Source organism: Roseovarius sp. 217 (assembly GCF_000152845.1).
GTDB lineage: Bacteria > Pseudomonadota > Alphaproteobacteria > Rhodobacterales > Rhodobacteraceae > Roseovarius.
This window is the reverse complement of record NZ_CH902584.1, coordinates 2,134,130-2,189,431: the sequence shown is the minus strand read 5'-3', so window position 1 is coordinate 2,189,431 and position 55,302 is coordinate 2,134,130. Positions and strand designations below refer to the sequence as shown.

Here is a 55,302-nt window from a genome sequence, read left to right as displayed (position 1 = left end):
TGACCGTGCCAGAATGGCCGCCAGAAAATCGTAGAGATCGGCACGCAAACGGTCTTCTGCGGCAATCTCCGGCATCACGGTCTCTTGGGTCATGATCGCCTCTTGTTGGGTCATGCGGATACTCCGGTCTGATTTTCGAATTGAAACCGCATCCTGCGGCGCGGCGCGGCAAAGGGGTCAGACGCCTCTTCAGCTTCGTCCGCAACGTCAGATGCTACGTCTGCCGGCGCCGCTTCTGCCAGCGCCACCTCGGCCTCCGGCTCCTCCACGTCCACTTCCACCTCGGCCACCTCCTCCTCCGCGACCGGCGGATTGGTCAGCGCTTCGGCCTGCCGGGCCATTTCCTCGACATGCGCCAACATGCCCTTGCCCACCTGATAGGCGGTCTTCATATCCGGCACCACCATGGCGCTATCGGTGTAATCTTCGGCATAATCGACCAAACCGTCGATATTGGCCAACACCGGATTGCTGACCCACAACCGCCGCAGCGCCCGTCGACGCAACCGTTCTGGCACCGCCTTGCCCATAAAGGCGCGAAAATCATCGCCTAATTGCAGCGTATCGGGATCAGGCAAGCCCAGCTCCTCACAGAGCTCCTCGTCGGTCTTCTCGGCCAGCTCGACCTCACGCGCGGCCAAATCCTGAACGTCCGCAGCCCGCGCCTCTTCGCGCGCCTCGGCTTCAACCTGCGCCTTGCGGCGGGACCAGAAATCCAACCCCCGGCTCAATTCAGCCTCCCCCGGCGCATGCGCTCCGGCGTAGCAAAAACATCGCGCGGCTGCACGATGCGCGCATCGCCAATCCCATCCTGCGCCGGACCTTCGCCCAGTTTGTCACGGCGGCGCTTCTTGAACACTTCTTCCTCGTGATGCGCCTCGATAAAGTCGCGGACCAGCGCCACCAGCCCCTCGGGCATGGGCACCTTTTCAACGATATCTTCGCCATTATCCGCATAGTCCTGCGCCTCGAATGGCGAGGCGGTGACCAGAACCACGTCAAAGGGCGCAGAGGCAAGATCAGCCCCCGCACGGTTGCGCAACATCACAAAGACCGATGGCACCTGCGCGGCAAGGGCACTCAGATAGGCCTCTGTCTGCGTGTGGTGCAGATCCAGCATGACGGTTCCGGCGTGATACTCCACCATGTCACCGTCGCGCCGCAATTCACGCCAGTCGGCGGGCGACGCCCCCGGAAGAACCGCGACAGCACGCCACGCCCAAGCCGCCCAACGGGTCACACCGGGCGTTCTGCGCATGACGACACCAAGTGGCACCATCATCTGTTTGTCGTGGCTGTGGGTCACGCTGTCGTGCCATCCCCTTGCTGCGTAATCCCGAGATTGGTCCAGTTATCTGACCGCGCAAAGCCATTTTTGTGTGCGACAGTCCACATAAAGTCCGATCCGGACATTTTGGACCACCTCACCCGGCGCTACGATCCCTTCAGGACAAATTGTCCACTTTGCCCCTGTCCATGCTGCACTGCCGCATGGCAAGATGTTGAAAACAAACAGAATCAATCAGGATTAAATCGGGGGTCATCTTGCCCCCCTCGTCGCGCTCACCCCATCCGAATTGCGGTTTACGGGCGCTTCGAATCATGCCTACTCTCTGCGCAACGAGACCGCGCAGGTCCGCTTCCCAGCCGTGCCAAACACCGGGGTAAACATGCCTAAACACCTGATTTTGTGCGATTGTTCCGCCACTCAGACGCTTGACCCCGAGGGTCTCGCCACGGCAACAGGTCTGACCTGTTCGCGGCTGCATAGTGCGCTTTGCACCGATGAAATCGAGTCCGCGACCAAGGCGATGGCCTCCGGCGACGCTATTATTTGCTGTGCTCAGGAACGCCGCATCTTTGAGGAGCTGGCCCTTGATCTGGAGGTAGAGAGCCCCGCATTCCTCGACTTGCGCGACAGGGCCGGCTGGTCCGACGATCCAGCCCCGAAACTACCCAAAATGGCCGCGCTTCTGGCCGAAGCCAGCCTGCCCATCCCCCCGGAAAAGACCCTTGATGTCATATCCGAGGGTCTATGCCTTATCATCGGGGCGTCTGACGTGGTTTTGCCCGCTGCGGAAAAACTGGCGCCCCTCTTGGGCGTGACGGTGCTCTTGACCGACGACATAGACCCGCCCGAGGCGCGCGATTTCGACACCATCCGGGGCCGGATCACGCGGGCGCACGGCACGCTGGGACAGTTTGACCTGCGCATCGACGCGCTGCAACAGGTCAATCCCGGCGGGCGCGGCACGCTGCGCTGGACCGCGCCGCGCGACGGCGGGCAGACACAATGCGACGTGCTCCTTGACCTGCGCGGCGGCACGCCCCTCTTTCCCGCCCCGGAGAAACGCGACGGCTACCTGCGCGCCGATCCCGGCAGCCTGCATGCGGTCTCGGACGTGGTATTTCAGGCCGCCCAGATGATCGGCACCTTCGAAAAACCGCTCTATGTCGCGCTAGAGCCGCTGATCTGCGCCCATTCCCGCGCCGAACAGACCGGGTGCAGCAAATGCCTTGATATCTGCCCAACCGGGGCCATCACGCCGGATGGCGATCACGTCAGCATTGATCCGATGATCTGCGCGGGCTGCGGCGCCTGCGCCGCGCGCTGCCCCTCGGGGGCGATCACCTATGACGCGCCGCCGCCCGACATGACCTTTCGCCGCATTCAGACGCTGGCGCAGGCCTTTCGTCGCGCAGGCGGCACCGCCCCGCGCCTGCTTGTCCATGATGCCACCCACGGCACCGAGATGATCCGCCTTGCCGCCCGCCACGGGCGCGGGTTGCCCGCCGATGTGATCCCGTTAGAGGTTTCGGCGCTCGCGGGCTTTGGCCATGCGGAAATCCTCGCGGCCCTCGCCTCGGGCTTTGCCGAGGTGGCAATCCTGCTCGCCCCCACCACCGAACGCGACGCACTGGATCAAGAGGTGCCGCTGGCACAGGCCATGGCAGGCGCAGCCACAGACGCCGTGCATCTCCTCGACCTCACCGACCCCGACGCGCTCTGCGATGCGCTCTATGGCGCACCCCCGCCCGCCCCCCTCGCCAGCCCGGTCCTGCCCATGGGCAGCCGCCGTCAGGTCGCGCGCCTTGCCGCCAAATCCCTCAACCCGTCAGGCGGCACCCTACCTTTGCCCGCCGCCGCCCCCTACGGCGCGGTGCTGGTCAATACCGACGCCTGCACGCTCTGCCTCTCCTGCGTCTCGCTCTGCCCCTCGGGCGCGCTGATGGACAATGAAGACAAACCGCAACTCCGCTTTCAAGAGGATGCCTGCCTGCAATGCGGCATCTGCGCCACGATCTGCCCGGAAAAGGCGATCACGCTCGAACCGCGCATGAACCTTGACGATAGCGCCCTCACCCAAGTCGTGCTGAACGAGGAAGAGCCATTTGCCTGCGTCGAATGCGGCACGCTCTTTGGCTCCAAGGCGACCATAAACCGCATCACCGAGAAACTCGCGGGCAAACACGCCATGTTCGCCACCTCGGATGCCGCCCGCATGATCCAGATGTGCGAGGGCTGCCGCATCAACGCGCAGTTCAACTCCGCCGACAATCCCTTTGCCATGGGCGAGCGCCCGCGCGTGCGCCGCACCGAAGATTACCTCAAAGACCGCAAGGATCACTGAACTTGGATCGGCGCGCCCAGATCGGCGGGGTCCAGCCCTGCCACATAGGCGATGATCGCCTCCAACTCATCGAGACTGACTTTGATGGGCGAAATCGGCGAGGGCAGATGGCTGGCAAAGGGCTGGGTCACGCCCTCGACTTGGGTAAAGGCGGGATGCGGCCTGAGCGCGTAAAAACTCTGAAACCGCGCATCCCAATCCGCAAAGCTGCGCAGCACGGCAAACGACGGGGTGGAACCGATGGCGCTCATGCGGTTCTCGGGGGCCACTACATGACAGCGCCCACAGAGGAGCAGCGAGGCCTGCTTTCCCACCGCGGCATCCCCGTCAAAGCTCTGCGCGACCTCTGCCTCTTCAACAATCTCCGGCAGGCGAAAGGGCGCAACGCCCGCGACCTCATAGCTTGTCACCGTGCGCTGCCCGATCTCAGACGTCAGCCAATCGGCAAACTTTGCCGCCCCCGGATGCGTGCCCTCAATCGCCATGCGCCAGAGCGCCCCCGCCCCCTCGAACACCGCGCGCTCCCCCTGCGTCCCCAGCGTGATCTCGGCCTCTGCGCCCTCGTCCACCACCTCGACCCGCACCCCGGTCTTGAGTGCAAAGCGTGGAATGATATGCTCCAGCAGCCCACTCTGGGCCAAGGCCACCGGCGCGCTCAGGCGCAAGCGCTTGTCATCGGCCCGCACCACACCGGGCAAGAGCCAGACCACCACCGCGAGCCACAACATCGCGATCCGGGTCAGGCGATTGCAGAGATCCGTCAACAGGCGCATACCCAAGCCTAGAAAACCGCCTATATCGGCGTCAAGCATTCTGAACAACAAAGGGAGAAACCGATGAGCGACGATTTCAACATGTCGATGCGCAAATTCCTCAAACAGGTGGGCGTCACCTCGCAACAGGCCATCGAAGATGGGCTGCGCAAGAAGGGCGCCACCGCTGGTCAGGAATTCACCGCCAAAATGGTTCTGACCGTCGATGGTCTCGACATCGAACATACCGTGACCGGCAAGATCAAAGGGCAGGACTGACGTGGCATTGACGAGGGAGAGCGTCCTTGAGGCGCTCAAAACCATAACCGACCCGGTCAGCGGATCGGACATCGTGTCGGCGGGCGTCATGCGCGCCCTCACCGTCGACGGCGGCACCGTGCGCTTCGTGCTGGAAATCGACCCGGCCAAGGCGCAGGCCTATACCCCGGTGCGCGACGCCGCCGAAGCGGCGGTCAAGGCACTGGCAGGGGCCGACTCGGTCTCAGCCGTGCTCACCGGCCATTCGACCAAGGCCCCGCCCGATCTCAAACCCTCCCGCAAGGCAGAGCCGAAAGGCCCCGAAAAAGTCCCCGGCGTCAACCACTTGATCGCCATTGCCTCTGGCAAGGGTGGCGTGGGCAAATCCACCGTCTCCGCCAATCTCGCCTGTGCACTGGCCGCTGAGGGACGGCGCGTGGGCCTCTTGGATGCCGATGTCTACGGTCCCAGCCAGCCGCGTATGCTGGGCGTCTCTGGCCGCCCCGCCAGCCCCGATGGCAAGACCATCCTGCCGATGCGCAACCATGGCGTGACGATGATGTCCATCGGCCTGATGACCAACGAAGGTCAGGCCGTGGTCTGGCGTGGCCCGATGCTGATGGGCGCGCTGCAACAAATGCTGATGCAGGTGCAATGGGGCGCGCTAGATGTGCTCTTGGTGGACCTGCCGCCCGGCACCGGCGACGTGCAAATGACACTGGCGCAAAAGGCGCAGGTGGACGGCGCGATCATCGTCTCCACACCGCAGGATGTGGCGCTCCTCGATGCCCGCAAGGGGATCGACATGTTCAATCAGCTGCATGTGCCGGTCCTGGGCATGATCGAGAACATGAGCACGCATATCTGCACCAACTGCGGCCATGAAGAACATGTCTTTGGTCACGGCGGGGTGCGCGCCGAGGCCGAGAAACTGGGCGTTCCGCTCTTGGCGGAAATTCCCCTGCATCTCGACATTCGCGTGGCCTCGGACGGCGGCGCGCCCATCGTTGTCTCGAAACCCGACAGCCCACAGGCGCAGGCCTTCCGCGAGGTGGCCCGCCACCTCATCAACGCAGGGCTGGCATGACCACGCCCAGCTTTCCTCCGCTGATGTCAGGGCGCGCCGTCAGCGGCGCGACCCACCCCTTTGACATGGCCTGCACCCTCGCGACCCAAGGTTGCGATGCGGGCCTTATCGTGCATAACCTCACCGCCAATCACCTGATGGCCGCCATCGTCCTCGCCCCCGAGGTGCCGCTTGGCGAGGCGATGGTGATGCTGCCCACCTGCGGCGTGGGCTTTCAAAACGCCTTTGGGGCGCTCGCCCCGCCCGAGGTGGCGGTGCATCTCGAATGGTCGGGGGCCATACGCCTCAACGGCGCCTCATGTGGGCGGCTGCGCGTGGCCGCAGGAGGCACCGACCCCGAGGAGGAACCCGACTGGCTGGTGATCGGCCTCGACCTGCCCCTGATGCAAATCGCGGAACACCCCGGCGACCAACCCGACCAGACCTCGCTCTATGATGAGGGCTGCGCCGAGATAGACCCGGTCGAATTGCTCGAAGCCTGGGCGCGCCATAGCCTCGTCTGGATCAACACATGGGAGGACGCAGGCCCCCGCGCGCTCCATGCCGAATGGCGCGGCCTCGCGTGGCGCATGGGCGAGGAGGTCACGCAAAACGGCCTCACCGGCACGTTTCAGGGCGTGGACGACCGCTTTGGCATGCTCTTGCGCGCCGAAGACACCACCCATCTTATCCCGCTCACCACGCTCTTGGAGATCCAGCCATGAAACTCGCCCGCGCCATCCATTTCGACGAGAGCGATCAGCGCGTCTACCACAGCCCCGCGCGCACCGGCGAATGGTGCATCTCGGGCGGGTTCGAGTTCTCGAATTGGTCCGAGGCCGATCTCACCGGCAAATCCCGGCAGGCGTTTTCAAACGGCTGGCTTGGGGTCGAAACCTTTGGCCGCGTGACCTTTGTCGCCGTGACCCAAGTCGAAGAGGCCGAGATTGCCACCCTGACACAGGCCCTCGCCCAGCATTTCGTCGACATCTACGGCGCGCCGGACCTCGCCGCAGCCCTGCCCGTCGCCCGCGAGGAAGTGGCGCAAATGCTTGATCTCTGCGACGATCACACGCCCAACACCCTCCTCACCGTGATCCGCGAACTGACCGAGGCCGGCGTGCGCGAAACCTTCAGCGTGATCGAAGCCCAAGACGCCGGCCTAGACCAATTCGCCCTCCACGGCAGCCTGGACGACGACCACGGGCACGATCACGACCATGGGCATGGACATGGGCACAAGCACTGAGGCACGTTGAGAAAAGGCTGAGTGGCTTTTGGGTTTGAGGTCGCGCAGGAACACGGCCCAAGACGCTCACCCCCTGACAAAAGGCGCGCAAGGGCTCGGGCGGTCCGGCACTAGGGACCAAGGTGAGGGACAATGCGGACACTTGCCGCGATACACCGCAAGATCTGCAATGCGGACGAAGCCGCCGTTCGCGTCCGGGAATCCAATGTCGGCCTTTGCGGATCCAATGCGCAGCAATATTGACGCGACCGCCCCGGTCATTGTGAGAAGGAGTTAAGCCGAATGGAGCATCGCTGCTCAAAACGGACCTCTCAATTCTCGGTGAAGAGGCAATTCACGAAATTTGTTGATAAGCGTATTATTGTTTCGTGGTCGCCGATCAACGATCGTTTGAACCGAGTTTTAGTAAGAAATCCATCAATTTTCTGAAAGTGCTCACAGTGCGGTACTTTCACAAACTTTGTCGTTTTCCCACATTTCATGTAAGAAAGAAGGTCATTTTCATCAAACTCCAGAAAAACACTGGAGTTTCGGTTTGTTCTCAGGGCGTAATCGTCAGCTTTCTTCGCTTCAAGAGCAGACAAATAAGAAACTTCGAGCTTCCCGTATCTTTGCCCAATCACTTCGTAGTCTTTGACAGTTACAGAACGGTCAATCGGAAGAGCCACAACAGGATGAAGATGATCAGAAATCGAAGCCCATGTACTTTCGATAAAAACTTGAAAATCCCGGTTTTGTCTATAAGCCTTGGTGTAAGTTTGGTCACTTTGAGGAACAGGTTGACCGTTATCGATGTTGATCTGAAAGCCGATGCCCAGTTCATATTCGGGGGGAGGATACTGCCCGAAATTCCCGCGAAGATGCGGTTGTTTGACGTATTCTTCGCGATAAGAAATCGTCCTTAGTGCGCTAGGTGTTGCATCATCGATATCTGCAAGGCTTCTGAAAACAGCAATTTGGTTGGTTGTCGCTTGTCCACCTGCGAACGCCAAGCAGGCTGGGTGTTGCGCCACAACTTCTGAGCTGAAAAGGACAAAACTCCCAAACAGCAAAGCTCGGTACAGGACGCCGTGCTGGCCAAGTTGAAAATGCATGCAGGAGCCCCTTGGCATGATCGATGCATCTAATAACTCAAGACGTTAAAATCGCAAAGCCAGACTTTCGCTGCAAGCTAGCAACCTGAGAGGCATGGGCTCTAAGGTGCAGTTCGCTGTACCAGGCACGAATGTCTGCTAACGGCCACTCACATTACCGCAACCACAAACGGCATCGACTAGCTGCCGGATGACCCAAGACCCCCCTTCCCTCCACCGCCTTCCTCCCCTATCCCATCCCAAAACCCAATCCTCAGGAGACACCATGCAGAAAAGACCCTTGGGGCGCACCGGCATTGAGGTGAGCGCGCTCTGCCTTGGCTCGATGACTTGGGGCTCGCAGAACACCCCGGCAGAGGGCCATGCCCAGATTGACCGCGCCCTTGACCGGGGCGTGAATTTCATCGACACCGCCGAGATGTATCCCACCACCCCGATGAGCGCGGAAACCACCGGGCGCACCGAGGAGATCATCGGCGACTGGTTCGAAACCTCGGGGCGGCGCGCGGATGTGATCCTCGCCACCAAACATTCCGGCAAAGGCTTCAAGCACGCCCGCGACGGCGCGCCGATCACAGCGGCCTCCATCCCTGAGGCCATTGAGACCTCCCTGCGCCGTCTCAAGACCGACACCATCGACCTCTACCAATTCCACTGGCCCAACCGGGGCAGCTACATGTTCCGCCAGAACTGGAACTATGACCCCTCCAGCCAGAACCGCGACGACACACTCTCGCATATGCACGAAGCGCTTGAGGCCATGCAGCGCGAAGTCGAACGCGGCACCATCCGCGCCTTCGGCCTCTCAAACGAAAGCGCTTGGGGCATGGCGCAATGGCTGCGGCTGGCCGAGGCGGGCCACGGGCCCCGCGCGGCGTCCCTCCAGAACGAATACTCGCTGATGTGCCGCCTCTACGACACGGACTTGGCCGAACTCAGCGTCAATGAGGATGTGGGCCTTCTGGCCTTTTCCCCCCTCGCGGCGGGGCTGCTCAGCGGCAAATATCAGAACGGCGCGCTGCCCGCCGGCTCGCGCATGGCGATCAACGGCGACCTTGGCGGTCGCAAGACGCCGCGCGCCTTCGAGGCGGTCGCAGCCTACCACGCGGTCGCGCAGACACACGGTCTCGACCCTGTGCAAATGGCGCTCGCATGGTGCCTGACGCGGCCCTTCCTCTGCTCGGCCATCTTTGGCGCGACCGACAGGACACAGCTCGATCTGGCCCTCGGCGCAGCAGAGATTACGCTCAGCCAAGAGGTGCTGACCGATCTCGACGCCACCCACAAGGCGCATCCGATGCCCTATTGAGCGGAGGCGTTGGCCCCAATCTCCCAAGCGTGGGCGCAAGCCCAAAGCATGCCGCGCGGATCGCTTGGGGCCAATGTCAGCACGACGCCATGCCCTAACCCGCCGTCCCATCCCGCAACCCGCGCAAATGATCCGGCAAGGTCCGCGCCGTGATCGACGCCTCGCGCACCAGACTGTCGAAATGCAGCGTCATGGCCTGCACTCTTTCCCGATCGCGAAACACCATGTAATTCCGCCCGATATAGAGAACCGCCAGAAGCGGGCCGAGGATTGTCACGGGGGCCGAATAGACGCGACGCGCATCAAACAGATAGAGCCGCAGACTGGGATAGAGCTGCGTTGTGACAGTGATCAGGTGATCCAGTTGCGCGCGGCGGATGGTGGCGGGCAAACCACGGTAATACCCTTCTCCGCGTGCGAAACTCTCGATCTCATAGAGCGGCAGGGCGATCTCATAGTCCGATTGCGCCGCCCGCATCCACGCCATGCGATCCTCGGACGCGCCAATCGCCTGATCGGTCGAGCGCCCGAGATGCGGCTCATATTCCCACTCTAGCATGGCGCGCGTTTTCAGCATGTCCGGCAACGCGGCAGGGACATGGCGGATCTTGTAACCCGCCGCCTCCTTGTGCCAGGCAAAAATTTGTTCATCGACCAAGGCGCGCGGTGCCTCGGTCAGTGATAGCGTATTGGCCAGAATATCAGCAGCCGTCTCAGGTCGGTCGGTCAACCCCAAGAGCCAATCGGCCGAGACCCCAAGCGCCGAGGCACATTCGCCCACAACCTGCGCATTGGGCAGCCGACCAGTTTCCTCCTTGAGCAGTTGCGACACAGTCGAGCGATCCACACCGATGCTGCGCGCCAAGACGCTTTGGTTGCTCTGCCGCAGGCGCATCGCCTCGGCCAACCGGGCGCGAAACAGTGTGGCGCGCAAACGTTTGTCGATTTTTTTTATCATATGGTGATTATTATCACATCTGCGGAGAAATGTTAACTATTCCCGAAATGGCGGCTTAGCAAAATCGCAAGCACTCTGTCCCCAATCTCTCACAGCACAGGAGGCATTATGGAGACGCGATTGCGCAGCATCGTCAAAGCGGTGATCTGGAATCTGATCGGGCTGCTTGTCATGGCAGGCGTCGGTCTGATTGTGACCGGATCGCTGGCAGCGGGTGGTCTGATGGCGGGGATCAATACCGCGGTCGGCTTCACGACCTATCTGGTCTACGAGCGTCTGTGGTCGCGTATCCATTGGGGGCGTTGCCATGGATAAGACGCCTGTAGAATGGCCAACTTTAGGACTGCTCATGGCCTGCTACGGCGCGTGGATCATCGGCACCACATGGGCGGCAGCGCTCTGGCTGCCCTTGGGACTCATCATAACAGGTCTCGCCATCGCCCTGCATTCCTCGCTCTGCCATGAGGCCTTGCATGGCCATCCGTTTCGGTCGCAGCGCCTGAATGAGGCGCTGGTTTTTCCCTGCCTCTGCCTGATGATTCCCTATGGGCGGTTCCGCGACACCCACCTGGCGCATCACCGCGAGGAATATCTCACCGATCCCTATGACGACCCCGAGGCGAATTACCTTGATCCCACCGTCTGGGCGCGCCTGCCGCTCTGGGTGCGGGCGGTCCTGCGGATCAACAACACGCTGGCCGGGCGCATGCTGATCGGACCGATGGTGGCGCAGGCCATTTTCCTGCGTGCTGACTGGCAGGCCATCAAGCAAGGCAACCGTGCCGTGCTCCACGCATGGCTCTGGCACATCCCGGCGGTGGCGCTGGTGCTTATCTGGCTCAGCTTTGCGTCGATGCCGGTCTGGGCCTATCTGCTCGCCGTCTGGCTCGGGCTGGCGGTGCTGAAAATCCGCACATTTCTGGAACACCGCGCCCATGAGAGGGCCAGTGGCCGCACCGTGGTCATCGAGGATCGCGGCCCGCTCGCGTGGATTTTTCTCAACAACAACCTGCATGTGGTGCATCACATGCACCCGGAGGTGCCATGGTATCGCCTCCCCGCCCTCTATGCCGCACGGCGCGACCACTACCTGCGGCGCAACGATGGCTATGTCTATCGCTCCTACGCGCAAATCTTTCGCGCACATTTCTGGCGCGCCAAAGACCCGGTGCCGCACCCGCTCCGGCCCGGGCAGTAGAGGCGGCGGGTTTGGCCTGAAGGGGACATTAGCCTCAATGCCCAAAGCGCGGAATCAAGGCGCGAAGCGCCGCCGCGCAGCGCCCGTCCGCCCCACCGGGCGGGCGCTTTTGCAACGTTGCAGCCTCTTGAAATCGCGGGAGTGTTTGGCAGATATAAAGTGCCAGCCGACCAAGTCGCAGCGCCCACCCGGCAGACGGGCACCGCGCGGCTCATCGCACAGGTCCAACGTCCCCTTCTGACCACACCTGACCCCTCAGAGTGCCTCACGCAACCTGACAGCTAACCCCCGTCAGCGGCCTTGGCCGGGGCCTTGGGGGTAAACTCGCATCGGTCCGGTTTGATATCCAGCAATGGCGTGCCATCCAGACAATCCAACCCCCGCACGACCAACACCGGCCCCTCCACCCCGATCAGCCGCACCTGCGACGTGCCGATGGGATTGGGCCGCTGCGGCGACCGCAGCGCAAAGGTGCCAAAATATCGCGCGCCATCCCCCTTGGGATTCTGCCGCACCAGATCACGCCGCGACCGGTCCAGCCAATAGAGGATTTCGAGATGTTGATAGGCCTCAATACCCTCCAGCGCCGCGACCCACGGCGCAAAAACCTCGATCCGGCACTCCGGCCCATCCAACCGCCCCTGTCGCGGGCAGTCTTGACGCTCTGTCCAGGGCGTATGGATGCGGCCGATGAAATAGAGTGTGGCGTCGGTGCTCTCGGGCATCCCCGTCACCCGCTCTCCCGCGCGCAATCGTGTGTCCATCCCGACCCTCCTGATTCTGCCACCGTCAGTAGACGTCTTGCCAATCGTCCTCGTGGAACACTTCGCCAATCGCCATCCACCGCACCCGCACCCGCGCGACACGGGTGTCTGACCAGGTCCGAAACACCACGTCAAACCCCTTGGTCGTGATCTTTTCCGCCATGACATCGGCACGGGCATTGGTGGCGCTGTCCATATCCCAAAGCGAGAGCGCGACATGCACCGCAGGCTCGGACTTGAACGGCGTCTCGAACCCGATCTTCTTGCGCCGCTCACGCTCACCTGATCCGGTCCACATTTCACCACCATCGGCAAAATCCGAGAACAGGACATCATCCCCTTGCTCGATCCCAATAGCTTGATTGATCAGAAACTTCATGGCGCGCCTTCCGAACCTCGGACCTGATTATTAAGCATTTTAGGCGTAAGTAAGAAATAAAAACAAAAAAAGGGCCGCGACACGGCCCCTTTAATTCCTGAACGCCGTCATGTCTCAGTTGGACGACAGACCGATATGGTCGCCAATCGCCACCATATCTGCCAAGAGCTTTGCGGCCTCATCGACCGGACCCGGCTCATTGACATATTTGTCCTGCGCATTCGCCAGCTTGTCGGTGGCTGCATTGACCATGGTCTGATAGGCTTCTTTGGTCATATCTTCCCGCGCCACGGCCTGTTCTGCCAGCACCGAAACGCTCGTGCCGTTGATCTCGGCAAAGCCACCAGTGACGACATATTCCTTTTCGCCCGACGGCCCTGAAACCCGCACAATGCCGGGACGCAGGGTGGTGATGAGCGGGGCATGATCGGCCATGGCGGTCAGATCACCCTCAGCACCCGGAATGCTCACCTCATGGGCAGCGACCGAGGCCAAGAGCCGCTCGGGACTCACCAGATCGAATTGCACTGTGTCAGCCATTTCGGCCTCCCTCATGGTGTCACGCCTGCACGGGGATTACCCCCGCACAGGCCATGACAGACGTTGATCAGGCCGCGTCAGCAGCCATGCGTTCGGCTTTGGCGAGCACGTCGTCGATGCCACCCACCATGTAGAACGCGCCTTCGGGCAGGTGATCATACTCACCCGCAACCACGGCTTTGAACGATTTGATCGTCTCTTCGAGCGGCACCTGCACCCCGTCAGAGCCGGTAAAGACCTTGGCCACGTCGAACGGCTGGCTGAGGAAACGCTGGATTTTCCGGGCACGTGCCACGGTCAGCTTGTCCTCTTCGCTGAGTTCGTCCATCCCGAGAATGGCGATGATATCCTGAAGCGATTTGTAGCGCTGCAGGATCCCCTGCACGTCACGCGCAACCTGATAATGCTCTTCGCCCACGATCTGCGGGTCCATCAGACGCGAGTTCGAGTCGAGCGGGTCCACGGCGGGATAAATGCCAAGCTCGGAAATCGCACGGCTAAGAACGGTCGTGGCGTCGAGGTGGGCAAAGGTCGTGGCAGGTGCCGGGTCGGTCAAATCATCCGCAGGCACGTAAACGGCCTGAATCGACGTGATCGAGCCCTGCTTGGTCGAGGTGATGCGCTCCTGCATGGCACCCATGTCGGTGGCCAGCGTCGGCTGATACCCCACGGCAGACGGAATACGGCCCAACAGCGCCGACACCTCGGACCCCGCCTGCGTAAAGCGGAAGATGTTGTCGACAAAGAACAGAACGTCCGAGCCCGACTGATCGCGGAACTGCTCAGCCAGCGTGAGGCCGGTCAGGGCCACACGCGCACGCGCTCCCGGAGGCTCGTTCATCTGACCGTAAACAAGCGCAACCTGACTCTCTTCAAGATTGTCGGGCTTGATCACGTTGGATTCGATCATCTCGTGATAAAGGTCGTTACCCTCACGGGTCCGCTCACCGACACCGGCAAACACCGAATAGCCCGAGTGCACCTTGGCGATGTTGTTGATCAGTTCCATGATGAGAACCGTCTTGCCAACACCGGCACCACCAAAGAGACCAATCTTGCCGCCCTTGGCATAGGGGGCCAGCAGGTCCACCACCTTGATCCCGGTCACGAGGATCTCGGACGCGGTCGACTGCTCGGAAAACTCCGGCGCAGGCTGGTGGATCGAACGGTATTCCGTGGCCTTGATCGGCGCACCCTCGTCCACCGGCTCGCCGATGACGTTGAGGATACGGCCCAGCGTCGCATTGCCCACCGGCACCGAAATCGGCGCGCCGGTGTCGCTGACGGGCTGTCCGCGCACCAGACCTTCGGTCGCGTCCATCGCGATGGTGCGCACGGTGTTTTCACCCAGGTGCTGCGCCACTTCGAGGATCAGCTTCTTGCCGTTATTGTCGGTCTGCAGCGCGTTCAGAATGGCTGGCAGATCGCCGTCAAAGTGAACGTCCACAACGGCGCCAATGACCTGTGTCACCTTGCCTTTTGCATTTGCCATGTTTCGTCTCCGGTTCTCTTACAGCGCTTCCGCGCCGGAAATGATTTCAATAAGCTCGTTGGTGATCACGGCCTGGCGCGAGCGGTTGTATTCGATCGTCAATCTGTCGATCATATCCCCCGCGTTGCGCGTTGCATTGTCCATCGCGGACATCCGCGCGCCCTGCTCCGAGGCCCCGTTCTCCAACAGCGCCGCAAAGATCGCGGTCGCCACCCCACGCGGTAAGAGATCCGCAAGGATCGCCTGCTCGTCGGGTTCATAGTCGTAATAGCTGTCGGTATCGACCTCTTGCTCCAACTCGGTGACGTCGAACGGAATCACCTGCTGCATGGTCGGGATCTGGCTGACAACATTCTCAAAGCGCGAGAAGAAGATCTTGGCGACATCAAAATCGCCAGCATCAAAGCGCCCCAGCACATCGGCTGCGATAGCTTGCGCATCGGCATAACCCACGCGCTTGACCTCGCTCAGATCAATGTGACCCACCGAATACTGGCCATAATCCCGCCGCATCGCGTCGCGGCCCTTTTTGCCCACGGTCACGATCTTGACGGTCTTGCCCTTGGCGAGCAAATCAGCCGCATGCAACTTTGCGAGCTTGGCGATATTGGCGTTGAAGCCACCGCAAAGGCCCCGCTCGGCGGTCATCACCACCAAGAGATGCACTTTGTCCTCACCCGTGCCTGCCAGCAGACGCGGCGCATTGGCCGCATCGCCCACAGAGGCCGCCAGCTTGCCCATGACCGCGTTGAAGCGTTCGGTATAGGGACGGGCCTGCTCGGCAGCATCCTGCGCGCGGCGAAGTTTCGCCGCGGCAACCATCTGCATGGCTTTGGTGATCTTGCGGGTCGATTTGACCGACGCGATCCTGTTTTTCAGGTCCTTGAGATTCGGCATTGCCTTATCTCCCCCTTATGCGAAGTCAGCGGCGAATTCGTCCAGCGCAGCTTTGATACGGTCCTCGGCTTCACCCTTGATCTTGGGGTCTTCCTTGGTGATGTACGCCAGCAACTCGGCATGCTTGCCGCGCAGGTGCTTGAGCAGACCTTGCTCATACGGGCCCACTTGCTTCACCGGAATCTTGTCCAGATAGCCCTTGGTGCCAGCATAGATCACACAGACGATCTCGGCATTGGTCAGCGGCGAATACTGCGCCTGCTTCATCAACTCGGTCAGACGCGCGCCGCGGTTCAGCAACTGCTGCGTCGCCGCGTCGAGGTCAGAGCCGAACTGGGCAAAGGCCGCCATCTCGCGATACTGCGCCAGCTCCAGCTTGACCGGACCTGCGACAGATTTCATCGCATTGGTCTGCGCGCTCGAGCCCACACGAGACACCGACAGACCGGTGTTCACAGCCGGACGGACACCCTGATAAAACAGTTCCGTCTCAAGGAAGATCTGACCGTCGGTGATCGAGATCACGTTGGTCGGAATAAACGCCGACACGTCGCCGCCTTGGGTTTCAATGATCGGCAGCGCAGTGAGCGAGCCAGAGCCATTGTCCTCATTCAGCTTGGCCGACCGCTCCAGCAGACGGGAGTGGAGATAGAACACGTCCCCCGGATAGGCTTCACGGCCGGGCGGACGACGCAGAAGCAGCGACATCTGGCGATAGGCCACGGCCTGCTTCGAGAGGTCATCATACACGATCAGCGCATGACGGCCATTGTCACGGAAATGCTCGGCCATCGCGGTCGCGGAATAGGGTGCGAGGAACTGCATCGGCGCGGGGTCCGACGCGGTGGCGGCCACAACGATCGAATACTTGATCGCGCCGCTCTCTTCGAGCTTCTTCACCAGCTGCGCCACGGTCGAGCGCTTCTGACCGATGGCGACATAAACGCAATAGAGCTTCTTGCTCTCGTCGTCGCCTGCGGCCTCGTTATAGATCTTCTGGTTCAGGATCGCGTCCAGCGCCACGGCGGTCTTGCCGGTCTGACGGTCACCAATGATCAGCTCGCGCTGACCACGGCCAATCGGGATCATCGCGTCCACGGATTTGAGGCCGGTCGCCATCGGCTCATGCACCGATTTACGCGGGATGATGCCGGGGGCCTTTACGTCAGCCAGACCGCGGGTCTTGGTCTTGATCGGACCTTTGCCATCCAGCGGGTTGCCCAGACCGTCCACAACGCGGCCCAAAAGCTCGTCGCCAATCGGCACGTCCACGATGGACTTGGTGCGCTTGACGGTGTCGCCTTCCTTGATGTCACGGTCGGAACCAAAGATCACGACACCGACGTTGTCGCTCTCGAGGTTCAGCGCCATGCCCATGATCGAGCCCGGAAACTCGACAAGCTCACCGGCCTGAACATTGTCCAGCCCGTGAACCCGTGCGATCCCGTCACCCACCGAGAGAACCCGGCCGATCTCGGCAACTTCGGCGTCTTTGCCAAAGTTCTTGATCTGGTCCTTCAGGATCGCAGAAATCTCTGCTGCTTGGATACCCATTTATCCGACCTCTTTCATTGAATTCTGCAGGGAATCGAGCTTGGAGCGGATCGACGTGTCGATCATCTTCGAGCCCATCTTGACGACTAGACCGCCGATGAGGCTTTCATCAACGGTCGCATTGATTTTGACATCCTTGCCGACGCGGTCTTTCAGCGTCTTGGCCAGCTTGTCCGCTTGCGCCTTGGTCAGCGCCTTGGCGCTGATGACATCGGCGCTCACTTCGCCCTTGTCCTCGGCGATCATCGCATTGAGCTGCGCAATCAACTGCGGCAGCACGAACAAACGCCGTTTTTGCGCCATCAGCGCCAGACCATTCTGCAACTCGGGCAGCAGCTTCATCTTGGCTGCCACGGCGGACATCGCCGCCCCCTGCACATCACGGCTCAGCACCGGAGAAGAGATCATTGCACGCAGATCGTCGCTGTCGGTCAGCGCCTGTGCCAGATCATTGAGATTGCTTTCGAGTTTGGCCACTGATTTGGCCTCTCTCACAAGCTCGAATATCGCAGTGGCATAGCGCGCGGCAATGCCAGTAGAGATCGAAGCTGGTTCGGACACGTCCACCCTTCCGATAATCTGGCCCCGGTTGGTCAGCCGTGACGCAGGGTCACATCCGGGGGCGTTGGCATAGGGTGAGACTTGCGAAACACCCAAATTCGGCTGCGGTGTAGCAGAGCCTTACCAAGCGGGCAAGCCGCTTGAAAACTATTGTATACTAAAGAATACAATTCGATTTCAAAGACTTAACCCAAGTGCGACCTATTGCGCGCTTTTTAATCTTCAAAAAACTTCACTTTTTACTACCAATTGCCGATTCCCCTCACGCAGCCCCTGCCCAAAGCATCGCCAAGCGTTAACGCTATCATGGATTCGCAGATCCGCCGCACCTTATTATAAAGGCCGGTTGCCCGCCCCCCGACGCAGGAGCGGACCCTCTCAATCGCCGCCCCTCACCCCAGCGGCGAGACACCGAACAAATAAGGATGCGCGCCAAGGACCAGCGCATAGAGCACGCATCCCAGCGCGCTCCGCAGAACCGCCGCCGGCCAACTTTGCGGCACCGACCCCGCCTGCCGCCGTGCGTGCTCCAACCGCACCCACTCCGCCCCCATTGCCCGCCGCTTGCGCCGGTCGATCAGCACCCCACCCATCCCGGCAAATCCCGCAAAACATCCGAACAGGATGACATGCGCCAGATCACCATTCGGCACCATATGCCCCAGAGCCCAGAGCGCCAGCGCGAGGAGCATCGGATGCCGCGTCACGCGCACGATACCCGGCCGCGCCGGATCAAACCGCGCATTAGTCGCGCCACCAAAGGAAAACGGATTGGGCCGCGCTATCGCCAACCCAAGGATCACGCAGACCACCAGCATCAGGGATACGGTCACAGGCCCCTGCCACGCCGCCCAGCCCCAGAGCAGCACAAAGGGCGCGCGCCCCGCTGCCCCGATGACCCAGGCCAGAACCGCCAGCGACAACAGCGAATAGCCAAGGGTAAATCCCCGCTGCCCGACCCGCGCCACCAGCCAGGCCTTGACCTTGGGGCGCACCGGGATCGAATGGCTCAGGAAAAAGACCCCGAACGCCGCGATGAACTCAGCCCAGCCCGCCATGTCATAGCGCCGTCGCAGGCTTCTGCCGCAGCATCAACGGCCCATAGAGCAGCGCAAACCCACCAAACGCCCCGATCCACGCCAGCCCCGACAGGGCCTGCAGCGCCCCCGCCTCCGCAGGCCAAAGCCCCGCCGCCACCCGCGCCAGCACCGCCAGCACCAGCGCGAGGTAAATCGCCACCGTGCCCAAGCCCGCCGTCAGCGCGCGCCCTGTATGACCCAGCGTCGCCCGTGTCATGACCGCCAGCGTCATCAACCCCGCCGCCCCCGCCATCCACAGATGTTGCGCCGCGGCTCCCCCGATCAGACCGGGCCACAAAATCTCCAGCCCGATCACCACTGCACCCAGCGGCACAAACGCATAGCCCAGATGCAGCACCCAGACGAGCGGCTCCGCCCCGGTGCGATCCCCCGCCCAGCGCGCCAACCTAGCCGCGTGCAAGATCCCCACCACGATCAGCGCGGCCCCCGTACCATCGTCCATCGGCAGCAAGACCCATGACAGCAGCGCGCCCAGCAGCGCCAAGAGCGCCAGCTTGTCGAACCGTTGCATTGGTGGCACCGGTAAACGCCCCGGCCCCCGCCGCGCCAGCCAGTTGCGCGTGAAGGAGGGGACGATGCGCCCCCCGATCACCGCAATCATCATCACAATCGCCGCCAGCCCCAGACGCAGCCCATAGCCCTGCGCCGCATAGGCACCCTGCGCCGCCTCCCAATGAAACAGCGCATTGCCGAGCGTCAGCACCGCCAGCATTGCGACAACCATCAGATTGCGCCAGTTCTTGCCCGCCACGATCTCGCGCAGCATGACCGCCGCCAGAACCACAGGCATCGCCAGATCCATCAGCGCCACCGCAAGGGGCGGCAACCCAGCAGAGACCATCACGGCCAAACGCCCCAACAGCCACAGCGCCACCAATCCACCCAGCGGCCAGCCCACGATGGGTAAACGCCCGGTCCAGTTCGGCACAGCCGTCAGCATGAATCCCGCGATCACCGCGACCAGATAGCCAAACAGAAACTCATGCGCGTGCCAACTCACCGGATCGAACGCCGTCGGCAAACGGATCACCCCCACCAGCATCGGCACCCACAGCACCATGATCAACACGGCCCATATCCCTGCGCCCAGAAAAAACGGCCGAAACCCGAAACTCAAAAGTGCCGGACCACGCCAGCCCCGCATCTGCTCTGCCGTGCTCGTCATCGCGCGTTCCTCTCGGCCCCTGCGCCCGTTTCCGTCACGACCATGTCGAGCGGAATATCATGCGGCTGCGGATAGATTGTCTTGATCCGCGCCGAACCCAGCGCTATTCCGATGCTCACCGGGCGCGGGTCGAGCGCCGCCAAGGTCCGGTCAAAATAGCCGCCGCCATAGCCCAACCTGTAACAGTCCTCGGTCCAGCCGATCATCGGCGCGAGGGTGATGTCGGGGATCACCCGCTCCGCATCGGGGGGCGGCACCGGAATGTTCCAATCCCCCCGCACCATCTGTGTCTCGGGCGTCCACCGGCGAAACACCAGCGGCGCGGCCTTCACCTCGACAATCGGCAGCGCAATCAGCACGCCGCCCGCATGCCACTCCGCCATCAGGTCGCGCAAATCCGGCTCGCCTTTGATCGGCCAGTAGCATGACACCACCTTGCCCCGCGCACCGTTGAATTTCTCTTGCAGCACCGCACGCAGGTGCCCTGACAGCGCCCGCCCGATCTCTTGGCGATCCGCCACACTCAGCGCAGCGCGCAGCCCTCTCAGGCGCTCGCGCTCAGCCTTGCGCCACCGCGCCACATCACGCGCCTGCTCGGGGTCGGTCGCGAGGGGATCGAAATAGGCCGGGTCGACCTCCTGCGCCATGCAGGGCGGCGAGGCATAACCGAGCGGTTTGCGCGTATCGGACATCGGACCGTCCTTTCTGTCACGCGGTAGAGGCAGCAAGCGCCAATCCCGCTTTGCAATTCCGTCTAACCCTGTTAATAGGTATTGTAAATACCGATTTATCCGGAGACCCAGCGACCATGCGCCTCACCTCCTTCACCGATTTCGGCCTGCGGATGTTGATGCGCATGGCCAGCGCTCCCGATCGCGCCTTTTCCAGCGCCGAGTTGGCGACCGAGTTCGACCTCTCGCGCCACCACCTCGCCAAGATCATGCAACGCCTGTCCCAGGCCGGGCTGATCGACACCCGGCGCGGCGGCGGCGGCGGCGCACTCCTCGCCCGCCCCCCGGCACAGATCCGGTTGGGGGATGTGATCCGCCATCTCGAATCCGGTCAGGCCCTCGTCGCCTGTTTCGGACCAGAGGCGGGGGACTGCTCCCTCGACGGGCGCTGTCGGCTCAAGGCGCGATTGAGGTCAGCAGAGCGCGCCTTTCTCGACGATCTCGACCGCAGCACCTTGGCCGATATCGCGCTCGATCCGACATTGGAACGCGCGGGCTGACGCGATGTCGGAACCGGCACCACGCTTGAGTACAAAACGCGCGTACAAATTGTACGCCCTGTACACAGTCAGACCGGCTTGGCCTCGGGTTGCGGGCGCAGCACGCTAAGCGGTTTGCGCACTGTATCGCGCAGTACCGGCCCGCTCGGCGCCTGCACCCGTTTTGTGGCCTCGACCATCAACACACCACCCGCCGCAACGACGGACAGCTTGGCGCCCATCCGCTCCCACATGCCCGCCGTCTTGCGCCAAAAAGGGCGGTCCGAGGGCGGCTGATAGAGCGTCGTAGCATGGCGTTCCGGCAAAAAGTTGTGTGATTTCAATTGGCTTTCCAACTGGGTCTGGCTGTAGGGCCGCCCGAATCCAAAGGGCGTGCGGTCCGAGCGCGACCATAGCCCGGCCCGGTTCGGCACGATGAAAAGAGCCGATCCTCCCGGCCCAAGCACGCGCCAACACTCTTCCAGAACTGCGCTCGGCTGCTCCGACGTCTCCAGCCCATGCACCACCAAGAGCTTGTCGACATGCCCGGTTTCCAGAGGCCAGAATGTCTCTTCGCAGAGCACAGAAATATTCGGCAACCCCTGAGGCCACCCGATAACCCCTTGAGGTGCAGGCATTAATCCGATCACACGACGCGCATCGGCAAGGTATGGACGCAGGAACGGAACGGCGAATCCATAGCCGACAACCGTCTGCCCCTGCGCCTCAGGCCAAAACTCCGCAACCTGTGCGCGCACGGTTTTCTGGACCGCCCGCCCCAAGGTGCTTCGGTAGTAAAAATTTCGCAGGTCCTGTACATCCAGATGCATTGCAGCCCGGCCAAAGATCAGTCACTCTCGACCCTAACACTAACTGGCAATCGGGAAAATACCATGGTTTTGCAAATCCTTACTGTCCCCTGCCTGGCTGACAACTATGCCTATCTGGCACATGATCCGGCCACGGGTGTGACAGCCGCGATTGACGTGCCAGAGGCCGCGCCAATCCTACAAGCCCTTGATAAGAAAGGTTGGAAACTATCGCTGGTGCTGCTGACGCATCATCACGCCGACCATGTGCAAGGCCTCGGCGAATTGCTTGCGCGCCACCCCGCCCAGGTGATTGGCGCCGCCGCCGACGCTCACCGCCTGCCCCCGCTCGACCGCGCCGTGAGCGACGGCGACCAGATTGGGATCGGTTCCGAGACAGGCGTCGTCATGGATGTGTCCGGCCACACAGTCGGCCATCTGGCGTTTCATTTTCCACAAAGCGCCGTGGTCTTTACCGCCGATAGCCTCATGGCAATGGGCTGTGGCCGTGTCTTTGAAGGCACAATGGCGCAAATGTTTGAAAGTCTTGGGAAAATTTCATCCCTACCGCCTCGAACCACGATCTGCTCCGGCCATGAATACACAGAAAGCAACGCGAAATTCGCACGGACCGTTGACCCGGACAACGCGGCTCTTATATCAAGGTCCATAGAGATCAGCGCTGCCCGCGCCGCCGGTCGGCCCACTGTCCCCTCAATACTGGCTGACGAACTGGCCACCAACCCGTTTCTGCGTGCCGGTGACGCAGGAATACAGGCCCAACTCGGCATGACCGGGTCCGCTCCGGTCGATGTATTTGCCGAAATTCGTGCGCGCAAGGACCGCTTTTGACGCACGCGTGATGAAAACAACGCTGGTATAACGAAATGTGACCCAGTTTGACGAAAAAATCCTTGAAGACTGGCCGTTATCGACCAAACTTTAAGACTATGAGGCCAAGGTTTGTGGGCAGCCCGCCCCGGCCAAGATCAGAAGGAGCACCACCGTGCCTTCATTCTCGAACACGCTCGAACAGGCAATCCATGCGGCATTGGCCCTCGCCAACGCACGCCAGCACGAATTTGCCACACTGGAACACCTCTTGCTCGCCCTCGTAGACGAACCTGACGCCGCACGCGTAATGAAGGCCTGCAGCGTCAACACCGAGGACTTACGCACCACATTGGTGGAATTCATCGACGACGATCTGGCCAATCTCGTAACCGATATCGACGGATCAGAGGCGGTGCCCACCGCCGCCTTCCAGCGCGTCATCCAGCGCGCTGCAATCCATGTGCAATCGTCGGGCCGCACTGAGGTGACCGGCGCAAATGTTCTTGTCGCTATTTTCGCCGAGCGCGAGTCGAACGCGGCGTACTTCCTTCAGGAACAGGACATGACGCGCTATGATGCGGTAAATTTCATCGCACATGGCGTGGCCAAGGATCCCGCCTATGGGGAAGCACGGCCAGTCACCGGAGCCACCAGCCACGACGAAGACAGCGGGACCAAATCGACCGAGACCGACGCCGTCGAGGCAGGCGACTCTGCGCTCGCAAAATACTGCGTCGATCTGAACGAGAAGGCGCGGAAGGGCGATATCGACCCCCTGATCGGACGCGATGCAGAGGTTGAGCGCTGTATTCAGGTGCTTTGCCGCCGCCGTAAGAACAACCCGCTTTTGGTGGGCGACCCCGGTGTGGGAAAAACCGCCATCGCCGAAGGTCTGGCCCACAAGATCGTCATGGGGGAGACGCCTCGCGTGCTGTCACGCACGACGATCTATTCTCTCGATATGGGCGCGCTTTTGGCGGGCACGCGCTACAGGGGCGATTTTGAAGAACGCCTCAAGGCGGTGGTCACCGAACTGGAGAAACACCCCGACGCGGTGCTCTTTATCGACGAGATCCACACGGTAATCGGTGCAGGTGCCACGTCAGGCGGGGCGATGGATGCATCGAACCTTCTGAAACCCGCGCTGCAAGGCGGCAAACTGCGCTGCATGGGATCGACCACCTACAAGGAATTCCGCCAGCATTTTGAAAAGGACCGTGCGCTCGCGCGTCGGTTCCAGAAAATCGACGTGGCCGAACCCACAGTCGAGGATGCGGTCAAGATCCTCAAGGGTCTCAAGCCTTATTTCGAGGATCACCACAGCGTCAAATACACCAATGACGCTATCCGCTCTGCTGTTGACCTTTCGGCGCGTTACATCAACGACCGCAAGCTGCCCGACAAGGCGATTGACGTGATCGACGAAGCGGGCGCAGCCCAGCATTTGTTGGCAGCCTCCAAGCGACGCAAGAGCATTGGCGTCAAGGAAATCGAAGAGGTCGTTGCGAAAATCGCCCGCATCCCGCCCAAGAACGTCTCCAAGAACGACGCCGAGGTGCTCAAGGATCTTGAAGCGTCTCTCAAGCGGGTGGTCTTTGGTCAAGATGCCGCAATCGAGACGCTCAGTTCGGCGATCAAACTGGCCCGCGCTGGATTGCGCGAGCCGGAAAAGCCGATTGGCAACTATCTCTTTGCCGGCCCGACAGGCGTGGGCAAGACCGAGGTCGCAAAACAATTGGCCGATACCCTCGGGGTTGAACTCTTGCGGTTCGACATGTCGGAATACATGGAGAAGCACGCAGTGTCGCGCCTGATCGGCGCGCCGCCGGGCTATGTCGGGTTCGATCAGGGCGGTCTTTTGACGGATGGTGTCGATCAGCATCCGCATTGCGTACTGTTGCTCGACGAGATCGAAAAGGCGCATCCCGACGTGTTCAACATCCTGTTGCAGGTGATGGACCATGGGACACTGACCGATCACAATGGTCGCAAAGTGGATTTTCGGAATGTCGTCCTGATCATGACGTCGAACGCCGGGGCAGCGGAGCAGGCAAAATCCGCCATAGGCTTTGGTCGCGACCGGAGGGAGGGCGAGGATACCGCCGCCATCGAGCGGACGTTCACGCCTGAATTCCGCAACCGTCTGGACGCCGTGATCTCGTTTGGACCGCTGCCGAAGTCAGTCATTCTTAAGGTCGTCGAAAAATTCGTGTTGCAACTTGAGGCGCAACTTATGGATCGTGACGTGACTATTGAACTGACTGAACCGGCTGCTGAATGGCTCGCCGAACGAGGGTATGACGAAAAGATGGGCGCGCGCCCGTTGGGCCGCGTGATTCAGGAGCACATCAAGAAACCGTTGGCCGAGGAATTGCTATTTGGCAAACTCTTGAAAGGCGGCGTTGTCAAAGTGGGTGTCAAGGATGACAAGATCGACCTCATGGTCGAGGGTCCAGTCACACGACGCCTGACCGGCAAGAAGAAGCCGCCTCTCTTGACAGCCGAATGATTGCACGGGTCGTAAGGACACTTGCACCACTTCTGATCGCGGCGGCCACCGGGGCCGCCGCTGACCAACCTGACCTGAGATTGCCGCTTGACTGTGTGTTGGGGCAGACCTGCTATATCGAGGATTATGTCGATACTGATCCGGGCCCCGGTCAACGCGACTATACCTGTGGCATCAAAAGCCGCGATGACCACCGTGGCATTGATTTCATGCTTCTGTCGTTCGAGGCCATGGCCACCGGCGTTAATGTCTTGGCCGCTGCCCCCGGCATCGTGGCCGCCACCCGCGATGGCATGGCCGACACGCCCGTGACCGCACAAACCCGAGAGACTATCGAGGGACAGGAATGCGGCAACGCCGTGCGGATTGATCACGGGGACGGGTGGCAAACGCTCTACTGCCACATGAAGCAAGCGTCTCTGACTGTTCAAAAGGGGGACCGGGTCGCGGCAGGCGATAGTCTAGGTCAGGTAGGACTAAGTGGGCTTACGAATGCCCCGCATGTGCACCTCGGAGTTCTCAAGGATGGTCAAATCATCGATCCGTTCAATCCGGACAATCGGAACACCTGCGGGGCCACGCCGGATGAGAGCATGTGGGACACCGCTCTACACTACGATCCCTCCGGCCTCTTCACAGCCGGGTTTTCCACTTCAGTGCCTGAGTTTGATGCAGTTCAAACAGGATCAGCCCGTGTCAGAACCGCTCGATCAGATCAACCGCTCGTGCTCTATGGTCACGTTTTTTACGCCCAACCCGGCGACCAATTAACGCTCACCGCCCAAGGGCCGGAAGGTGAGATTTTCAGCCATGATGTCATCCTTGAGAATCCTCAAGCACAACTCTTTCGTGCCTTTGGCCGCAAGTCTCCTGACGGAGGATGGCCGGACGGAGCGTACAGAGGTTACGTACGTCTGACCCGAGGGGATACCGTGTTGGCCGTGCGTCACGCGGATATCACTGTCACCCGTTGACCCTGAACAGATTGGCGATCACCGCGTGGTCAGCTTGAGCTCGATACGTCTGTTCTGCGCACGCGCCGCAGCTGTGTCATCGGGATTGACGGGTTGGAACTCGCCGTAGCCATTTGCCGAGAGGCGCTCAGCAGGAAATCCCAAGACGCCCGTGAGATAGCGCACGACGGACAGGGCCCGTGCCTGACTGAGCGCCCAGTTGTCAGCAAATCGCGCGCCTTCCACAATCGGCACGTCATCCGTATGGCCATCAACTTGGAGCACCCAGTCAATCCCCTCGGGAATATCCCCGATCACATTGCGCAGGATGCCCGCCACTTTGGCAATTTCGCCCTCTCCCGCGAGCGACAACTCCGCCTCGCCGGGCGCAAAGAGCACCTCAGACGAAAACACGAACCGATCACCGACGATTTGAACACCCTCTTGTTGACCCAGCACATCACGCAAACGGCCAAAGAATTCTGAGCGATACTTCTCTAGATCCTCTTTCTCCGCCTCCAACAGACGAGCGCGTTCCTCTTCTGCAATGCGCCGACGCCGTTCTTCGGCCGCAACGCGGGCCAAGGCCGTATTCAGCTCATTGCCAAGCGACTGCAACTGCACCTCAGCTTCAGCCTCAGCCTCCTCTGAGGCATCCAGTAAAGCCTGAAGGCCAGAGAGCTGTTGGCGCAAAGCAGCTACCTGCTGATTGAGTAGCGCTTGCTGCTTTTGCGCTTCGCTGGCCGCCGCTTGTTCTTCTGCAAGGCGTGTGCGCGCCTCAGCCAAAAGTGCGGCCCGGCGCTCTGCCTCTGTCATCTGGGCCTCCGTGCGCGCCTCCGCAGCGCGCTGCGCAGCAAGAGCCGCCACCAATTGCTCGCGGGTCTCTTCTGCGTCCAGAACGGCAGCACCCAACTGAGTGTTCTCCGTCAAGACCTGCGCCAATCGACGATCAAGATCATCACGCGCATCCTTGGTCGCGGCGAGAAGTGTCAGCGTTTCCTCAGCCCGCTTGCGCTGCTCTTCTAGAGCGAGTGTCATAGAGGTCAGCTCGGCGTCCGCATCCGCCAACCGGGCGCGCAGCGCCTCAGCCGCAGCCGCCTCTGCCAACCGGTCCTGCTCCTCTTGGCTCAATTGCCTCTCGAGGTTTGTCACTTGCTCGGACAATGCTGCCTGTGCCTCGCTCGCCTCGGCGTTGCGCTGGCGCAGGTCCGCCGCGAGTGCCTCAAGCGCTTCGCGTCGCGCCGCAGCAAGGCGGGCGGCTTCAGCCTGCGCATTAACCTCGCTACGCAGCCCTGCCAAGGCCAGTTGCAACTGCTCCTGCTCACTGAGCAGCGCAGCGCGCTCGTCTTCCAGATCCGCGATACGCCCTTGCGCCGTGTCACGTTCTGACAAAAGCCCGGCGACCTGGTCCTCAAAGCTGGTAATCCTACCCTGCGCGGCACTCAGCGCCTCGACCTGAGCGTCACTTTGGGCGCGCAGGCTGTCGATCAAGGCGGTTTGTTCGGCCTCACGGGTGCGCGCGTCACTCAAAGTTGCGGTCAATGCGCCAACGCGATCCTGCAGGCTTGCGCTGCGATCTTGTTCGAGTCCGAGCGCACGCGATAGCGCGGCCACTTCCGCGGAAAGCGAGTCAAGCCGGGTCGCCTGCCCACTAATTTCTTCGCGCAACACAAACTGCACCATCATGAAAATGGTCAGCACAAACATTAAGACCAGCAAGAGCCCGGTCATCGCGTCAACAAACCCCGGCCAGATTGAGGCCTGAAACCGTGAACCGGTCCGCCGAGAGAGCGCCATGATCAGCCCTCCTCGCCGCCGTCCGGATCAGAGCGCGGCATGACCTGTCGCACGGTGCGAGGAGCCACTGGCGGGCGCGTCTGTCCCATCACCCGCGTCAGCGCTGCCAAATCGGTGCGCAATTCCGTCATCGTTTCCTGACGACCGGCGCTGATTTCCTCGAGAATGCGCAGCATCTGCACATCAATCGAACGCAGCCGCATGCGGCTTTCCGCATCGAGCCCTTCAGTTTGGGGAGCTTCGCGGCTCTCGAGTGCCATGATCAGCCGTTCCTGCCCTTCGGCGAGCCGCATCAATGCAACTTGCACGGGGTTCTGGTCGCTCATCCGATGGGTCAACCGCTCAATTGAATCCGCCAGCACGCCTAGTTTCTGATCGACCATCGCGCGGCTCATGTCCGACTGGCCGAGCATGACCTGGAGCGCGTCCATCTGCTCGGCCATATGATCGAGCACATGCGCGACAGCCCCCTGCTCACCACTGCCCTCTCCATCACCTGTGGCAAAGCCCACACGCGTGATCGTCGACATCCACTCTTCTAGCTCACGATAAAATCGGTTCTGGCCGTGACCGGCAAAGAGCTCCAGAAGACCCACCACCAAGGAGCCCGCAAGCCCAAGCAATGAGGACGAAAAAGCTACGCCCATGCCGCCCAACTGCGCTTCTAGCCCGGACATCAGCCGGCTGAAGACTTCGATCCCCTCTTCACCTTCTTGCGGGGCAAGGCTCCGGATCGTGTCAACGACCGCCGGCACCGTCGTGGCCAGTCCGTAAAAGGTTCCCAAAAGCCCCAAGAAAATCAATAGACTGACAATATAGCGTGTGATTTCGCGCGCTTCGTCGATCCGCTGAGCCACTGAATCAAGAATTGAGCGCGCTGAGGTCGACGCAATCTGCATCCGTTTTCCGCGTGATCGCAGCAGTGTTGCCAAGGGTGCCAACATCGAAGGTGGTTGGGTCATCTCGTGGCCCGGAACCTGTCCAGCAAAGCCCTCAATCCAGCGGGCAGATCCGATCAATTGAAGGACCTGCCAGAAGGTGGCGATCACTCCGGTGATGAAAACAAAGAAAATAAATCCGTTCAGCCAAAGATTGGCCTGAAAGACCGGCAGTACGCTTGGCAAGGCGAGAAACGCCCCAAACGCGGTCAGCCCAAGAACCACCAACATCAGAATGATCTGGCGATAGGGATATGAAAACTGCGGCTCGACCTCACGGTCCGGCTGGTCCATCTGGACGCTCCCGACACTTGGATTTCTTGGGCCAACCCTACGCGGCTTGGTTAGCTAAGCCAAGGATTTATCCACAGATATGGCGCACCCGCCGCACCAGCCAGTCCAGTTCCTTGTCGTGAATACCAAGTTGTCCGAGATGGTCAGCCGTATTGTAGAGATATTCAGTGTTCGGGCCGCGTCCACCTACGGCGCGCGCTATGATCGCAGCCTGTTCTTCGAGATCAAGACCGCCACAATATTGCACATGATCGGGATCAATCACGTAAGTCACCGCCTCCACCCGGCGACCATCGGCAAGGTCTATTTTCAGCATACGCTCGAGATAGGCAGAAGATATCAATTCGCGTTCGCGCAGATAGCTCAGAACGTCATCAGCTTGCGCCGCGTCGGCACGTAGCGCGACCCCTTGGCAAAGTGCCCCGGGGTACGCGTCCAACGCGAGAACCAGACCGGGAACATCTTCTGTGCCCCTATGGTGGATACTACGCATACAAAAACTTCGATGATAATCCGGAAGGCGGGCGATCACCCGTTCCTTGGCCTCGAAACCGGGATTCCACACCAGTGACCCATAGCCGAATACCCACATAGCCTTTGCCCCTGTTCCTCGCCCACAACCCCCTATAAACACCTCTCAAAGGGCATGAAAGGGGCGCGCACCATGAGATTTCTGCTTGCCGTGATCGTGATCGCCGCATTGGGTTGGTCCGGATATTGGTTCCTCGGGCAAAGCGGATTGAGTCGTGGGTTTGAGACATGGTTCGATTTGCGGCGCGCAGAAGGATGGGTGGCCGAAACCTCGGACATCACGGTTCAGGGATTTCCCAATCGCTTTGACACCGGCTTTAGTGATCTGGTGCTGGCCGATCCAGAAACTGGATTAGCGTGGGAGGCAGACTTCTTTCAAATTCTCGCACTCAGCTACCAGCCAAACCATGTGATTGCCGTATGGCCAAACAGCCAATTGATTTCCACGCCGCAAGAAAAATTCCGCATCGAAAGCCGCGATATGCGTGCCAGCCTCCGTATCGCGCCCGATACGCGACTCGCCCCAGAGCGCGCCACACTGACCGCCGAGTATCTACAGATTACACCGTTGGAGCGGCAGGATGAGAACACCGCACTGACCTCGCTCACACTCGCCGCCGAGCGCCAGATGGAGACAGAGTACCGCCTTGGCCTGACGGCCGAGGGATTGACCCTGTCGCCACCATGGCGTGCCCAACTTGATCCTCAGGGCCGTCTGCCCACGCAGATATCCGGACTGCACGCCGATTTGACTGTAAGTTTTGACAAACTCTGGGACCGCAGCGCGATAGAGCAAGCCCGCCCGCAGCCGACCGCGATCAATCTGCGATTGGCAGATGCCAAATGGGGACAATTGCATCTCCAAGCAGCCGGTGACGTAGCCGTTACGCCCGAAGGCTTGCCAGAAGGAGAGATCACGCTCAAGGCGCGCAACTGGCGGGAAATGCTGCAAATCGCAGCACAAACCGGGGTGATACCCGAATCGATGCTGGGGACGTTGGACAGTGGGCTGTCACTGATGGCGCAAATGTCAGGAAACCCCAACACGCTCGATGTGCCACTGACCTTTCGCAACGGGCGCATCTTGCTGGGGCCAATTCCCATCGGTCCGGCACCGGTGCTCCGTCTAAGATAGCTTACGGGGCATTGTCGCGCAGAGCGGTAAAAGCGGGCCATGCATCCGGGTCGGAGACGGTTTTGTCTCGGCAGAAAGGGTTGCAGAATCCGAAAATCCGACCCTCGCTTTCCATCAAATCCGTGACCGCTTCGCCCGAATAGGGACAGAGGGTATTCTCGGGGGCACCGCTCTCAACGGCGCAGCCGGCCGCGGGATCGGACCAGGCCAGGAAACAGTGGCATAGGGTTTGGCATAGCGCGAAAGGGTCGCACCGCGCACAGACCCATGGCTCGCCAGCGACGAAAAGCCAAATCATTCAGGTGGGCTGCAACATAAGCGCGCGCGACCTCTGATACCGGCAGATCATAGCCCGCGATCCGCGCCGCGACCGGTGCAAAAAAAGCATCGGCCGCACTATACGCACCACAGAGCCACGGGCCATCGGGTGCGCAAGTGGCACGTGCATGCAGCCACAGGGTCTCGATCCGGGCAAGATCACTCAAAACAGCCTCAGACGGCACCACACCAGTATAGGCCGTGCGCAGGTTCATCGGGCAATCGCCCCGCAATGCACCAAACCCCGAATGCATCTCAGCGGCGAGAGTACGCGCTGTGGCGCGTGCGCGTGGCTCGTTGGGCCATATTCCCGCCTCGGGGTGACGGGTGGCCAGTTCTTCGGCCATCGCGAGACTGTCAGAGACAACCGCCGCCTCGGGCGTGATCAACGTGGGCACTGTTCGGGCCGGGGCAAGATCGGCCATTTGCTCGGCCACGCTGTAATCGGCACTAAAATCGAGGATGCGAACCCGGTATGGCAAGCCAAAGCGGTGGAGCAAGAGCCAGCCACGCAGCGACCAAGAAGAATAGGCGTAATCGCCGAGGATGAGGTCATATGTCATTGCAGAATGTTAGCGCCAGAACGGGCACCCGACTAGCAAGTTTTTGTTGGAGTTTGTATCACGGAAGGTGATTTATCGCCTGCATTTTCCAACCCTGTCCTGCCCAATGAAGTTCGGTGACGGACAGGTTGTCGATCCGGTGCGCAAATGCCTCGTAGGCTGATATGCCTAGCGCCGCCTGCACTTGGGTTAGGATTACGCCCATATGGGCCACTAAAACGATGTCTCGTCCCGGATACGTACTGCGCAGGCGATTGGTCGCTAGGGCGACGCGAAGGGCTATCTCGTGCCAGCTTTCGCCGCCGGGCGGGCGAATATCACCGGGCATTTCCCAGAATGCGCGCAAGAGTTTCTGGTCCGAGACAGCCTCAAAAGCTTGCATCTCCCACGCACCAAAATGAATTTCGCGCAGGTCCCGGTCATCGGGTAGGCGCTCTCGCGCGCCTATGATGGCGTCTGCGGTGGCGCGAGCTCTGCTCAGGTCCGAAGAGATCAGCAACGCATTGCCCGGCAGGTGGTCCGCAAGTCGCGCCAGTCGCGCCTCATCGCTTAAATCTGCGGGGATATCCGACCAACCGACCATAGACTTCGCGTGCGTCGGACCGTGGCGCACCCAGTAAAACCGGCTCACGGCAAATTGCCCTTAAGGAGCACAGGCAGACCAGCGATGACATTGACCACAAAATCCGACCGCGCAGCCAATTCCTGATTGAGCCGCCCCTGCGCGTCTCGAAACCGCCGGGCAAGTGCGTTCTCGGGCACGACTGACAGCCCAACTTCGTTTGAAACCATAACCACTGGCGCAGCACAGGCATTGAGAGCGGAAAACAGCGCAGATTGGGCATCATCGAGATCGTGATCCGCAAGCAGGTGATTGCTGAGCCACATCGTGATACAATCGAGCAACACCACCTCTTGAGCGCTTGCGTGCGCGAGCACGGGGGCCAGATCAAACGGAGCCTCACAGGTGCGCCAGTCCGATCCACGGATTTCACGGTGCCGCACAAGCTTTGCCCGCATCTCATCATCGAAGGCTTGCGCCGTGGCGAGGTAAATGCGCGGTCGGCCTGAGTTGGTTACGAGGCGCTCTGCAAAGCTGGATTTGCCTGAGGCAGCCCCGCCCAGAACGAGGCTCAGTCTTGGCAGGTCAGACAAATGGGCCTCTCCTTTTTTGATCCGGTGACGTCCATGGTGCGTAGCACTTTGCGATAAGAGGAAAAAGGGCGCAACGAAGTCACGCCGCCGATAAGGGGGAAATCCGATGCCACTCGACGCACCGCAGCAAAGGTCCATGTCCCGCACTGCCATGAAGGCAGAGATGCTGGATGCGGAAACAGAACTCGCGCTCGCCTATGCTTGGCGCGACCAACGCGATGAAGAAGCCCTGCATCGTTTGATCAACGCTTACATGCGGCTGGCAATTTCGATGGCTTCGAAATTCCGGCGCTACGGAGCGCCGATGAATGACCTCATTCAAGAGGCTGGGTTGGGTCTTATGAAGGCCGCGGATAAGTTCGATCCTGATCGCGGCGTGCGGTTTTCCACCTATGCTGTTTGGTGGATTAAGGCCAGCATTCAGGACTATGTTATGCGCAACTGGTCGATGGTGCGAACAGGCTCGACATCTAGCCAAAAGTCGTTGTTTTTCAACATGAGGCGCGTGCAAGCGCGGCTCGAACGTGAGGCAATGGCCAATGGGCAGCAGCTTGACGGATACCAACTGCGCGAGATGATTGCGCATGAGGTTGGTGTTCCATTACGCGATGTCGAAATGATGGAAGGGCGCCTTTCGGGCTCGGACTTTTCGCTTAATGCCACACAATCGGCAGAGGACGAGGGTCGCGAATGGATTGACACTCTTGAGGACGAGGGCGCGCGCGGCGACGAGATCGTCGAGCGCCATCACGACATGCATGCTCTGCGCGACTGGTTGGCTGATGCCTTAGCCCGCCTCAACGAACGCGAACGTTTTATCGTGCGTGAACGCAAACTTCGAGACGATCCGCGCACTCTCGAAAGCCTCGGCGAAGAACTCAATCTCAGCAAGGAGCGCGTGCGGCAGCTTGAAGCAGCGGCCTTTCAGAAAATGCGCAAGCATCTTGAAAAGCATGGGGGCGAAGTGCAAAACCTGCTCGCATGATCCTGCGTTTGCTCGTTTTGCTATCGGTCCTGACCGTCGCGTTCTCCGCAGCGGCCCAAGATGTATTGGTCCTTGGCGAGGTGCATGACAACGCGGCGCACCATGCCGTGCAGACTCAGCGTGTAAAGGATCTGAAACCAAGGGCAATTGTCTATGAAATGCTGACCAAGGACCAAGCTGCATTGGTTACGCCGGACCTTCTGGGTGACAAAGCCCGATTGGAAAATTTGTTACAGTGGGAGGCCAGTGGATGGCCCGATTTCTCAATGTATTACCCGATTTTTAGCGCCGCCCCTGATGCAAGGGTTTACGGTGCACAAGTGACGCGTGACGCGTCTCGCGCTGTTCTCACAGACGGGCTTTCAGAAGTTTTCGGCGATGATGCCACACGCTACGGCCTTGATCGCGATTTACCAGAAGATCAGCAAGCGATCCGCGAAGCGATGCAAAAAGAAGCCCATTGCAATGCCCTGCCAGCGAACCTCTTACCGGGAATGGTGGTCATCCAACGCCTGCGCGACGCAGTTCTGGCGCGGGCGGTGGTACAGGCGATTGAGGAAACTGGAGGGCCGGTGGCCGTGATCACCGGCAACGGTCATGCCCGCCGCGATTGGGGAGTACCCGCTTATTTAGCACAGGCCGCCCCCGATCTAGAAATTTGGGTCGTGGGCCAGACCGAAGACAACGCAGACATTGAGGGCGGCTTTGACGAGATCATATCGTCAGCGGCCGTCGAGCGACCCGATCCGTGTGCGGGATTTCAGTAGCGTGTCGCACCCTTGCGCGGCACCAGCCCGCAGCCTAGTGTCAGGGCGCATCTCATAGGAAGCGCCAATGCTAAGTTCAAAACGCATTCTTCTGATCATCGGAGGCGGAATCGCAGCCTATAAGGCGCTCGATCTTATACGCCGCCTGCGAGAGCGTGGGGCCATGGTAACGCCGGTGCTGACCCGCGCGGGCGCTGAATTTGTCACTCCGCTGTCCGTGTCGGCACTCGCGGGGCGTAAAGTGTTCTCAGACCTCTTCAACCTGACGGACGAAGCAGAGATGGGGCATATCGAACTCAGCCGTTCGGCCGATCTGATCGTTGTTGCTCCGGCAACCGCCGATCTGATTGCCAAGATGGCACAGGGCCACGCCAGTGATCTGGCCTCCACCCTGCTTTTGGCCACCGACACGCCTGTTTTAATCGCGCCTGCGATGAATGTGCGGATGTGGCACCACGCGGCCACGCAGCGCAATCTCGCTCTGCTTCACGGTGACGGTATAGCCTTTGTTGGCCCAAATGACGGCGATATGGCCTGCGGTGAGCATGGCCCCGGACGCATGGCAGAAGTGCCCGAAATCATGGCAGCAGTCAGGACAATGCTGTCCGAAGGACCATTGACAGGCCGCCGAATTCTGGTGACCTCTGGTCCAACTCACGAACCCATTGATCCGGTACGCTACATTGCCAACCGCTCGTCGGGCGCGCAGGGTGCGGCGATTGCCCGCGCATTCGCCACGCTTGGGGCTGAGGTGGTCTTTGTCACCGGCCCCGCCACGGTGCCGCCGCCCGACGGGGTGCAGGTGATCCGCGTCGAGACTGCGCACGAGATGCTGGAGGCGGTCAAGAGTGCCCTGCCGGTTGAGGTCGCAATCTGCGCCGCCGCGGTGGCGGATTGGCATGTCACAAGTGCAAGTAGCCAAAAGCTCAAGAAAACGAAGGGTGGTCTGCCTCAATTAACCTTTGCCGAGAACCCCGACATATTGGCGACTGTCGCGAGCATGACGTCCGGTCGGCCCAAACTTGTCGTAGGCTTTGCCGCCGAAACCGATGACGTGATCGCGAACGCGACCGCCAAGCGCGCGCGCAAGGGCTGTGACTGGATCATCGCCAATGACGTGCGCCCTGCGACCGGTATCATGGGCGGCACCGAGAATGCCGTGACGCTGATCACCGCAGACGGTGCCGAGGAGTGGCCGCGCATGGGCAAGGATCAGGTGGCCGCGCAACTGGCCGCACGGGTCGCCACGGCGCTGAGTTGAAATCATGCGTATTTTCAACATGATGAAGAGGGCCGCATGCTGACCGTCGCGATTCAATGGGAGGAAGGGGCGGACCGCACCCTTGGCTTGCCCGGCTATGAAACCGCAGGCGCGGCCGGGGCCGATCTGCGCGCGAACTTTCCAGATCGCGGCCGGGTCATGCTGGCACCGGGCGCGCGGGTTCTTGTGCCCACGGGGCTGCGGCTGGCGGTGCCGATGGGATACGAGGTGCAGGTGCGCCCGCGCTCTGGCCTTGCTCTGAAACACGGCATTACCCTGCCCAACAGCCCCGGCACGATCGACAGCGATTATCGCGGACCCTTGGGGGTAATCGTGATGAATGCCGGGACCGAAGGCTTTGAAATCACGCATGGAATGCGGATCGCACAGATGGTGGTGGCGCCGGTTGCGCAGGCGCGGTTCACTCTGGTCGAGACGCTGGACGAGACCGCGCGTGGCGCGGGTGGATTTGGCTCTACGGGGATTGGCTGATGCTGCTGGTGCTGGTCATGGCAGCAGTGCTCTGGAGCATTGGCGCGGCCTTGGGCACGCCCCGGCGACTGCGGTGGGGGATGATCTCAGGCCTGTGGGCGGCTGTGGTGTTGACGCATCTGGTGCTACCCGAGGGCCACGCGTTGCGCATGGCCACGGGCGAAAGCCCGGCGCTCTGGCTGATGGTTGGCGGAACGGTCGTGATCGTGCTGGTTTACCGCGCAGGACTGACCCGCTTACGGGCTCGCTCTGAGCGTGAGGCCGTTACAGTTGCATCTCGTAAGCCTTTGTTCTCCGGGGCAGAACTCAACCGCTATGCCCGTCATATCATCATGCGCGAGATCGGTGGACCGGGACAGAAAGCCCTGAAAGAGGCGCGCGTTCTGGTGATTGGCGCGGGTGGTCTTGGCTCTCCGGCGCTGCTTTATCTGGCGGCGGCGGGCGTGGGGACGATAGGGGTGATCGACGATGATACCGTTGAAAATTCCAACCTGCAGCGACAGGTGATTCACCGCGATGCCGATATCGGTCTCCCCAAAGTGCAATCGGCCATGGCGGCGATGCAGGCGCAAAATCCGCATGTCGTGGTGCACCCCTATCAGAGGCGGTTGACACCGGAAATCGCAAGCGATCTCTTCGCCGACTATGATCTGATCTTAGATGGCACCGATAATTTCGAGACACGCTATCTGTCAAATGCCACCTCAGTCGCCCAAGGCAAGCCATTGATTTCAGGCGCTTTATCGCAATGGGAAGGGCAGCTGAGCGTGTTTGATCCGGCCCATGGCACCCCCTGCTATCAATGCATTTTTCCGCAAGCCCCTGCCGCGGGCCTTGCACCCTCTTGCGCCGAAGCTGGCGTTCTGGGGCCACTGCCCGGCGTGGTTGGAGCAATGATGGCAGCAGAGGCGGTCAAGCTGATCACCGGAGCGGGGCAGACTCTGCGCGGAGACATGCTCATTTACGACGCGCTTTACGGCGAGAGCCGCAAGATCGGGCTGAGCCGTCGTGCAGATTGCCCCATATGTGGGGGTAAAGGAGAGAATGATGACCAACATGTTGCTGGCTGAGTGGAAAACGCCGTTCAAACTTGCCCCTTTCGATCAAATTGCCGACGCGGATTTCGCACCTGCGTTCGAGACCGCAATGGCCAAGGCACGGGCAGAGGTCGTAGCGATAGCTGACAATCCAGAGGCGCCGAGCTTTGCCAATACGATCGAAGCGCTTGAAAAAACGGGCAAGGATTTGGACCGGGTGCTGTCGGTGTTTTACACATTGGCGGGCGCGGACAGTAATCCAAAGCGGCAGGAACTGCAGCGCGAATTCGCCCCAAAACTAGCGGCTTACTCCTCGGAACTCTATGGGAACAAAGAGCTTTTTGCGCGGATCGAAAGCCTGTGGGCCGAGCGCAACACGCTCGGTTTGACAGCTGAAGAAGCGCGTTTGTTGATGCTCACGCACCGGGGATTTCGCCGTTCAGGCGCGGCATTGACCGGGGCGGAAGAGGCCCGGATGCGCAAGATCATGGCGCGGTTGGCGGAATTGGGAACGGCATTTACGCAGAACCTGCTGGCGGATGAGTCCGGCTGGCAAATGGAATTGGCCGAGGACGATCTGGAAGGGTTGCCGGGTTTTCTGGTCGATGCCGCGCACGCGGCGGGGCAGGAAAAGCGGCTGGAGCGGCCTGTGATTACCCTGTCGCGGTCGTTGATCGTACCCTTCCTGCAATTCTCCCCGCGTCGTGATTTGCGAAAAAAGGCATATGAATCATGGGTTTCGCGCGGTGCCATGGGAGGTGAGACTGACAATCGCGAGGTCGCCGCAGAGATTTTGCGCCTGCGCGCGGAGCGGGCCGCCTTGTTGGGCTATGCGAATTTTGCCGCCTACAAGCTGGAAACCGAGATGGCCAAGACGCCAGAGGCGGTGCGGGGCCTGTTGATGGCGGTTTGGGAACCGGCCAAGGCGCAGGCGGAGCGGGATGCGGCACGGCTGACGGAGATGATGCAAGCCGATGGAATCAATGGAGAATTGGAGCCGTGGGATTGGCGTTACTATGCAGAAAAGCGGCGGCAGGCGGAGCATGATCTGGATGAAACGGCCCTGAAACCCTATTTGTCGCTGGAGGCGATGATCGCGGCGGCATTTGGCTGTGCCAATCGGCTGTTTGGGTTGGAGTTTCGCGCGCTTGATATGCCGCTCTATCACCCTGATTGCCGGGCCTGGGAAGTGACGCGCGATGGCGCGCATGTTGCTGTTTTTATTGGGGATTATTTCGCGCGTGGGTCCAAGAGATCGGGGGCTTGGTGCTCTGCCATGCGAGGTCAGGCCAAGCGGCCAGAGGTGCAGGGGCCGGTAGTGATCAACGTCTGCAACTTTGCCAAGGGAGATCCGGCGTTGCTGAGTTATGACGATGCGCGCACGCTGTTTCACGAGTTTGGCCATGCCCTGCATCAGATGCTGTCGGACGTGAATTATGAAAGTATTTCAGGAACTTCCGTGGCGCGGGACTTTGTTGAATTGCCCTCACAGCTCTATGAACATTGGCTGGAAGTGCCCGAAGTGCTGGAGCGCTATGCCACTCATGTCGAGACCGGAGAGGCTATACCACGGGAATTGCTGGATAAATTGCTGAAGGCCGCGAATTTCGATCAGGGGTTTCAGACGGTGGAATATGTCGCCTCGGCCCTCGTCGATCTGGCGTTTCATGAGGGCGATGCGCCCGGCGACATCATGGCCAAGCAATTGGAAGTATTAGACAATCTTGGCATGCCAAGGGCCATCACCATGCGCCATGCGAGCCCGCATTTCGCGCATGTGTTTTCTGGGGATGGGTATTCCAGCGGCTATTACAGCTATATGTGGTCCGAGGTGATGGATGCGGATGCCTTTGCCAGTTTTGAAGAGGCGGGCGGGGCATTTGATCCGGAACGGGCTAAAGCCTTGGAAACGCACATTCTTTCACGCGGCGGGTCGGAGGATGCCGAAACGCTATACTTGCAATTCCGAGGTCGGATGCCGGGGGTTGAGGCGCTGCTGAAGGGGCGTGGATTGGCGGCCTGATGTGTACAGGATGTGCAATATGTACACGGGTTTTGTACACAAGTTTGGAGGGGATGGGGGCGCTGCCCCCGTCCCGGATTTAATCAGGGACTCGCCCGAGGTCTTTCATACGAGATGTAGTGCGGTTCAGATCGTCTGATCGTAATCGCCAACGCCCGGTTCGGTGCGGATGACCACATCAAGATCCGCGAAGATGGCGCGCATTTCCGCGTCACTCACGCTGCTCTCGCAGACGACGACGAGGTTGGGAGTGTTGGACGAGGCGCGCACCAGCCCCCAAGAGCCATTGTCGAGAATGACGCGGGCCCCATTGACGGTCACGACCTCCTTGATGGCACGCCCGGCGAGCGGTTCACCTGCGGCGTGGCGCGCGACGAGTTTGGCGACGATGCGGTCGAGCACGGCGTATTTCTCGGTATCGGCACAATAGGGCGACATGGTGGGGGTCGCATAGGTCACCGGCAGCGCGCGGCGCAGGTCGGACATCGACATCGACGGGTTGCGGTCCATCAATTTGCAAATCTCGACGGCGACGCGCATGCCGCAGTCGTAGCCGCGCCCGATGGGTTCGGCGAGAAAGTAATGGCCGGATTTCTCAAAGCCCGCGAGCGCGCCCAATTCCTTGACCCGGCGTTTCATGTGGGAGTGGCCGGTTTTCCAGTAATCAGCGGTCACGCCGTTTTTGATCAGTTCAGGATCCGAGGCAAAGAGGCCTGTGGATTTCACATCGGCGACGAAGGTCGCATTGGGGTAAATCTTGGAGAGGTCGCGCGCCATGATGACGCCCACCTTATCGGCAAAGATTTCCTCGCCCTCGTCATCCACAACGCCGCAGCGGTCGCCGTCGCCGTCAAAGCCAAGCGCGAAATCAGCCCCCGTGGCGCGCACGGTGGCGGCCATGTCATGGAGCATTTCCATGGCTTCGGGATTGGGGTTGTAATGTGGGAAGGTGTAGTCGAGCGTGTTGTGCGACGCGATCACCTCGACGCCCAAACGCTCGAACAATTCGGGCGCAAAGGCGGAGGCGGTGCCATTGCCGGTGGCGCAGACGACGCGCAGCTTGCGGGTCATGCGGAAATCACCGACGAGATCATCGAGATAGGCCTCGCGCACGCCGGAAACGAAGTCGTAAGCACCGCCGGGGCGGGGCTCGCCGCGTCCCTCTAGCACGATGTCGCGGAGTTCCGCCATCTCATCCGGGCCGTGGGTCAGCGGGCGGTCAAAGCCCATCTTGACCCCGGTCCAACCGTTTGGATTATGCGAGGCCGTGACCATGGCGACCGCGGGCACATCAAGGTGGAATTGCGCAAAATAGGCCATGGGAGAGAGGCAGGGGCCAATGTCCTTGACCGTGATACCCGCCTGCATGAGGCCCAGCATGAGGGCATTCTTGATCGACAGCGAATAGTCACGATAGTCATTGCCGACCGCGATCACCGGCGGGATGCCGCGTGCGTGCATTTGCGTGCCGAGACCAAGACCCAAGGCGGTGATGCCCGGCAGATTGATCTGATCGGGATATTTCCACCGGGCGTCGTATTCGCGGAACCCCGTGGGTGCAATCATCGGGTCGCGCAGGAATTCCCAAGTGTTGGGGGTGACGGTCGGCAGAGGTTTGGTCATGGAAGCTCTTTGTCGGTCAGAGGTGGATCGGATTGGCCTTGGCCAGACGGTCAAACTGCATCAGCGTGTCGATGAGGGCCGACATCTGCGTGAGCGGGATCATATTGGGGCCGTCCGAGGGGGCGTTGTCGGGGTCCTCATGCGTTTCGATGAAGACCGAAGCAACCCCAAGCGAGACCGCAGCGCGCGCCATGACGGGGGCGAATTCACGCTGCCCACCGCTGCTGCCGCCGCGCCCGCCGGGCTGTTGCACGGAATGGGTGGCATCCATGACCACCGGATAGCCGGTGGCGGCCATTTGCGGCAGGCTGCGCATATCGGCGACAAGGGTGTTGTAGCCAAAAGAGGTGCCGCGTTCGGTCAGCATGATGCGGGTGTTGCCGGTGCTCTCGATCTTGGAGATGACGTTGGGCATGTCCCAAGGGGCGAGAAACTGACCCTTTTTCACATTGATCACCGCGCCGGTTTCACCGGCCGCGATCAGGAGATCGGTTTGGCGGCTGAGAAAGGCGGGGATTTGCAGCACATCGACCACCTCCGCCACCGGCGCGCATTGGTCGGCGGTGTGGATATCGGTGAGCACGGGCAGACCAACTGCATCCTTGACCGATTGCAAGACCTTGAGTCCCTCGTCGATACCGAGACCGCGCTTGCCCGAGAGCGAGGTGCGGTTGGCCTTGTCAAAGCTGCCCTTGAAGATCAGCCCCGCGCCAAAAGCGGCGCAGGCCTCTTGCAGGGTGCCCGCGATCATCTGGGCGTGATCGGCGGATTCGAGCTGGCAAGGCCCGGCGATGAAGGTCAGGGGACGGTCATTGCCGATGGCCCACCCGTTGAGGTCGATATGTTTCATATCAGGAAGACACCTGTTCACGCAGAATGGACGCCGTAAGCGAGATGAGCAGGTAGATACCAGAAAAGATCAGGAAGGCCAGTATCGTATTCTCAAAGGCGCGCGGATAGGAGGAATCCTGCGAAGCGAGGGGGCGCACGCTGACGGTGAGATAGCGCACCTGCTTGTTCGCCTCGATCTCGGACTGGCGTTTTGCCTCGAGCGCGGATTGCAGCACGAGATCGGCGGTGGCGAGATCGGCCTGCGCCATCTGGATGGCCGCAGTCTTGGAGGCGAGCGAGCTTTCGCCGGCTGTGGCGTCGGTCAGGCGGCGCTTTTGCTTGTCGAGTTCAGCGCTGAGGATCATGATTTCACTTTGCAGCGCCTCAACTCGGGCGCCGTTGGGGCGTGCGTTGTTCATCTGGATGTTGAGAGCCAGTTCCTTTTCCTGAAGCTGCAACTCGACGGTGCCGATCAGGTTGCGGATGCTGGCAATCTCACCCTCGGGGTCAAGAATACTGTCCTCTTGCAGGGTCACCAGCATCTGTTGGGCGGCGCGGCGTTCGATCTTGGCCTGATCGAGGCTGTCGGCGGCGGTGCTGACGGCGTCCTGCCGTTTCTCTCGGCTGAGGTCATCAACGCGTTCCTCGGCATATTTGATCAGACGCTCCGAGAATTTGGCGCTGACGGCGGGATCGGCGGTCGAAACCTCCATCCGGATCACACCTTCGGTGGGGTCGTAGCCCAGTTTGACGTATTTGCGGTAGAGTTTGTAGGCGACCTCGTGGCTGGCGTCGGGGTCGAGCCGTTGTAGCGGGTCGATCCAAGGCTGACTGAAATGCGCGAGAAAGCCGAGTTCCTCGTCGAGGCGCAGCATCGCATCCTTGGACTCAAGGTATTCCTGAGTCGCGATGGCGTCCTGGCCCGTGGCGAATTGGCTGGGAATGAGACCGCCAAGACCGCCCCCACTGGCGCCACCACCATCTGCCGACAGGATCAGGAAGGCGGATTTCGTGGCATACATCGGCGTGGCGATGGCATAGAAATAATAGCTCACCAAGATGGTCGGCAGCAGGACGAAGGCCGCGAGCCGCGAGAACAGCAGGATCAGTTTGCGACGGCGGCGGCGACCGATGTCGCGTTGGATGGCCATGATTTCCTGAGCGCGGCGGTCGGCGGGGTTGACGTCGGTGGAGGGCAGCGTCTGGCGTCCTGCGGGCACGGTTTGCGGCAGTTGCACGCGGCCATCGGAGGGCGAGGCGGGGGTCGCGCCGGGCGCGTTGGGCGGAGGCGGGCTGCCGCCGTCATTGGCCACCAGTTCAAGGATATTGGCGCGCTGAAAGGGGTCGATGCCCCGCGCCCGCAAGAGGCGCACGGCGTCGAAATCCGACGTGGGGGCGAGTCCGTATTTCTGTGCCAGTCGCCGGGCCATGCGCAATTCGCGCCCCGTCAGTCCTTCGCGCCGGATATCGTCGATGTTCTGACTGGTCGAGGTTTCGCGCGCCGAGGCAACCTGTCCGGCCTGAAGAGGAAGAGGCTCGGCCGTGGCAGCCGATATGGCGTGCGGTGCCGCATAGACCGACGGCGCGTCGGAGCTTGTGGCCACGCGTGGCGATAGCGGCACCGGGCTACGGCGGATGCGGAATTTTCTAGCCTTGGGTTTCGTAATCATAAAGCTCTTTTGCCTCCTCCAAGGAGTCGAACATATAAAGTTTGCCGCCCATCAGCACAGCCGCCGAGCGGGCGAATTTTTCCAACACCTTTGGATCGTGCGACACGATGATCACGGTGGTGGTGCGTAGCCGTTCTTTGAGAATATCGCCCGCCTTTCGGTTGAACTCTACATCAGTAGAGCCCGGCATCCCCTCATCAATCAGATACATGTCAAAATCAAGCGCCAGCATCAGCGCAAAGCTGAAGCGGGCACGCATACCCGAGGAGTAGGTGCCAAGCGGCTGGTCGAAATATTCGCCCAATCCGCAGAGCCAGCGGCAATAGGATTCGATATAGTCGGGATCAAGCCCGTAAAGGCGTGCGATGTAACGGGAGTTGTCCAGCGCCGACAGGCGGTTGATCACCCCCCCCATGAATCCCAGAGGAAAGGAGATGCGGCACCCGCGCCGGATCACGCCCTCATCCGGTTTTTCCAATCCGGCCATCATGTTGATCAAGGTCGTCTTGCCGGTGCCATTGGGCGCGAGGATGCCCAGGCTATGCCCAAGTTCTACTCGAAACGACACCTGATCAAGAATGACCTTGCGCTGTGTGCCTGTCCAAAAGGACTTGCTGACGTTCTCGAACTCGAGCATTCAATTGCCTCGGTATACCTGCTTTCCCGATGATAACGGGACACTCTTAAGGTCGGCTTAGCCTGCTTTTTGATATTATTGCCGATTTGAGGACAATATGCCAATGCAACAAGGCGATATTGTGATCAATTGACCAGAAATCGTGGCGATTTCCCGGCAAGCGTGGCGGGCAGGTGACGCGACGCGCAGAAGCGTCGCGCAAAAGGTCGCGGTGATTGCCCAAGAGGCCGCGCTGCGCTAGGGACGGATAAAAGATGCAGCACGAGTAAAACAATGAGCCGGATTTGCCATATCGAGTTGGATGATGCCAACCTGCCCCCGCCCACGCCCGAGATCGAGCAGGAGCGCAAGGTGGCAATGTATGATCTCATCGAGGAAAACAGCTTTTCGCTGCCTAATCGTGACGACAGGGTGGTTCCCGATGGCCCTTATCGCGTCGGATTGGCGATCCGCGAGAAGCGGCTGGTGTTCGACATCCGCACCGAAGCCGATCAACCCGCGGCAGAATTTCATCTGTCACTGAGCCCGTTCCGGCAGGTGGTCAAGGATTACTGGGCCATCTGCGAGAGCTATTTCGATGCGGTCAAGAATATGCCGCCCTCTCAGATCGAGACCATTGATATGGCTCGGCGCGGCATTCACAACGAGGGGGCGCGGGTGCTGGCCGAGCGGCTGGAGGGCAAGGCCGAGATCGACAATGACACGGCACGGCGTCTCTTTACGCTGATCTGCGTGTTGCATTTCGGGGGCTGATGCATGCCGCAGCCCCTGCCGCAGTCGGTGCTGTTTTGTTGTGATCACAATGCTGTCCGCTCGCCTATGGCCGAGGGGATCATGAAGAAGTTTTACGGCGCTGATACCTATGTCCAGTCCGTTGGCGTCAAGAATGACATGGAGATCGACGGCTTTAGCGTCGCCGTCTGCCGCGAAATCGGGGTCGAACTGGAACGTCACCGCAGCCGCAGCTTTGACGAGATGGAAGATTGGGGAGACGATCTGTCGTCTTTTGATCTCGTTGTGGCCTTGAGCCCGGCGAGCCAGAGGCGGGCGCTGGAACTGACCCGGTTTTTTCACCTTGATGTCACTTACTGGCCGATCATGGACCCCACCGGCCTTGCGCAGACCCGCGAAGCGCGGTTGGATGCCTATCGTCAGACCCGAGATCAGATCATCGGGCATTTGCAGGACCGTTGGGGACCCCCCAGGGAGGATTTATGAACGAAACCGTCAAAGCCTATTTCGATGCCTTCAACCGGGGCGATGTGCCCGGCATGCTGGCCTGCCTGAGCGACGATGTGCGCCACTATGTGAACGAAGGGCAGGTTCGGACCGGCAAGGATCTGTTTCGCGCGTTCTGTGATAACATGAGCCGGTGCTATCGCGAGGAGCTGACCGATATGGTGATCTTTGAGGCACAGGGTGGCACCCGTGCGGCGGCGGAATTTCTGGTCAACGGCACCTATCTGGAGACCGATCAGGGGCTGCCAGACGCGCAAGGGCAGAGCTATGTCCTACCTGCCGGGTCGTTCTTTACGCTCAAGGATGGGTTGATCACGCGCGTTGTGACCTATTACAACCTTGCGGATTGGGTGAAACAGGTCTCTGCATGATCCGTGTTGAGCGGCTGACGGGGGCGGCGCTGGCACGCGCCCTGCCCGATGTGGCGCGGCTTCGGATCGCGGTCTTTCGCGCCTATCCCTATCTCTATGAGGGCGATGCCGCCTATGAGGAGCGGTATCTTCAGGTTTACCGCGAGAGCGCGGATGCCATTCTGGTGGGTGCCTATGACGGCGATGATCTGATTGGGGCCGCCACCGGCACTCCGATGGAGGATCATGCGGGCGATTTCGGCGCCGCCTTTGCCGAGAGCGGGATCGCGTTGGAGCGGATTTTCTATTGCGCCGAGAGCGTTCTCTTGCCCGCCTATCGTGGGCGCGGCATTGGGCATCGCTTTTTCGATCTGCGCGAGGCGCAGGCGCGGGCGCTGAACCGTGATTTTGCTGCCTTTTGTTCGGTGGTGCGACCCAAGGATCACCCGGCGCGGCCCGAGGGTTATCAGCCGCTCGATGGGTTCTGGCGCAAGCGCGGTTATGCGCCGCTTGACGGGGCTGTGGCCTCTTTTGACTGGACCGAGATCGGGGCGGCGGAGGAGAGCGCGCATGACCTGCAAGTCTGGATGCGTGCGCTCTGAACGGCCTACCATGGGATTTGCGCCACGGTTTAGCGGAATGCTAATGTTTCGCTGGTCAATTTGTCTGAGGGTTTGCTAAGCAGAAATTGCCGGGGGGCGTAGCATGGGGAACGTGACAGATGACACGTATTTTCGCCATCGCCCTCTGGGCGATCCTGGGCCTGATCGGCGTGACCACGGCAACCTTGGCGCAGTCCGAAGGGCGTCAGAGACTGGGCTATGGTCTCTTGTTTACCAACGACGTTCTGGGTGACGCGGATGATCGCTGGCGCACTGGGTCGATCACATCGAGCCGGGTCTGGGGGCCTGACTGGCAGGGACACGCGCCGGACCGCTTTGGGCAATTGCTCGAATTCCGCTTTCACGGCGAGGTCATAGCACCTGAAAACCTGAGCCGCCCCGCGGCGCTTGATCGGCCTTATGTGGGCGCGCTCGGCTTTGGTCTGCATACGCATTTCCAGAAGGCTGAGGTGGATTATGCCCTTGGGGCGGATCTGATCGTGACCGGGCGGCAGACACAGCTCGATGACTTTCAAGACTTTTTGCATGGGTTTCTTGGCGGTCGCGAGGTCAGTGGACGGGTTCGGCGCAACCAGATCGACGACGCTATTCGGCCCTCGGGCGTCTTTGAGGCCAGCCGCGAGTTTGAGCTTGGGCGCGCGCGCCTGCGGCCCTTTGCCGAAGCGCGGCTGGGGGTCGAGGATTTGATCCGGGCCGGGGCGGACATCACATTCGGTGGCATCGGTCAGAGCGAATTGCTGGTGCGCGACGCGGTCACGGGCCATCGCTACCGGGTGGTGCGGGCCGAACAGGCGGGCACGGCATTCCTTTTGGGGGCGGATATCGCCTATGTCGATGACAGCGATTACCTGCCCGCACGCAGCGGTGTCACATTGACCGAGGACCGCACCCGTGTGCGGGCAGGCCTGCATTGGGAGAACCGCAATGGGGCTGCGCTCTTTTACGGTCTGACATGGCTGAGTGAGGAATTCGACGAGCAGCACGAGGGGCAATTTCTGGGCGCTGTGCAGTTCAAGCTGCGGTTCTGACAAAAATACAATCAAGGGCTTTTCAGACTGATTCGCCTTTGTTACCTTGACGATAATAAAAACGCGATAAAAAAAGAAACGAAGAGGCAGGCAGTCAGAGTTATGGGGACGGGCTTTAGAGGCACGTTCGTCATTTCCTGGTCGCAAACGGAATTGGATGGGGTATCGGCTGCGCCAGTGCAGTCGCTTTCGGTGGGACACACGTGGTCCTGGCGGGGCGATGCGGTGCGTGTCGATGGGCCGAACGAGCTGTTGCGGCTTGATATGGCGGAAGGGGAAACCGTGAACCGCAAACGTGCGGCACGGATGGTGCGGCGCCTGGTGGGCGCCGCGTTGAGCAACACACGCGACTTGGGCCAAGGGGACATGGACGAGCCGCTGATGGATCTGGGCTTTGTCATCACCGATGGCACGCGCAGCTATACCGTGACGGTCATCGAAGTGGGGATCGGGGCGTCGCCCTTGTTGATGTTCCACGATGATATTCCACCGCGCGAACGGGATATGTGGGTCGTGCATCACTCGCTTGAGGGGATGCGCGGGGCCTCGACCGGACCGGCCTCGGGCGGTGTTATCTGTTTCACTCCCGGCACGCGGATCGAGACCCCAGAAGGCCCGCGTCTGGTTGAGGAATTGCGCGAGGGCGACCATGTGCAGACCCGCGACAACGGGGCCGAACAAATCCAATGGATCGGCAGTCGCCGGATGACAGGTGCGCGCCTGTTTGCGATGCCGCGTCTCAGACCTATACGGCTTAAGGCCGGCGCGCTTGGCATGGGGCGTCCCGATGCGGAATTGCTGGTCAGCCCCGAGCACCGGATGCTGGTGCGGGGCGATGTCGCGCGCGCGCTCTTCAATACGCCCGAGGTTTTGGTGATGGCGCGTGATCTGGTCAATAATGACACGGTGACGGTCGATCTGGGATCACGCGAGGTGACCTATATTCACCTGCTCTTGCCGCACCATCAGATCATCTGGGCAAATGGCGTCGAAACCGAGAGCTTTCATCCGGCAAGCGCGGCGCTTTCGACACTTGACGATGCAGACCGGGCGCGGCTCTTGGCGATCAACCGCAATCTGGAATATGAGCCACATCTCTACGGCGGCTTTGCCCGACGGTGCCTGAATGGATCAGAGGCCGCGATTCTGGCGCATGAGGCCGCCTGAGAACCGGGGGACGTATCGGGAACGCCCCCGACCCAATGCGGGCCAGATGACGGCGCGGGCGGGTGGTTGACAGTGCGCCCGCAGCCTGTATAAGCGCGGCTTCATTGGTGTTGGTGGACCTCGCAAGAGGAAGCCTGTCGGTCGACCGGAAAGTGCCGGGACGCAGAGGACAACGCCCTTCGCGATATATGAAGGAGATCAGCCGTGACAAAACGCACGTCTGCCAAGTACAAAATTGACCGCCGGATGGGTGAAAACATCTGGGGCCGTCCGAAATCCCCCGTCAACCGTCGTGAATATGGCCCCGGCCAGCATGGTCAGCGCCGCAAGGGCAAAGTCTCTGACTTTGGTCTGCAGCTGCGCGCCAAGCAGAAGCTGAAGGGCTATTACGGCGATTTGACCGAAAAGCAATTCCGTCGCATCTTTGCCGAAGCCGAGCGTATCAAGGGTGATACCGGCGAGACGTTGATCGGTCTGTTGGAGCGCCGTCTGGACGCGGTCGTTTACCGCGCCAAGTTCGTCGCAACCATGTTCGCCGCCCGTCAGTTCGTGAACCACGGCCATGTGACCGTGAACGGCAACCGCGTGAACATCCCCTCTTACCGTGTCAAAGAGGGTGATGTGATCGAAGTGCGGGACCGTTCCAAGCAGATCGCAGTTCTTCTCGAGGCCGTGCAATTGGCCGAGCGGGACGTGCCCGATTACATTGACGCGGATCATTCGAAGATGAAGGCCACCTTTGTCCGTCAGCCCGGCCTGTCGGATGTGCCCTATCCGGTGATTATGGAACCGAACCTCGTGATCGAATTCTACGCGCAGAACTAAGCGTTCTGAAATGCAGCGAAGAGGCCGCGACGGGGAACCGCCGCGGCCTTTTCCTTTTGGTGCTGGTCAAGCCGGGGCACCAAAGCTAGAACCTCATGCGACACACGGGGAATGACATGACCAAGATCACGCCACAGCCGGGCATCATGGAAATCGCGCTCTACAAGAGTGGCGAGGCCGTGATTGCGGGCAAATCCGAGATCCTGAAACTCTCGGCCAATGAGAGCCCCTATGGCCCCTCGGACAAGGCCAAGGCGGCGTTTGCGCGCTCTGCGGCGACGCTGCACCGTTATCCCGGCACCGACCATGCCGACTTGCGCGGAGCCATTGCCGAGGTGCATGGGCTGGACCCCGAGCGCGTGATCTGTGGCGTGGGATCGGACGAGGTGTTGCAGTTCGTGGCGCAGGCCTATGCCGGGGCGGGGGATGAGGTGATCCACACCGAGCATGGCTTTGCCATGTATCCGATTCTGGCCCATGCGGTCGGCGCCACGCCGGTCTGTGTGGCCGAGCGTGACCGCGTGGTGGATGTGGATGCGATCCTGGGGGCCTGCACGCCCCGGACCCGGATCGTGTTTATCGCCAACCCCGGCAATCCGACCGGCACCATTCTGCCCGACGCGGAAGTGGCGCGGTTGGCGGATGGCCTGCCCGAGGGGGCCATTCTGGTGCTTGACGGGGCCTATACCGAGTTTGCCAAAGGCTATGACGGCGGTGTCGCACTGGTCGAGGCGCGTGACAATGTCATCATGACGCGCACCTTTTCCAAGGCTTATGGTCTGGGCGGGCTGCGGATCGGCTGGGGCTATGCGCAAACGGCGATGATCGAGGTGCTGAACCGTATCCGCCAGCCCTTTAACCTGTCGCCCACGCAACTCGCCACCGCCGAGGCCGCAGTGCGGGATCAGGACTGGCTCAGCAAGGTGGTGAGCGACACGATGCGCAACCGCGCATGGTTGACCGAGGCGCTGCGCGAGACCGGCGTCGCGGTTGATAAGAGCCATGCCAACTTTGTGCTGGCGCGGTTTGCCTCGGATGACGAGGCTGCGGACTGTGATGCAGCGTTGCGCGCCGATGGGATCATCGTGCGCCGGGTGGGCGGCTATGGCTTTCCCGAAGGCTTGCGGATCACGGTGGGCGAGGAATCCGCCTGTCGCCGGGTCGCGCATGTGATCGGACAGTTCAAGGGGGTCCGGTGATGGCGCAAATCTATGACCGGGTGGCGCTGATCGGGCTGGGGCTGATTGCAAGTTCGATGTTCTTGGCGATGAAACGCGCGGGCGTGGTCGGAGAGGTGACGGGCTATGCGCGCTCATCTGACACGCGGGATGTGGCGCGCGAAATCGGCCTCTGTGATCGGGTGTGCGATAGCGCGGCCGAGGCGGCAGAGGGGGCCGATCTGGTGGTGCTCTGCGTGCCGGTGGGCGCGATGGGGGCGGTTGCCGCCGAGATCGCGGGCGCGCTCAAGCCCGGCGCCACGGTCAGCGATGTGGGATCGGTCAAGAAGGCCGTGATCGAAGCGGTCGGGCCGCAACTGCCCGAGGGGGTGCATTTCGTCCCGGCGCATCCGCTGGCGGGGACCGAGCATTCGGGGCCACGTTCGGGCTTTGCCGAGCTCTTTGACAATCGCTGGTGTCTGATCGTGCCGCAGGACGGCAGCGACCGGGCGGCGGTAGAACGGTTAGAGCGGTTCTGGCAGGCGCTTGGGTCGAACACCGATGAGATGGATGCCGAACATCACGATCTGGTGTTGGCGGTGACAAGCCATGCGCCGCACCTGATCGCCTATACGATGGTCGGCGTGGCCGACGATCTGCGCCGGGTCACCGACAGCGAGGTGATCAAGTATTCCGCCGCCGGGTTTCGGGATTTCACCCGGATTGCCGCGAGCGATCCAACCATGTGGCGCGATGTGTTTCTCAACAACAAGGAGGCGACATTGGAAATTCTGGGCCGCTTTACCGAGGAGCTCTTTGCGCTGCAACGCGCCATTCGCATCGGCGACGGGGAGCATCTGCACGCCTATTTCACCCGCACGCGCGCGATACGGCGGGGCATCATCGAGGCTGGGCAGGACACCGCCGCGCCGGATTTTGGACGGGCGACGAAGGCATGAGGCGCGCCGTTCTGGGCATGGCGATGGGGCTGAGCCTGATCGCCTCGGGCTGCGGTCGCAGCGACAATGACGAGGTCAGCCGGGGCGGCGGGATTTGCGGTGATCCGGGGCTGGTGGGATCGGTTTCGGGGTTTCAGCATCACGAGGTGAATGGCTGTGGCGTGGACCGTGCGGTGCGGCTTGAATCCGTGCATGGCGTGCGGTTGAGCCAGGCCGCGACGCTGGATTGCCCGACGGCGCGTGCGCTCGGGAATTGGGTGAAGCGCAGTGCCAAGCCTGCCGTGGGGCGCATGGGGGGCGGTTTGACGGGGCTACAGGTTCCCGCGCATTACGTCTGCCGCACGCGCAACAGTCAGCCCGGTGCGCGCATCTCTGAGCATGGACGCGGCAAGGCAATCGACATTTCGGCGTTGAAGTTGAAGGATGGCTCGGAAATCTCGGTGCTGCGGGATTGGAATAGCGGGCACAAGGGGCGCATTCTCAAGCGCGTTCATGGCGAGGCCTGTGGGACATTCGGCACCGTGCTGGGACCAAATTCGGACCGGCACCATCAGGACCATCTGCATTTCGACACCGCCAAACACGGCAACGGACCCTATTGCCGCTAGCTGTCAGGCTGGGATCACGCGCGGGGTGCGGCGGCGCAACAGGAGCGCATCCTTGATCCGGCCCTTGAGGCCACGCGGCGGCAGGATTTCGCGGTCGCGCTCGAACACAGCACCATTGAGGGCTGGATCGTGCCATAGCGCGAGCGCCGCCCCCCATCGCGCCGCCTGCGCCGGGTCAAGCCCATGAGGCACGCCCATGCGGGTGGCAAGCATGCCCGGCATCCAGTCGGTCAGCACAATGTCCGGAAAGCGGTCGGCGAGATCAGCCAGAAGCGCGCGCGTGAGGATGCGCCCTGCCCCTTTGGATACCGCATAGGCCGAGGAGGCGGGCAAGGGGGCCAGATCGGCGAAGGTCGAGACAGTGAGGATACGGCCAAAGCCGGTCTCGACCATGCTGTCGAGCGCAAGCCGCGTGCAGGCCACTGTACCACCGAGATTGATCGCCATAGTTTCGGCGAAGCTCTCGGGTGTTTCATCGAGAAAATCGCGGCGTGGATAGATGGCAGCGTTGTTGATCAGCAGCGTCACCGGCGCGGTTTGGGTGATCTGAGCAAAGGCCGCGCGTAGGGATTGAGGGTCTGCGACATCGGCGGTGACGGGCGTGATCCGACCCGTGGGGTCCAGAGCGGCGGTCTCGGCGATTCCCTCGGGCGCACGGCCAAGGGCCACCACGCGCTGTCCCCGCGCCGCGAGTTCCACTGCGAGCGCGCGCCCCAGCCCACCGCCTGCGCCAGTGACAACTGCGATACCGTCCGAGAGCCTCATGTCGTGGCCTTTCTGCGGCGAGCGATCACCTCGGCCACGCGCAGCGCATTGGCAGCGATGGTGAGGCTCGGGTTGACGCCCATCGACGAGGGCATGAAGGAGGCATCCGCGACATAGAGATTGTCCAGCCCATGCGCCCGGCACTCGGGGTCGAGCACGCTGGTCGCGGGATCGGTGCCGAACCGCAACGTGCCGCAGGGGTGGCCAAAGTTCAACTCTGGCGTATGGGTCAGGAACAGTCGCCGATGCCCACGCAGCCCCGCTCGGATGGCCCGGCGAAAGGCGCGGCGGCGGTTCAGGAGTTCGGAGTGGAGCGTGTAGGTGATGTCGATGGCATCGGGGGCTGTGCAGTCATAGGTGACGCGGTTCTCAGAGTATCCCAGATCCTCCATCAGCCCGACAAAGACCTGCGCCCGCCCCAATATGCGCGCGGCTAGGGCCGCAGGCAGGCGGGTGAGGTGGCGTAGGGGTCGGAGGTGACGCAGGGCGGAGCGGTCGAACATGCCGTTCAGCGTATGCACGATCTCGCCGTAACCTGCCGCGATGCCCATGGCCTGCACGGTGCCGAAGCGCTGCCCGTCGCGGTGGTAGAAATCGCGGAGCGAGATGGCCTTGCCGGGGCCATTCTCAGCCGTACCGCGCGGCGGCCAGAGGGCGAAAATCTCGTTGAGGTGGAACATGAGGTTGCGGCCCACGAGGCCGGAGCTATTGGCGCAGCCGTCGGGCCAGTGCTCGGACGCGGAGGCCAGAAGCAGGCGAGGCGAGGCGAGCGCACCGGCGGCCAGCACGATCTGCGGCGCGGTGAGCGTGAAGGTTTCGCCGTCGCGCGTAACCTCGATATGGGTGATGCTGTGGGACGTACCGCAGAGGCGGCGCACCTCGGCACGGTCGAGAAGGGCAGCATTGCCGGTGGCAAGCGCCGGGTCCACCCCGGCAGAGCGGCCATCCATCTTGCAGGGTTTGGGGCATTTGACGCCCAGGCACTCATGGCATCCCGGCAGATAGCGGATCGCGGCGTGCAGGCGGTAGGGGTGTAGCCCCACCGATTGCAGACTGCGCATGAGAGCGGCATCCACAGCCGAGAGTGGCGGCGCGGGCCGTAGGGAGGGGGCGGGCTCCGGCGAGAGCGGATCGGGGTCACCGCAGATATGCAGGAGGTCTTCGGCCTCTGCATACCAGTCGCGCATCGCGTCAAAGCCCACGGGCCAACCGCCGGTGGGATGCGGGCGGGTCTCTGTCGCCTCAAGATCGTGGCGCTCGGGGCGTTCCAGCGTGGCGGCATAAAACACCGACGATCCGCCCACCCCGGCCCCGATGGGACCAAAGAATTCCGACGCGCGGCCATTGATCTGCGCGCGGATCGGGCCGGGCCAATAGCCGCGCAACTGTCGGGCGGTGGGATCGAACATTTCGGGATTGAGCCCCTGACGCTCGGATCGGTGGCCGGATGGGCCTTTCTCGATGAAGAGCACCTTGAGGCCCCGCTCGGCCAGCCTGCGTCCGATGAGGCCGCCGCCCATGCCGGTGCCGATGACGATCACGTCCCACTGGGAATTGCGGATCTCGGCGGTCATTGCGGAGCCTCGAAGACAGGGGCGAAAAGATCGCTGAGGGCGATGGCGGCGCGGTTGGTGAGGTGGTTGTTGTCGAAGTAAAGCGATTGGCCGTCCTGCATCACGTCACAGGTGCTGGCATCGCAGAGGTGCAGCCACGGGTCTATCAGGCTGATCGCGCCGGAGTGGGCCAAGGCCATCAGCGGCGCCTCGGCATGGGCGGCGCGGGCAAGCGCCAGGTCTCGGGGCACGCCGAGGCGGGTCGTGTCCTCGGGGCTCATGCGGCCATGCACCAGCGCACGGGCCACGGCGCGGGAATCGTACTCTGGCACCTCAGGCGGTTGGCGCAGGATGTAGATGCGGGGGAATTGCGGGGCGAGTTCGGCAATGGTGCGGGTGAGCGCCGCGGTGAAAAGCGTGTGTTGCGGCCCATGGGGCAAGAGGCTGTCGGGCAGAGGCGCGAGGGTGATGCGATTGTGGGCGTCCAGCCCCACCCCCTGCCCTTCGGCGTAATAGGACCAGCGGCCGACGAGGAGGAGCGTGTGCAGCCTGTCTAATTGGGCGATGCCATCGCGGATGGTTTGATTGGCGCGGGTGCAGGCGGCATCCTGCGCCGGGGTGACGGCGGTTTCGGCCTTAGCCACGTCAAAGAGCGGCGGGCAGCCCGCGTGCCAGAGGATCAGCGCGG

The 55,302-nt window shown here is 61.3% G+C and carries 58 protein-coding genes and 1 pseudogene (2 of these 59 only partly in view); 29 read left to right on the top strand and 30 right to left on the bottom strand.

From position 1 onward, the window contains the following. The 3 genes in view from ROS217_RS10520 to ROS217_RS10510 are tightly spaced (each overlapping or abutting the next) and all read right to left on the bottom strand, a layout consistent with a single transcriptional unit that may run on beyond the window. Positions 1-114 carry the start of a TorD/DmsD family molecular chaperone gene (locus ROS217_RS10520; protein ID WP_009817712.1) on the bottom strand. It extends 516 nt beyond the left edge of the window, so only the first 114 of its 630 coding nucleotides appear in the window; its start codon is at positions 112-114; the stop codon falls past the left edge of the window. Continuing rightward, a complete protein-coding gene (locus tag ROS217_RS10515) occupies positions 111-731 on the bottom strand; it encodes a DUF3306 domain-containing protein (RefSeq protein WP_040650530.1) in 621 nt (206 codons plus the stop codon). Before ROS217_RS10515 ends, ROS217_RS10520 begins: the two co-directional genes overlap by 4 nt. Continuing rightward, positions 728-1,282: a DUF3305 domain-containing protein gene (locus tag ROS217_RS10510; protein ID WP_009817710.1), complete on the bottom strand. Its 555-nt coding sequence runs from the start codon at positions 1,280-1,282 to the stop codon at positions 728-730. The genes ROS217_RS10515 and ROS217_RS10510 overlap by 4 nt, the downstream gene beginning before the upstream one ends. 388 nt (positions 1,283-1,670) lie before the next feature. Here ROS217_RS10510 and ROS217_RS10505 point away from each other — a divergent pair, with 388 nt between their 5' ends. Beyond that, positions 1,671-3,632, top strand: a complete 1,962-nt coding sequence (locus ROS217_RS10505; protein ID WP_009817709.1) for a 4Fe-4S binding protein — start codon at positions 1,671-1,673, stop codon at positions 3,630-3,632. Here ROS217_RS10505 and ROS217_RS10500 read toward each other — a convergent pair. Beyond that, the gene (locus ROS217_RS10500) at positions 3,626-4,405 is read right to left on the bottom strand and encodes a hypothetical protein (RefSeq protein ID WP_254656405.1); all 780 of its coding nucleotides are present in this window, start codon (positions 4,403-4,405) and stop codon (positions 3,626-3,628) included. The genes ROS217_RS10505 and ROS217_RS10500 overlap by 7 nt on opposite strands. Before the next feature lie 63 nt (positions 4,406-4,468). Between ROS217_RS10500 and ROS217_RS10495 the strand changes: the two genes are divergently transcribed. From ROS217_RS10495 to ROS217_RS10480, 4 genes are read left to right on the top strand one after another with little or no spacing between them, the layout of a single operon-like run. Then, positions 4,469-4,663, top strand: a complete 195-nt coding sequence (locus tag ROS217_RS10495; RefSeq protein WP_009817707.1) for a DUF6494 family protein — start codon at positions 4,469-4,471, stop codon at positions 4,661-4,663. A 1-nt stretch (position 4,664) separates the two neighbouring features. Next, entirely contained in the window at positions 4,665-5,729 is a 1,065-nt protein-coding gene (apbC, locus tag ROS217_RS10490) for an iron-sulfur cluster carrier protein ApbC (RefSeq protein ID WP_009817706.1), read from the top strand. After that, positions 5,726-6,433, top strand: coding sequence for a biotin/lipoate--protein ligase family protein (locus ROS217_RS10485; protein WP_009817705.1), 708 nt, complete (start codon positions 5,726-5,728; stop codon positions 6,431-6,433). Before apbC ends, ROS217_RS10485 begins: the two co-directional genes overlap by 4 nt. Next, positions 6,430-6,957, top strand: a complete 528-nt coding sequence (locus tag ROS217_RS10480; protein ID WP_009817704.1) for a DUF6505 family protein — start codon at positions 6,430-6,432, stop codon at positions 6,955-6,957. Before ROS217_RS10485 ends, ROS217_RS10480 begins: the two co-directional genes overlap by 4 nt. Before the next feature lie 311 nt (positions 6,958-7,268). Here ROS217_RS10480 and ROS217_RS24080 read toward each other — a convergent pair whose 3' ends face one another. Next, entirely contained in the window at positions 7,269-8,051 is a 783-nt protein-coding gene (locus tag ROS217_RS24080) for a hypothetical protein (protein WP_157046579.1), read from the bottom strand. 265 nt (positions 8,052-8,316) lie between these two features. Here ROS217_RS24080 and ROS217_RS10470 point away from each other — a divergent pair, with 265 nt between their 5' ends. After that, positions 8,317-9,360, top strand: a complete 1,044-nt coding sequence (locus ROS217_RS10470; RefSeq protein ID WP_009817702.1) for an aldo/keto reductase — start codon at positions 8,317-8,319, stop codon at positions 9,358-9,360. Positions 9,361-9,454: 94 nt separating this feature from the next. On the opposite strand, the gene ROS217_RS10465 is transcribed toward ROS217_RS10470, so the two are convergent. Further along, positions 9,455-10,318, bottom strand: a complete 864-nt coding sequence (locus ROS217_RS10465) for a helix-turn-helix domain-containing protein (protein ID WP_009817701.1) — start codon at positions 10,316-10,318, stop codon at positions 9,455-9,457. 108 nt (positions 10,319-10,426) lie between these two features. On the opposite strand from ROS217_RS10465, the gene ROS217_RS10460 reads away from it, so the two are divergent. Both ROS217_RS10460 and ROS217_RS10455 read left to right on the top strand, forming a co-directional pair. Further along, complete coding sequence (locus ROS217_RS10460; RefSeq protein ID WP_009817700.1) at positions 10,427-10,633, top strand: DUF2061 domain-containing protein; 207 nt, start codon at positions 10,427-10,429, stop codon at positions 10,631-10,633. Beyond that, a complete protein-coding gene (locus ROS217_RS10455) occupies positions 10,626-11,516 on the top strand; it encodes a fatty acid desaturase (RefSeq protein WP_040650529.1) in 891 nt (296 codons plus the stop codon). The genes ROS217_RS10460 and ROS217_RS10455 overlap by 8 nt, the downstream gene beginning before the upstream one ends. A gap of 281 nt (positions 11,517-11,797) precedes the next feature. Here ROS217_RS10455 and tsaA read toward each other — a convergent pair whose 3' ends face one another. The 10 genes from tsaA to ROS217_RS10405 all read right to left on the bottom strand — a co-directional run bounded on the left by tsaA (position 11,798) and on the right by ROS217_RS10405 (position 20,660). After that, complete coding sequence (tsaA, locus tag ROS217_RS10450) at positions 11,798-12,280, bottom strand: tRNA (N6-threonylcarbamoyladenosine(37)-N6)-methyltransferase TrmO (RefSeq protein ID WP_009817698.1); 483 nt, start codon at positions 12,278-12,280, stop codon at positions 11,798-11,800. A 25-nt stretch (positions 12,281-12,305) separates the two neighbouring features. Next, positions 12,306-12,659, bottom strand: coding sequence for an H-type lectin domain-containing protein (locus ROS217_RS10445; protein WP_009817697.1), 354 nt, complete (start codon positions 12,657-12,659; stop codon positions 12,306-12,308). 114 nt (positions 12,660-12,773) lie between these two features. Beyond that, the gene (locus ROS217_RS10440; RefSeq protein ID WP_040650528.1) at positions 12,774-13,199 is read right to left on the bottom strand and encodes a F0F1 ATP synthase subunit epsilon; all 426 of its coding nucleotides are present in this window, start codon (positions 13,197-13,199) and stop codon (positions 12,774-12,776) included. A 67-nt stretch (positions 13,200-13,266) separates the two neighbouring features. Continuing rightward, positions 13,267-14,691: a F0F1 ATP synthase subunit beta gene (gene atpD / locus ROS217_RS10435; RefSeq protein ID WP_009817695.1), complete on the bottom strand. Its 1,425-nt coding sequence runs from the start codon at positions 14,689-14,691 to the stop codon at positions 13,267-13,269. Between the two features lie 18 nt (positions 14,692-14,709). Further along, positions 14,710-15,588 carry a F0F1 ATP synthase subunit gamma gene (locus ROS217_RS10430; protein WP_009817694.1) on the bottom strand — a complete coding sequence of 293 codons (879 nt, stop codon included), beginning with the start codon at positions 15,586-15,588 and terminating at the stop codon, positions 14,710-14,712. 15 nt (positions 15,589-15,603) lie between these two features. Then, the gene (gene atpA, locus ROS217_RS10425; protein ID WP_009817693.1) at positions 15,604-17,142 is read right to left on the bottom strand and encodes a F0F1 ATP synthase subunit alpha; all 1,539 of its coding nucleotides are present in this window, start codon (positions 17,140-17,142) and stop codon (positions 15,604-15,606) included. Then, positions 17,143-17,709 carry a F0F1 ATP synthase subunit delta gene (locus ROS217_RS10420; RefSeq protein ID WP_198134917.1) on the bottom strand — a complete coding sequence of 189 codons (567 nt, stop codon included), beginning with the start codon at positions 17,707-17,709 and terminating at the stop codon, positions 17,143-17,145. 386 nt (positions 17,710-18,095) lie between these two features. Next, a complete protein-coding gene (locus ROS217_RS10415) occupies positions 18,096-18,761 on the bottom strand; it encodes an NnrU family protein (RefSeq protein ID WP_009817691.1) in 666 nt (221 codons plus the stop codon). Between the two features lies 1 nt (position 18,762). After that, positions 18,763-19,968 carry an NnrS family protein gene (locus ROS217_RS10410; RefSeq protein WP_009817690.1) on the bottom strand — a complete coding sequence of 402 codons (1,206 nt, stop codon included), beginning with the start codon at positions 19,966-19,968 and terminating at the stop codon, positions 18,763-18,765. Then, positions 19,965-20,660, bottom strand: coding sequence for a 5-formyltetrahydrofolate cyclo-ligase (locus tag ROS217_RS10405; protein ID WP_009817689.1), 696 nt, complete (start codon positions 20,658-20,660; stop codon positions 19,965-19,967). The genes ROS217_RS10410 and ROS217_RS10405 overlap by 4 nt, the downstream gene beginning before the upstream one ends. Before the next feature lie 116 nt (positions 20,661-20,776). Here ROS217_RS10405 and ROS217_RS10400 point away from each other — a divergent pair, with 116 nt between their 5' ends. Further along, complete coding sequence (locus ROS217_RS10400; RefSeq protein ID WP_009817688.1) at positions 20,777-21,199, top strand: Rrf2 family transcriptional regulator; 423 nt, start codon at positions 20,777-20,779, stop codon at positions 21,197-21,199. 68 nt (positions 21,200-21,267) lie between these two features. On the opposite strand, the gene ROS217_RS10395 is transcribed toward ROS217_RS10400, so the two are convergent. Further along, the gene (locus tag ROS217_RS10395; RefSeq protein WP_009817687.1) at positions 21,268-22,008 is read right to left on the bottom strand and encodes a class I SAM-dependent methyltransferase; all 741 of its coding nucleotides are present in this window, start codon (positions 22,006-22,008) and stop codon (positions 21,268-21,270) included. A gap of 63 nt (positions 22,009-22,071) precedes the next feature. On the opposite strand from ROS217_RS10395, the gene gloB reads away from it, so the two are divergent. The 3 genes from gloB to ROS217_RS10380 all read left to right on the top strand — a co-directional run bounded on the left by gloB (position 22,072) and on the right by ROS217_RS10380 (position 26,304). Then, positions 22,072-22,839 (top strand): hydroxyacylglutathione hydrolase, encoded by a 768-nt coding sequence (gene gloB, locus ROS217_RS10390; RefSeq protein ID WP_040651321.1) that lies wholly within the window; start codon positions 22,072-22,074, stop codon positions 22,837-22,839. Between the two features lie 154 nt (positions 22,840-22,993). After that, entirely contained in the window at positions 22,994-25,330 is a 2,337-nt protein-coding gene (gene clpA / locus ROS217_RS10385; RefSeq protein WP_009817685.1) for an ATP-dependent Clp protease ATP-binding subunit ClpA, read from the top strand. Further along, positions 25,327-26,304 carry a M23 family metallopeptidase gene (locus ROS217_RS10380; RefSeq protein ID WP_009817684.1) on the top strand — a complete coding sequence of 326 codons (978 nt, stop codon included), beginning with the start codon at positions 25,327-25,329 and terminating at the stop codon, positions 26,302-26,304. Before clpA ends, ROS217_RS10380 begins: the two co-directional genes overlap by 4 nt. An 18-nt stretch (positions 26,305-26,322) precedes the next feature. On the opposite strand, the gene ROS217_RS10375 is transcribed toward ROS217_RS10380, so the two are convergent. The 3 genes from ROS217_RS10375 to ROS217_RS10365 all read right to left on the bottom strand — a co-directional run bounded on the left by ROS217_RS10375 (position 26,323) and on the right by ROS217_RS10365 (position 29,904). After that, positions 26,323-28,080: a peptidoglycan -binding protein gene (locus ROS217_RS10375; RefSeq protein ID WP_040650527.1), complete on the bottom strand. Its 1,758-nt coding sequence runs from the start codon at positions 28,078-28,080 to the stop codon at positions 26,323-26,325. 2 nt (positions 28,081-28,082) lie between these two features. Continuing rightward, positions 28,083-29,312 carry a hypothetical protein gene (locus tag ROS217_RS10370; protein ID WP_009817682.1) on the bottom strand — a complete coding sequence of 410 codons (1,230 nt, stop codon included), beginning with the start codon at positions 29,310-29,312 and terminating at the stop codon, positions 28,083-28,085. A 67-nt stretch (positions 29,313-29,379) separates the two neighbouring features. Next, the gene (locus tag ROS217_RS10365; protein WP_009817681.1) at positions 29,380-29,904 is read right to left on the bottom strand and encodes a gamma-glutamylcyclotransferase; all 525 of its coding nucleotides are present in this window, start codon (positions 29,902-29,904) and stop codon (positions 29,380-29,382) included. A 72-nt stretch (positions 29,905-29,976) separates the two neighbouring features. On the opposite strand from ROS217_RS10365, the gene ROS217_RS10360 reads away from it, so the two are divergent. Next, a complete protein-coding gene (locus ROS217_RS10360) occupies positions 29,977-30,978 on the top strand; it encodes a DUF2125 domain-containing protein (RefSeq protein ID WP_254656404.1) in 1,002 nt (333 codons plus the stop codon). A gap of 1 nt (position 30,979) precedes the next feature. On the opposite strand, the pseudogene ROS217_RS10355 reads toward ROS217_RS10360, so the two are convergent. The 3 genes and pseudogenes from ROS217_RS10355 to cobU form a co-directional block, all read right to left on the bottom strand. Then, positions 30,980-31,859 (bottom strand): annotated as a pseudogene (locus tag ROS217_RS10355) (glutathione S-transferase). A 58-nt stretch (positions 31,860-31,917) separates the two neighbouring features. Further along, positions 31,918-32,490: a histidine phosphatase family protein gene (locus ROS217_RS10350; protein ID WP_040650525.1), complete on the bottom strand. Its 573-nt coding sequence runs from the start codon at positions 32,488-32,490 to the stop codon at positions 31,918-31,920. Then, positions 32,487-33,014: a bifunctional adenosylcobinamide kinase/adenosylcobinamide-phosphate guanylyltransferase gene (gene cobU, locus ROS217_RS10345; RefSeq protein ID WP_254656403.1), complete on the bottom strand. Its 528-nt coding sequence runs from the start codon at positions 33,012-33,014 to the stop codon at positions 32,487-32,489. The genes ROS217_RS10350 and cobU overlap by 4 nt, the downstream gene beginning before the upstream one ends. A 151-nt stretch (positions 33,015-33,165) precedes the next feature. Here cobU and ROS217_RS10340 point away from each other — a divergent pair, with 151 nt between their 5' ends. From ROS217_RS10340 to ROS217_RS10315, 6 genes are all read left to right on the top strand, one after another. Further along, positions 33,166-33,999 (top strand): RNA polymerase factor sigma-32, encoded by an 834-nt coding sequence (locus ROS217_RS10340; RefSeq protein WP_009817676.1) that lies wholly within the window; start codon positions 33,166-33,168, stop codon positions 33,997-33,999. Then, a complete protein-coding gene (locus tag ROS217_RS10335; protein WP_009817674.1) occupies positions 33,996-34,766 on the top strand; it encodes a ChaN family lipoprotein in 771 nt (256 codons plus the stop codon). The genes ROS217_RS10340 and ROS217_RS10335 overlap by 4 nt, the downstream gene beginning before the upstream one ends. Positions 34,767-34,833: 67 nt before the next feature. Beyond that, the gene (gene coaBC / locus ROS217_RS10330) at positions 34,834-36,027 is read left to right on the top strand and encodes a bifunctional phosphopantothenoylcysteine decarboxylase/phosphopantothenate--cysteine ligase CoaBC (protein ID WP_009817673.1); all 1,194 of its coding nucleotides are present in this window, start codon (positions 34,834-34,836) and stop codon (positions 36,025-36,027) included. Positions 36,028-36,063: 36 nt separating this feature from the next. Continuing rightward, positions 36,064-36,519 carry a dUTP diphosphatase gene (dut, locus tag ROS217_RS10325; RefSeq protein ID WP_009817672.1) on the top strand — a complete coding sequence of 152 codons (456 nt, stop codon included), beginning with the start codon at positions 36,064-36,066 and terminating at the stop codon, positions 36,517-36,519. Next, positions 36,519-37,589, top strand: a complete 1,071-nt coding sequence (locus ROS217_RS10320) for a HesA/MoeB/ThiF family protein (protein WP_009817671.1) — start codon at positions 36,519-36,521, stop codon at positions 37,587-37,589. The genes dut and ROS217_RS10320 overlap by 1 nt, the downstream gene beginning before the upstream one ends. Next, positions 37,567-39,579: a M3 family metallopeptidase gene (locus tag ROS217_RS10315; protein ID WP_040651318.1), complete on the top strand. Its 2,013-nt coding sequence runs from the start codon at positions 37,567-37,569 to the stop codon at positions 39,577-39,579. The genes ROS217_RS10320 and ROS217_RS10315 overlap by 23 nt, the downstream gene beginning before the upstream one ends. Positions 39,580-39,705: 126 nt before the next feature. Here the strand turns inward: ROS217_RS10315 and ROS217_RS10310 are convergent, their stop codons facing one another. Genes ROS217_RS10310 through ROS217_RS10295 form a run of 4 tightly spaced genes read right to left on the bottom strand, consistent with a single transcriptional unit; the run spans position 39,706 to position 44,340 of the window. Beyond that, positions 39,706-41,202, bottom strand: coding sequence for a phosphomannomutase/phosphoglucomutase (locus ROS217_RS10310; RefSeq protein ID WP_009817669.1), 1,497 nt, complete (start codon positions 41,200-41,202; stop codon positions 39,706-39,708). A gap of 16 nt (positions 41,203-41,218) precedes the next feature. Then, positions 41,219-42,052 (bottom strand): 3-deoxy-8-phosphooctulonate synthase, encoded by an 834-nt coding sequence (gene kdsA / locus ROS217_RS10305; RefSeq protein WP_009817668.1) that lies wholly within the window; start codon positions 42,050-42,052, stop codon positions 41,219-41,221. 1 nt (position 42,053) lies between these two features. Then, the gene (locus tag ROS217_RS10300; RefSeq protein ID WP_040650523.1) at positions 42,054-43,703 is read right to left on the bottom strand and encodes a capsule biosynthesis protein; all 1,650 of its coding nucleotides are present in this window, start codon (positions 43,701-43,703) and stop codon (positions 42,054-42,056) included. Next, entirely contained in the window at positions 43,681-44,340 is a 660-nt protein-coding gene (locus tag ROS217_RS10295) for an ABC transporter ATP-binding protein (RefSeq protein WP_009817666.1), read from the bottom strand. Before ROS217_RS10295 ends, ROS217_RS10300 begins: the two co-directional genes overlap by 23 nt. A gap of 273 nt (positions 44,341-44,613) precedes the next feature. Here ROS217_RS10295 and ROS217_RS10290 point away from each other — a divergent pair, with 273 nt between their 5' ends. The 10 genes from ROS217_RS10290 to ROS217_RS10245 all read left to right on the top strand — a co-directional run bounded on the left by ROS217_RS10290 (position 44,614) and on the right by ROS217_RS10245 (position 52,296). Next, positions 44,614-45,093 (top strand): UPF0262 family protein, encoded by a 480-nt coding sequence (locus ROS217_RS10290; RefSeq protein WP_009817665.1) that lies wholly within the window; start codon positions 44,614-44,616, stop codon positions 45,091-45,093. A 3-nt stretch (positions 45,094-45,096) separates the two neighbouring features. Continuing rightward, the gene (locus ROS217_RS10285) at positions 45,097-45,558 is read left to right on the top strand and encodes an arsenate-mycothiol transferase ArsC (RefSeq protein WP_009817664.1); all 462 of its coding nucleotides are present in this window, start codon (positions 45,097-45,099) and stop codon (positions 45,556-45,558) included. After that, complete coding sequence (locus ROS217_RS10280) at positions 45,555-45,950, top strand: ketosteroid isomerase-related protein (protein WP_009817663.1); 396 nt, start codon at positions 45,555-45,557, stop codon at positions 45,948-45,950. Before ROS217_RS10285 ends, ROS217_RS10280 begins: the two co-directional genes overlap by 4 nt. Then, a complete protein-coding gene (locus ROS217_RS10275; protein WP_009817662.1) occupies positions 45,947-46,531 on the top strand; it encodes a GNAT family N-acetyltransferase in 585 nt (194 codons plus the stop codon). The genes ROS217_RS10280 and ROS217_RS10275 overlap by 4 nt, the downstream gene beginning before the upstream one ends. 119 nt (positions 46,532-46,650) lie before the next feature. Further along, a complete protein-coding gene (locus ROS217_RS10270; protein WP_009817661.1) occupies positions 46,651-47,580 on the top strand; it encodes a lipid A-modifier LpxR family protein in 930 nt (309 codons plus the stop codon). Positions 47,581-47,682: 102 nt separating this feature from the next. Then, positions 47,683-48,747, top strand: coding sequence for a Hint domain-containing protein (locus tag ROS217_RS10265; RefSeq protein WP_040650521.1), 1,065 nt, complete (start codon positions 47,683-47,685; stop codon positions 48,745-48,747). Positions 48,748-48,951: 204 nt separating this feature from the next. Then, on the top strand, positions 48,952-49,572 hold the full coding sequence (rpsD, locus tag ROS217_RS10260) for a 30S ribosomal protein S4 (RefSeq protein WP_009817659.1): 621 nt from the start codon (positions 48,952-48,954) through the stop codon (positions 49,570-49,572). A 116-nt stretch (positions 49,573-49,688) separates the two neighbouring features. Beyond that, positions 49,689-50,771, top strand: coding sequence for a histidinol-phosphate transaminase (gene hisC / locus ROS217_RS10255; protein WP_040650519.1), 1,083 nt, complete (start codon positions 49,689-49,691; stop codon positions 50,769-50,771). Continuing rightward, positions 50,771-51,688, top strand: coding sequence for a prephenate/arogenate dehydrogenase family protein (locus tag ROS217_RS10250; protein ID WP_009817657.1), 918 nt, complete (start codon positions 50,771-50,773; stop codon positions 51,686-51,688). The genes hisC and ROS217_RS10250 overlap by 1 nt, the downstream gene beginning before the upstream one ends. Then, the gene (locus ROS217_RS10245) at positions 51,685-52,296 is read left to right on the top strand and encodes an extensin-like domain-containing protein (protein WP_009817656.1); all 612 of its coding nucleotides are present in this window, start codon (positions 51,685-51,687) and stop codon (positions 52,294-52,296) included. The genes ROS217_RS10250 and ROS217_RS10245 overlap by 4 nt, the downstream gene beginning before the upstream one ends. Positions 52,297-52,299: 3 nt before the next feature. On the opposite strand, the gene ROS217_RS10240 is transcribed toward ROS217_RS10245, so the two are convergent. The 3 genes in view from ROS217_RS10240 to ROS217_RS10230 are tightly spaced (each overlapping or abutting the next) and all read right to left on the bottom strand, a layout consistent with a single transcriptional unit that may run on beyond the window. Further along, positions 52,300-53,061 carry an SDR family NAD(P)-dependent oxidoreductase gene (locus ROS217_RS10240; protein ID WP_009817655.1) on the bottom strand — a complete coding sequence of 254 codons (762 nt, stop codon included), beginning with the start codon at positions 53,059-53,061 and terminating at the stop codon, positions 52,300-52,302. Continuing rightward, the gene (locus ROS217_RS10235; protein ID WP_009817654.1) at positions 53,058-54,635 is read right to left on the bottom strand and encodes a GMC oxidoreductase; all 1,578 of its coding nucleotides are present in this window, start codon (positions 54,633-54,635) and stop codon (positions 53,058-53,060) included. The genes ROS217_RS10240 and ROS217_RS10235 overlap by 4 nt, the downstream gene beginning before the upstream one ends. Beyond that, positions 54,632-55,302, bottom strand: the end of a protein-coding gene (locus tag ROS217_RS10230; protein ID WP_009817653.1) for an acyltransferase family protein. 1,327 nt of this gene lie beyond the right edge of the window; 671 of the gene's 1,998 nt are visible here — the last part of the coding sequence; its start codon lies off the right edge, out of view; it ends in the stop codon at positions 54,632-54,634. The genes ROS217_RS10235 and ROS217_RS10230 overlap by 4 nt, the downstream gene beginning before the upstream one ends.

Excerpts from the sequence above, each read along its gene's own strand:
- ROS217_RS10430 (WP_009817694.1), bottom strand. The coding sequence starts at position 15,588 with ATGCCGAATCTCAAGGACCTGAAAAACAGGATCGCGTCGGTCAAATCG.
- ROS217_RS10290 (WP_009817665.1), top strand. The coding sequence starts at position 44,614 with ATGAGCCGGATTTGCCATATCGAGTTGGATGATGCCAACCTGCCCCCG.
- coaBC (WP_009817673.1), top strand. The coding sequence starts at position 34,834 with ATGCTAAGTTCAAAACGCATTCTTCTGATCATCGGAGGCGGAATCGCA.
- ROS217_RS10400 (WP_009817688.1), top strand. The coding sequence starts at position 20,777 with ATGCGCCTCACCTCCTTCACCGATTTCGGCCTGCGGATGTTGATGCGC.
- ROS217_RS10485 (WP_009817705.1), top strand. The coding sequence starts at position 5,726 with ATGACCACGCCCAGCTTTCCTCCGCTGATGTCAGGGCGCGCCGTCAGC.
- ROS217_RS10370 (WP_009817682.1), bottom strand. The coding sequence starts at position 29,312 with ATGGACCAGCCGGACCGTGAGGTCGAGCCGCAGTTTTCATATCCCTAT.
- ROS217_RS10375 (WP_040650527.1), bottom strand. The coding sequence starts at position 28,080 with ATGGCGCTCTCTCGGCGGACCGGTTCACGGTTTCAGGCCTCAATCTGG.
- dut (WP_009817672.1), top strand. The coding sequence starts at position 36,064 with ATGCTGACCGTCGCGATTCAATGGGAGGAAGGGGCGGACCGCACCCTT.
- ROS217_RS10315 (WP_040651318.1), top strand. The coding sequence starts at position 37,567 with ATGACCAACATGTTGCTGGCTGAGTGGAAAACGCCGTTCAAACTTGCC.
- atpA (WP_009817693.1), bottom strand. The coding sequence starts at position 17,142 with ATGGGTATCCAAGCAGCAGAGATTTCTGCGATCCTGAAGGACCAGATC.
- ROS217_RS10380 (WP_009817684.1), top strand. The coding sequence starts at position 25,327 with ATGATTGCACGGGTCGTAAGGACACTTGCACCACTTCTGATCGCGGCG.
- ROS217_RS10500 (WP_254656405.1), bottom strand. The coding sequence starts at position 4,405 with ATGCGCCTGTTGACGGATCTCTGCAATCGCCTGACCCGGATCGCGATG.
- ROS217_RS10240 (WP_009817655.1), bottom strand. The coding sequence starts at position 53,061 with ATGAGGCTCTCGGACGGTATCGCAGTTGTCACTGGCGCAGGCGGTGGG.
- ROS217_RS10395 (WP_009817687.1), bottom strand. The coding sequence starts at position 22,008 with ATGCATCTGGATGTACAGGACCTGCGAAATTTTTACTACCGAAGCACC.
- ROS217_RS10250 (WP_009817657.1), top strand. The coding sequence starts at position 50,771 with ATGGCGCAAATCTATGACCGGGTGGCGCTGATCGGGCTGGGGCTGATT.
- ROS217_RS10245 (WP_009817656.1), top strand. The coding sequence starts at position 51,685 with ATGAGGCGCGCCGTTCTGGGCATGGCGATGGGGCTGAGCCTGATCGCC.
- ROS217_RS10295 (WP_009817666.1), bottom strand. The coding sequence starts at position 44,340 with ATGCTCGAGTTCGAGAACGTCAGCAAGTCCTTTTGGACAGGCACACAG.
- kdsA (WP_009817668.1), bottom strand. The coding sequence starts at position 42,052 with ATGAAACATATCGACCTCAACGGGTGGGCCATCGGCAATGACCGTCCC.
- ROS217_RS10280 (WP_009817663.1), top strand. The coding sequence starts at position 45,555 with ATGAACGAAACCGTCAAAGCCTATTTCGATGCCTTCAACCGGGGCGAT.
- ROS217_RS10405 (WP_009817689.1), bottom strand. The coding sequence starts at position 20,660 with ATGTCCGATACGCGCAAACCGCTCGGTTATGCCTCGCCGCCCTGCATG.
- ROS217_RS10360 (WP_254656404.1), top strand. The coding sequence starts at position 29,977 with ATGAGATTTCTGCTTGCCGTGATCGTGATCGCCGCATTGGGTTGGTCC.
- ROS217_RS10265 (WP_040650521.1), top strand. The coding sequence starts at position 47,683 with ATGGGGACGGGCTTTAGAGGCACGTTCGTCATTTCCTGGTCGCAAACG.
- ROS217_RS10445 (WP_009817697.1), bottom strand. The coding sequence starts at position 12,659 with ATGAAGTTTCTGATCAATCAAGCTATTGGGATCGAGCAAGGGGATGAT.
- ROS217_RS10285 (WP_009817664.1), top strand. The coding sequence starts at position 45,097 with ATGCCGCAGCCCCTGCCGCAGTCGGTGCTGTTTTGTTGTGATCACAAT.
- ROS217_RS10300 (WP_040650523.1), bottom strand. The coding sequence starts at position 43,703 with ATGATTACGAAACCCAAGGCTAGAAAATTCCGCATCCGCCGTAGCCCG.
- ROS217_RS10275 (WP_009817662.1), top strand. The coding sequence starts at position 45,947 with ATGATCCGTGTTGAGCGGCTGACGGGGGCGGCGCTGGCACGCGCCCTG.
- ROS217_RS10495 (WP_009817707.1), top strand. The coding sequence starts at position 4,469 with ATGAGCGACGATTTCAACATGTCGATGCGCAAATTCCTCAAACAGGTG.
- ROS217_RS10505 (WP_009817709.1), top strand. The coding sequence starts at position 1,671 with ATGCCTAAACACCTGATTTTGTGCGATTGTTCCGCCACTCAGACGCTT.
- ROS217_RS10460 (WP_009817700.1), top strand. The coding sequence starts at position 10,427 with ATGGAGACGCGATTGCGCAGCATCGTCAAAGCGGTGATCTGGAATCTG.
- hisC (WP_040650519.1), top strand. The coding sequence starts at position 49,689 with ATGACCAAGATCACGCCACAGCCGGGCATCATGGAAATCGCGCTCTAC.
- ROS217_RS10235 (WP_009817654.1), bottom strand. The coding sequence starts at position 54,635 with ATGACCGCCGAGATCCGCAATTCCCAGTGGGACGTGATCGTCATCGGC.
- ROS217_RS10440 (WP_040650528.1), bottom strand. The coding sequence starts at position 13,199 with ATGGCTGACACAGTGCAATTCGATCTGGTGAGTCCCGAGCGGCTCTTG.
- ROS217_RS10270 (WP_009817661.1), top strand. The coding sequence starts at position 46,651 with ATGACACGTATTTTCGCCATCGCCCTCTGGGCGATCCTGGGCCTGATC.
- ROS217_RS10320 (WP_009817671.1), top strand. The coding sequence starts at position 36,519 with ATGCTGCTGGTGCTGGTCATGGCAGCAGTGCTCTGGAGCATTGGCGCG.
- atpD (WP_009817695.1), bottom strand. The coding sequence starts at position 14,691 with ATGGCAAATGCAAAAGGCAAGGTGACACAGGTCATTGGCGCCGTTGTG.
- ROS217_RS10470 (WP_009817702.1), top strand. The coding sequence starts at position 8,317 with ATGCAGAAAAGACCCTTGGGGCGCACCGGCATTGAGGTGAGCGCGCTC.
- ROS217_RS10335 (WP_009817674.1), top strand. The coding sequence starts at position 33,996 with ATGATCCTGCGTTTGCTCGTTTTGCTATCGGTCCTGACCGTCGCGTTC.
- ROS217_RS10510 (WP_009817710.1), bottom strand. The coding sequence starts at position 1,282 with ATGATGGTGCCACTTGGTGTCGTCATGCGCAGAACGCCCGGTGTGACC.
- ROS217_RS10365 (WP_009817681.1), bottom strand. The coding sequence starts at position 29,904 with ATGTGGGTATTCGGCTATGGGTCACTGGTGTGGAATCCCGGTTTCGAG.
- ROS217_RS10455 (WP_040650529.1), top strand. The coding sequence starts at position 10,626 with ATGGATAAGACGCCTGTAGAATGGCCAACTTTAGGACTGCTCATGGCC.
- ROS217_RS10340 (WP_009817676.1), top strand. The coding sequence starts at position 33,166 with ATGAAGGCAGAGATGCTGGATGCGGAAACAGAACTCGCGCTCGCCTAT.
- ROS217_RS10465 (WP_009817701.1), bottom strand. The coding sequence starts at position 10,318 with ATGATAAAAAAAATCGACAAACGTTTGCGCGCCACACTGTTTCGCGCC.
- ROS217_RS10310 (WP_009817669.1), bottom strand. The coding sequence starts at position 41,202 with ATGACCAAACCTCTGCCGACCGTCACCCCCAACACTTGGGAATTCCTG.
- ROS217_RS10480 (WP_009817704.1), top strand. The coding sequence starts at position 6,430 with ATGAAACTCGCCCGCGCCATCCATTTCGACGAGAGCGATCAGCGCGTC.
- ROS217_RS10410 (WP_009817690.1), bottom strand. The coding sequence starts at position 19,968 with ATGACGAGCACGGCAGAGCAGATGCGGGGCTGGCGTGGTCCGGCACTT.
- ROS217_RS10415 (WP_009817691.1), bottom strand. The coding sequence starts at position 18,761 with ATGGCGGGCTGGGCTGAGTTCATCGCGGCGTTCGGGGTCTTTTTCCTG.
- ROS217_RS24080 (WP_157046579.1), bottom strand. The coding sequence starts at position 8,051 with ATGCATTTTCAACTTGGCCAGCACGGCGTCCTGTACCGAGCTTTGCTG.
- tsaA (WP_009817698.1), bottom strand. The coding sequence starts at position 12,280 with ATGGACACACGATTGCGCGCGGGAGAGCGGGTGACGGGGATGCCCGAG.
- gloB (WP_040651321.1), top strand. The coding sequence starts at position 22,072 with ATGGTTTTGCAAATCCTTACTGTCCCCTGCCTGGCTGACAACTATGCC.